The organism is Bacillus sp. FSL H8-0545 (genome assembly GCF_038006105.1).
In the GTDB taxonomy this organism is placed as follows: Bacteria; Bacillota; Bacilli; order Bacillales; family Bacillaceae_G; genus Bacillus_A; species Bacillus_A cereus_U.
In genome coordinates, this window is record NZ_JBBOUO010000001.1 from 1,163,874 (window position 1) to 1,221,544 (window position 57,671).

Consider the following 57,671-nt stretch of genomic DNA (forward strand, 5'->3'; position numbering starts at 1 on the left):
AGAAGGATTTCATATTCTTTTTCTTGTAGTCATGTTTTATGTACAAAGTCATATATTGAATTTGTAACACCCTATCAGGTATATGCTTAAGGAGGGATGAGAGAATGAAATGTCCGGCATGTAATACAGAAAATGCAGCGGAAGCAAAGTTTTGCGGGAATTGTGGACATTCGTTAACAGAAGAAGTGGTGGCAAGTGGTGCACAGGAAGAAGGGGAGCAACAAGCGCGCGTAGCACAAGTAAAGGAAACTCGTCCGAATGAAACGGTAGAGCAAGCGAAGAGATTTGCAAGTGGCTATTTTCAGTTTTTTACAGATGCTTTAAAAGCACCGACAGCGATTATGAAAAATGGCAATATTGAAGTGCGAAATGGAATTGTAAGTCTTGTTCTTATTTGTTTTTTAGGATCATGTATTTTTTATAGAATGATGAGCGCAACGGCAGCTGTTACGAGAACATTAGTACCAGATATAACTACTCCTACTTTCTTTGGAGAATCTGTAAAAGTCTTTTTCTTTTTATTAATTTTAACGTTATTTGTCGGATTTATTATTTTTGTAAGTGGTAAGATGATGAAATCTTCTTTTTCATTTCTTGAAGTATTCGGTATATGGGGAACGATAGCGACTCCGGCTATTGCTATATTAGTTTTTTCTTTTCTGTTTAGTTTCCTATTGATCTTTTTTCTACCAATATTATTAGGGGTGGCTACAACGTATATGTCAATTAGTATCATCGTAGCTATATTAAAACTAGATAGCGGTGGATTAGATCCTGTTTACACTCTTCTTATCGCAAATGTTTTAATCGGAATCGCAACGTGGATTGTACTTTGGTCTTACATTAATACGATAATTCAAACTATTACTGGAGGATTTACGGGCTTCTAAGGAAAAGGTGGTTGAATGGATGAATGTATGTACAAAGTGCGGAATTCCGTTTGAAGATGGTGTGCAATTTTGTCAAAACTGCGGGACGAAGAGGGGAAGTCCTGTAGTAAAGAAGAACATGAGCGGAGGTACAAAAGTTGGTATTACACTTTTAGTAATACTTATTATAGCGATTGTTGGATTGTATTTGTACGGATCATCGTATTATGCACAGGTGGCACAAGTAGACCGAATGATTACGATTTTACAAGAGCGGGACGGGGAGAAATTAGCTGAGGTCATCACGGCAGATGATCCATCGGTTATTGTAACGAGAGAGAGTTTAACGCCTCTATTTTCATATATAAAAGAAAACCCATCTTACGTGAATGAATTGAAAGAATATTTGAGGCAAGGTGAAAAACAAGGGGATGGAATAGAAAGAGCAGATTTTTCTTTAACGAAAGACGGGAAGTATTTCTTTTTATTTGATCGGTATAAATTGAAAGCAAAGACGTATTATACGACTCTGCTTACAAATGAAAAAGGTACATCTTTAAAATTGAACGGAAAAGAAATTGATAAGACAAATGATAAAAAGTTTGAGAAGCAATATGGACCGTTTCTTCCAGGAACTCAAGTATTTCAATCCGAATATAAAAATGATTATGTAAAACTATTACGTGAGGAAAAGGTTGTACTTATGAAACAAAGTCAAAATAATGTAACGATAGACTTAACGTTACAAGGGCAATATATTACAGTTCAAACGAATGCGCCTGGTGCGACATTATACGTGAATCAAAAGCCAGTTACAGCGTTGACCGGAGAAGAAATTACGTGGGGACCGGTAGCAACTGATGGAAGTGCGGCGATTTATTTAGAACGAAATGGAGAAAACGGAAGGGAAACGACAAAGGTAGAAACGGTAACGGCACTTTCTACGTATAATCTTCCATTTCAAAAGAAAAGCACAGAAAAAACAGTTGTTTACAATGTCACCCCGCCAGTGACGACTGGGTATGTATATAATGGTTTCATTTTTCCGGATAGTGATATTCGAAAATTAACGAGTGCGGATTTAAGATATGTAACGAAAGAACAGTTGAAAATTGCTAGAAACGAAATATACGCAAGACACGGACATATTTTTCAAACGAAAGATATGCAAGCGTACTTTTCAAAGCAGTCTTGGTACAGAGAAAACCCGTACTTTACAGGAGCGTTAACGGATATTGAATCTTATAATGTTGAACTGATCAAATCAAGAGAATAGAGTGCATGATAAAAGGTACAGTGCATAACTGTACCCTTTTATGATTATTTAGCTGGACCAGGATCCCTTGAGAAAAAGATGTGAAAGAGGAATGTGACTTTGCTTGCTTTTCCTGATGTACTAGCCTGTACAGCGGATAAAGCACTAGACGTTAAAGCTGCTTCAGAATGGGGTGGCACGACTATTTTGAGCGCATCATCATCATCTGAAGTAGTAACTGTTATTGTATCTGGAGATAAGTTAACGATTTTAACAGTACCGACGGGGAAGATGGACTTGCCAGCGTGTGATGCAGAAGCGAAGCGGGTAGCTTTCCAAATAGTTTGTGCGAAAGTATCATCGTTAGATAACCAAGCGCGAGCGCTGTATATTGTTGTGTTAATGGAAAACTCTTGTTCAAGCGGGAGGGCGGGTCTCGGTTCTATCGGTTCCTCTGGAAGCTGGGCGAGAAGGCCGGCGCACATGTATGTTTCACCTACTTTCAATGGTTACTGTTATAGCATATTAAACTTCTTGTTTATAAGACACGACGGTTACCTATTTACGCATAGTCTTTTGCACCAAATTTGTAGATGAAATTCTCTTTCTTTACAATGGAAGTAGGTGTTATTTTTATAAAATATGGAAATCGTAAAGAGTATGTAAAAAAGAAGGAGTGGTAAAGTGAACTATGTCATTATTGGCGGAGATGCCGCTGGTATGAGTGCTGCAATGCAAATTGTTAGAAACGATGAAACTGCAAATGTTGTAACGTTAGAAAAAGGTGAAATCTATTCATACGCTCAGTGCGGATTACCGTATGTGATTAGTGGTGTTATCGCTTCTACTGAAAAATTAATTGCACGCAATGTAAAGACGTTTCGTGATAAATATGGAATTGATGCGAAAGTGCGTCATGAAGTAACGAAAGTAGATACGGAAAAGAAAATCGTGTATGCGGTACATACGAAGACGAAAGATGTATTTGAATTTTCATATGACCGTTTATTAATCGCGACTGGTGTACGCCCTGTTATGCCAGATTGGGAAGGTAAAGATTTACAAGGTGTTCATCTTTTAAAAACAATTCCGGATGCTGAGCGTATAGTAGGCACGTTACAAACAAATAGTGTTGAGCACGTAACGATTATTGGCGGCGGTGCAATTGGTCTAGAGATGGCAGAAACATTTGTAGAACTAGGAAAGAAAGTAAGAATGATTGAGCGAAACGATCATATTGGCACAATTTATGATGCCGATATGGCGGAATATATACATAAAGAAGCAGATAAACATAATATTGAAATTTTAACAAATGAAAATGTAAAAGCGTTTAAAGGAAAAGAAAGAGTAGAACAACTGGAGACGGATAAAGGGACGTATAAAACTGATCTCGTTTTAGTATCTGTCGGTGTACAGCCAAATACTGATTTTCTTGAAGGGACAAATATACGTAAAACTCATAAAGGTGCAATTGAAGTAAATGCTTATATGCAAACGAATGTGAAAGACGTATATGCGGCTGGCGATTGTGCAACACATTACCATGTTATAAAGGAAATTCATGATCATATCCCGCTCGGAACGACTGCGAATAAACAAGGGCGACTTGCCGGACTCAATATGGTTGATAAACGAAGATCATTTAAAGGTACGTTAGGTACAGGCATTATTAAATTTATGGATCTGACGCTCGCAAGAACAGGCTTAAATGAAAAAGAAGCAAAAGGGCTAAATATCCCGTATAAGACGGTCAAAGTAGATTCAACAAATATGGCGGGCTATTACCCGAGCGCTTCGCCACTTCACTTGAAATTACTATATCACGCCGATACGAAACAATTATTAGGCGGACAAGTAATTGGAGAAGAAGGTGTAGATAAACGTATTGATGTTATCGCAATGGCACTTTTCAATAAAATGAGTATTCACGATTTAGAAGATGTTGATTTAAGTTACGCACCACCATATAACAGCGTTTGGGATCCAATTCAACAAGCAGCAAGGCGAGCGGAATAGCACTTTTTAAGTGCTATTTTTTTCGTTAAAGGGGAATAAAAAAAGTTTCACTTTATTTCGAATATACCGTTCGCTCTTGAAAACATAGTACGTATCGCTTATATTGTCATATAGTATTTATTTTTTAATAAAGCAATGAACGAACCAGGGGGCACAGTATGGCAATTAACATGAATACAATCGAAGAATGGATTGCTGAATCAAATGCAAGAAACGAAGAAGACTTAGGAAACGTTGTTGAAGAGATGAAAGAAGTCTGTGTCGGACTTGATAACGCGACATTAATTTATACGAAAAACGTATTTTGTTTCGGTAAGAAAGTAGAAGTATTGTTCTTCTTCCAAGATCACGTCGTTATCGGAGAAGAGAAGGAAGAGTATATTGAGATTGGAAAATTAAAGTATGATGATATTACAAATAGTAACTTAAAAACAAATGATAAAAATACAACGTTAGAACTAAAGTTTGCTAACGGACAATCTATCAGTTTAGATAGTCTGAATGATAACTACGGTACGAAAAATTGGTTATTTGCAAGACAAATTAAGAGTATTTTTAAATTAATCTAGTAAAAAGCAGACCCCTAATGGTCTGCTTTTTTACTTATTTCCTATTACGCAAAGGCACCCTCTTTCTTCGTAACATTTCACGCTTGTAAATCCCGTCTTATAAAAAGGTTTACTAATTCTTCGGTCGTCTTAAATTTATCCATATGATATTGAATTTTGAAAGTTTCAGCGACTAGTAAAAAGGATCCGTTCGGTTTTAAGACGCGAAATACTTCTTTCATATCATTCTCAACATCGGGCCAAAAGTAATGGGTTTGAAGGGCGGTAATGAGATCGAAGAAGTTCGTATTGTATGGAATAGAGGAAACGTTTGCCTGATGAATGATTACTTTTTCTGTTTCTACATCCTTCGTATTGGTTTTCTTTGAGTTTTCAACAGCCTGTTCTGAATAGTCAATGCCGTATATTTTTCCGTGGGGAGTTACTCTTGAAAGGCTATGTATTGTTTTACCACCCCCACAACCAATATCTAAAATAACTGCATCTTCACGTATATGTATTTTTTGTAAAGCCCAATTTGTTAGTCTCGTATGCGCAGCATTCATAAAAAGCATAGAGGAACCAATTGTTCCGCGAGGATTTTTCGCTTGTTTGATTAAACGTTGTAAAATGCCCAATTTAAACGCTCCTTTTATGTAAGAATATATACTCATTTCGCTTTTAATAATTTAACTCCTCTAAAAAAAGCACGCCGTCTACCGGCGTGCTTCTAATTATGCAAGGACCCTTTTAGCCAATTTCGCGCTCGATACGCCCCAACCGGAATTTGAATGAGTGAAGTTTCATTTCCGGCATCAATCCCGTACAATTGATCGCATGAATTTGTATCAAAACTAAGTAAAGGATGACCACCCATTCCCATAGCGGTCGCAGCTAAAACAAGTTTATGAACGAGCATGCCAGCTTCCATTTGATGAATTCGATATCCTCTATAACCTAATTTACTTTTATAGTAATCTTTATTTCCGATTACATGTAGACAAAGTGGTACTTGAAAAAGATTGACGTTATCCATCGTCATACTAGATTGAAGCGGATAACGAAGGTCTCCGTACCGAAGTGGCTGTATGGAATGTGTCCTACTGTTATAAGCGTAAGCGCCGTTTTCTATGTCTTTTACGTTATAAAAACATCCATATAGTGAGACGCGTGCGTTTTCATTTAAATATTTGCCATCAAGGTCGTTGTAATAAGGGAAGGAGAGGCTCGCTTCTTGTAGTAAAGTAGCGAGCTCGGCTGCATCCCATTTCGTTAAAATGAAGTCAGAATCAGGTGAATATCGTTTTTTACAAAGTTGTAAGAAATCATATGATAAACGTTCCACTTTAGGTAGCTGTACAGCGTGTGCACTATATTGTTGTCGTTCTTCACAGGTAAATGTTTGGAAGTGTTCTGTCGATTCAATCATAGATGCCGCGTTTATTTTTTTTATCATCGGATAGTCATCTACATGTTTTGAGCGAACGAAATGCTGATGTGTTAACGGCGGGATTTGCTGCAGTAAGTTATGAGAAGTAACTGTTTTATTTTCACGATGATCGTTGTGAAACCAATCTGTATTCGGTTCTGTACTTAAAGGAATAACAGCATACACACTTTCTGCACCTTCTGACAGTCCAAGTAAATGATTCATTGCCCGGTCTAGAAACTGAAAATATACACCATTTGTATAACCAAATTGTTTTGCACATTCAAGTAATTGACCGATGAGAACACCGCTATCTAATCCTTGCAGACGATACGAAAAGTTATTGTATTTAAAGAAGTTTTTCCAAAACATAGTGGATACGAATGCAGCACCAAAACAAGAATGAATGTTACAACGATTGCCGAGTGCTTCTGTAAGATAAGAATCGAAATTTCCTTCGCGAAGTAAGATAAGTCGGTGATGTGCGGCGTCGTAATGGTAAATGCCATCTGGATAATGATCAATTTTTAAATACATATATAATTCATTTGGATATAAAGCACCCCCAGAAGGGATGAATCTTCGAAATAGAGTCGTTGTTTTATTATTTTCTAGGTTAGTAGTAGGCTGACATAATTGTGTTAAACCAAATGAGTACCAAAGATAATGACCGATTTCCTCTAAGTTAGGTTTAGTAGAAGAATTCCGCAAAGTTAAAGGGATTTCTAAAGAGAGAGGGATGACTGGTAAATTTCGATATAATTTATAAGGAAGTGGTGCGTCTTCCCAATCAATCTCTTTATCAGACGACATAATTTCATTAATAGAAAAATGGAGATGATGTAAAAAAGTATCCAGTTGCATCAAATTTCCCCCTCGCTATGAATTATGGAAACGGATGCGGGTGTGGATTTAACTTTTCATTCGTTAAAGGCTCAGCTCTATATCCAAGTGTCATCGGTACGGTATAGACTCTATCCAGTCCTGTAACCCGAGTGAGATGGTGACCGAACGTCATCGGTAACATGCCTGGAATAATGACTTTTACACAATGTAAGCCGTTCTTTTCTATAAGGCGGACCGTTTGATCTACAACGATTACTTCAAGTCTAGATTGATGTAGCCGGTTTAAAAGTTGATGAAGATCAGATGTTAAATCCATATCAAATGATTGTAATGCATTCATTTCTTGGAACGTTTGCACCGGAGCATCTTCACGTAAAAGGAAGTGAAGACGTTCTTCCGCTTCTTTCAATCCGTACAGCATACTATGATCTTCCATTTGCGAAACAAGATATGGATCTTGTAAACAGTTTTCATATTTCTCTCTTTTTTGTTCAAGCTCTTCATCTGTTATAAGTAACATGCCCGCTATTTCATGAATTGCATTTTTTACAGCTCGAATTGGTTCCATATGTGCGCCGCCAGCACAGACGAGATTCATACCATCTTGCCTTGTATTTTTCGCAATGACCCATATGCTCGGAATACCATGTTCCATCGTTGCGTTGAAAATGTATAATTCATATCCAGTAATTGTGCGTAAGCGTTCAATCATTAATTGTAATTCAGTATCATTGGCTGAACTAAGATCGAGACGGGGAAGAGGTAATTCTGCATACCAAGTGAGTAAGAAGGCATCACGTTCTACAATTTCTAAAATGCCATGAAAAATTGCCTCTTCTAAACTACCGCCAATGGCACATCCATTTGATGTTTCATATACGAAAGCATCTCTATGACCAAGGCTATAATAAGCGATTGATTCTGGAACTAGAAGTGGTCGGTTTTGTAATAAAGAATATCCCCATACCCAGTTTTGCTCATAATCAGGATCAAACGGTTTAAACGGAAAGGTATCACGATTATAGTGTCCATTTGTATGTACACCAAGTGTGAGGGGATTCAGTGCAATATCTTCTAGCTCACGAAAACTGCCATGTACATTTGTTTTTTTTCCACGAGGCGACATACCGCAATAGCGTTCTAATCCTTCTAAAATAGCGGTTGCTTCACTAAGTGCGAATGACTGAGTCCGGCCCGCGACACCTTCATTTCCAAACAGTAACGGCATGTTTATAATAACATCAGCAAACGGTAATAAAGAATGTTGCATTTTTCCGTTTAAAATACCAGTCCGGTAATCTAAATAGTCTCTCGTTAAAAATGTGTTTAGCTCATGAATCGAACGGCAGCGATACGCTTCGTTGCTCGTTTTTAAACTCGGTTGTAAAGAAAGTTCTGCTGCATCCGCTGTATCATCAGACAAATTGCTACATACCGGACAGAGAGGGTCTGGAAGAAACGAATGCCGGGTACATTGTAACGTTTGTAAGTCCAGTAAAATGAGTTCATTGTCTATAGAAGAATGTTTGTTAGTTAATATCTTTTCTGTTTCAGCATGAATGAGCTGGCACATTTGTAACATTCCATTTTGGGTGGCGCGTACATCACGCCTCGTCACGTTATCTGCTTTTAACGCATATTTCCGTTGTAGTTCCCACATTTCTTTTTGATCAAATCCAGCTATAAACCGGCGTCCATCAGCGCAGTGGGAACATCCAGTTGTAAGAGGCTTCACGTAAGGACCGATAATACCTTCACCAAACGAAGTAAATGCGCGAAGCCATGGAATATGATTTGAGCGAAAGATAAGCTCAGCATCATGGTGTACGGAAGAAGGAGACCCGTCATGTAAGACAAGAGCAAGATGAATGTTTTCAGGAAGAGCTTCTGTAATTGTATGCTGGCGGATGAGTGAATATTGCTTACACAATTGCTCATGTACATAGTCTGTGAGTAGGCCATCTCCTATAAGTAATATGTTTTGAGTCATTGGTCATCCTCCTTTGCAATTAATACCCCATATACACCGTCTAAGTTGTCTCTTAAAAATGACTCAATAGCTAAATCAAAAACGAATGGATAAAAGTTGTTTTTCGTTAAATTTTGCAAGGCAACTTGTAAAGACTGTACGCCTGGAATTTCTTCCTCTTCTTGTATTGCTACTCTAACAGAATCCGTACTATATAAAACAATGGATGATTCCGGTAACATATTAGCTTTATAAGGAATCTCTTCATTTTGAATATGAAGGAGTGCTTGTTGCAGGGCATTTCTTAACGCGAGTGTTATATTAATATTTGCCGCACCATACCATCTATCATTAATACCGATCCAAACGACAGGAAAACCAAGTAATTCCTCACTCATTCCTACTTTAGGTATTTCATGAATTGCAGAGAGAGCATCGTAATAAAACCTACAATGTTTATCATGAATTTCGGTTAAATCAAGCTCTGTAATCTCTTCTAGCATATGTGATTGGCGTTCACATAACTTATTATTTAAATGTTTTTGTAGTGCTCGGTATACACCTTCTGTCATCGTTTCCCCAGCACCAATACCGATATCAGTATGTTCGGGGATAAGACGATGAATCATTTCAGCTACATATGTTTCAACTCCTGTTAAACCAGCTTCGCGGCGTGCTTCATTATGAGTTAATCCACCGCAAGTTATAGTAGGAAGGGGAGAGGTAGGTCCATCTGATAATGGGTTTGCAACTTGAATATAGCACTGTGATAAAGGCAATTGGTGTAAATCTTGTTCATCCCACATGTGGAATATACCAGCTTCTTTAGAAGTTAACGTATCAAAAAAACGAAAAAGTTCAGTTGAAGTATATTGTCCAGAACGATGGGCAAGGTTTTCTTGAAGATTTTGCACCGTATCAATTGTAAAGATTTCATCGGTTGCGAGAAGATGTTTTATGAAAGGGTGCCACTTTCCTTCAAGTGTTTCCAAGTTTAATAAAAAGAATTGAGGATTATGATGCCTGTGTGAATCTTCAGCGACATGTTTAAATAACTCAAAAACGATAATATTTGCTAACATAGCAGATGCAATTGGTGAGAAAGGTTCAGGTGGATTTTCACTTTGTAAAGTAGTTTCGTGTAGACGATGCCAAGCTGATTCCCAGCATTCTTCACGGTCTGCAGTTACGACAGGTCCAGCTAAACCAATTCTTGATAAGCAAATAGCTGGTATGAAATTTTTCTTAAACTCTCTACAAATAGTATGGATTGCTCTTAAACTTTCAATATCTCCATTTTGGGAAACGTATAAAATCCAGTCGAAAGGCTCGAATACTTCATGCAAAGGGCGATCAATTGCAATATCTATTTCTTGAATAAGTACATTGTCATCATTTGCATATGCACGTTCGCTTAGTTCATGAATTCGATCGTAGTTTGTTTCAGCACGATCTGTAACAAGATAATGAAATGTAGGTAAACCAGATTCTAATAAAGAAGAAACTAGGGAAGTAAGCATATCGCCAGAACCAATTATAAGCACATTTGCTGCGCGGTACGTTTCGAATTTTAAAGCGCCTGAATGGGAATCAGCTTCTAAAAACTCAATTTGCGAAGCGTATCTGTCGAGTAATGCACTGTTTAATTCGTGGGGAGCATCTTGGCTTACATCACGAACGAAACCATTTTCATATAAAATCTCTCCAATTTCAAATACTCGATTTTGATAGGGGAGAGGGAGACCATCAGTTATTTCTGTCAAAGAATGATTACCGTTAAACATAGGCATTAATTTCTCAATCCAGTCATAAATTCCATCACCATCCATACGGAATGAACTGGAGTTATTTCGAAAGTAAACACCCCCGTTTGAATCGGGGAGGAAGAAAGTATCCTTATTTGCTTTAAGCTTTGCATGAACTGGAAGGTTATTCATGTTTATCCCCCTTACGCTTTAGGCATACATTATTAGTCTATGTGGTGTGATTTGTCCCGTATGAATACAATAAAAAAAGGCTGTAGAATGTTTCATTCTACAGCCGTTAATAGATTAATAATCTATTAACCTTCTAATAATAATGATTTTGGATCTTCAAGCATATCTTTAACAGCAACAAGGAAGCTAACTGCTTCTTTACCATCAACAATACGGTGATCGTAAGATAGTGCAAGGTACATCATCGGACGGTTTTCCATACGCTCGTTATCGATCGCAACTGGACGTACTTGGATTTTATGCATTCCTAGAATACCTACTTGTGGGCTATTTAGGATTGGTGTAGACATTAGAGAACCGAACACGCCACCATTTGTAATCGTAAATGTACCACCTTGTAGCTCTTTTAATGAAAGTTTATTATCGCGTGCTTTCAGACCTAAATTACGAATCTCGCTTTCAATTTCAGCGAAGTTCAATTGGTTAGCATCGCGTACAACTGGAACAACTAATCCATCTGGAGCTGCTACTGCAATACCGATATCATAGAATTTTTTAATGATAAGCTCGTCGCCTTGAATTTCAGCATTTAATAATGGGAATTGTTTTAATGCTGCAACAACTGCTTTTGTGAAGAATGACATAAAGCCAAGACGTACATCATGTTTTTTCTCGAAAGCATCTTTGCGTTCTTTACGTAATTCCATGATTGCACTCATATCAACTTCGTTAAATGTAGTTAACATTGCAGATGTTTGTTGAACTTCTACAAGACGTTTTGCAATTGTTTGACGGCGGCGGGACATTTTCACACGCTCAACTGGTTTTTCGAATTCAGTTTTTGCAACTGGAGCCGGACTTTGTTTTGGAGCAGCTGGTGCTTCTTTTGGAGCTGCAGCGTGAGCTTGTACATCATGTGGTCTCACACGTCCAAGTAGATCTGTACTACGTACGTCGTTTAAGTCGATTCCTAATTCACGAGCCATTTTGCGAGCAGCTGGTGATGCGATAGGACGATTTGTATTTGGTAAACCTTGCAACGCTTTATTTTGTTCAGCACTTGGAGCTGCTGCTTTCGGTGCTTCAGTAGTTTCTTGTTTTGGTTGCTCATTAGCCGGAGCAGGTGTGCTTACTGCAACTGCTGCGCCGTTTGCATCTAAAATTGCGATAGTAGCGCCAACTTCAACTGTATCTCCAGGTTCGCCTAGTAACTTCGATACAATACCTGAATCTTCTGCAATGATTTCTACATTGACTTTGTCAGTCTCAAGCTCAACAACGCTGCCACCTTTCTCAACTTTGTCGCCTACGTTGATAAGCCATTGTGAGATAGTTCCTTCTGAAATAGATTCTGCAAGCTCAGGTACTTTAATTTCGATCATTTTAAATGTCCTCCCCTTATTTGCCTAACGGTGTGTTTTGTCTTCTTTAATCTTCGGTAATCTCCATTTGTTAGCCCGGCTGTGGCAGACTATCTGCCACAGCTGAGCCTGAAAAACTCATTGTTACTTTTAGTTGCTAAAAACTTCAATTTCTTGTTTATCTTGACGGAAGTTGTACTTCACATCTAAAGCGTGTGCAACGATTAATTCTTGCTCAGCTTTGTGAGCGAATGGATCGCCACCAGATGGGCTAGAACGATCCGGGCGTCCAATGTAACCTGTTTTCACTTTATCCCCAGCTAGTTCAAACAGAATTGGAGCCATGTAATGCCAAGCGCCCATATTACGAGGTTCTTCTTGAACCCAAATGATTTCTTCTAAGTTTTTAAAGCGTTTAATAATAGATTGAACTTTTTCAGCAGGGAATGGGTACAACTGCTCGATACGAACCATATGAACTTCATCTAAGTTGTACTCATGCTTACCACTTTCGATTTCTGCTGCTAAGTCAATTGCCATTTTACCTGTACTTAAAACAAGGCGTTTTACTTTGTTTGGTTTTGTACCAAGGTTTCCTTGTTCTAAAGCAGGTTGGAAACGTCCTTCACTTAACTCACTACCTGTAGAAAGTGTAAGTGGGTGACGTAATAAGCTTTTCGGCGTCATAATTACTAATGGTCGAACAGCCTCTGTTCCTAAGATAGATGCTTGACGGCGCAAGATATGGAAGTATTGTGCCGCGCTCGTTAAGTTTGCAACTGTCCAGTTGTTCTCCGCAGCTAATTGTAAGAAACGTTCTGGACGTGCACTAGAATGCTCCGGTCCTTGACCTTCATAACCGTGTGGTAATAGAAGAACTAGACCTGATTTTTGACCCCATTTCGCTCTTCCTGCTGAAACATATTGATCAAATAATGCTTGCGCAGTATTTGAGAAGTCACCATATTGCGCTTCCCACATCACAAGAGTTTCTGGAGCGAATACGTTGTAACCATATTCGTAACCAACAACAGCAGCTTCTGATAACGGACTGTTATGAACAGAGAATGATGCGTTAATGTTCGGTAAGCGATGTAATGGTGAATATGTTTCGTTTGTATCAGTATCGTGTAATACGATATGACGATGAGCAAATGTACCACGCTGTGAATCTTGACCAGTTAAACGAATTGGCGTACCTTCTTGTAAAATAGAAGCGAATGCTAACGATTCAGCAAGTGCCCATTCAATTTTACCGTTTTCTTCAAGAGCATCTTTACGGCGCTCAAGAATTTTCTTCACTTTTGGATATACGTTAAAGCCTTCAGGCCAAGATAATAGTCCTTCATTAATTGCACGAAGTGAGTCAATTGAAACACCAGTGTCAATCGGTTGAATTCCTTTTGCAACAACTTCTGGAACTTTAACGTGAATTGTTGCAGCACTCGTATCAGCTGGTGGCACTTGTGCGTATTCAGCCTTTAATTCCTCTTGTATAAACTGAGCAATTGTTTCAACCTCATCTGCATTCAGAACGCCAGCAGATTGTAATTGATCTGCATAAATTGCTCTTACAGTTGGGTGGTTTTTAATTTTTTTGTACACTTGTGGTTGCGTAACTGCTGGATCATCCATTTCGTTATGACCATATCGGCGGTAACCGATTAAATCGATTAAGAAGTCCTTTTTGAACAGCGTACGATATTGGATCGCAAGGTTTGCAGCAGCAAGACAAGCTTCCGGATCATCAGCATTCACGTGAACAATCGGAATATCGAAACCTTTTGCAAGGTCGCTTGAATATTTAGTAGAACGAGAATCATAGCTATCAGTCGTAAAGCCGACTGCATTATTTGCGATAACATGAATAGTTCCGCCAGTTTGGTATGCATTCAATCTACTTAAGTTCAATGTTTCAGACACAACACCTTGACCAGGGAATGCAGCATCACCATGAACTAAAATTACGAATGATTTTGTAGTATCTTGTTCTGGAAGACCAGATTTTTTACGATTCTCTTGAGCTGCGCGTGCGAAACCTTCAACAACAGGGTTAACGAACTCAAGATGACTCGGATTATTTGCTAATGTAACACGGGTGCTAACTTCTTCATTACCAACGACTTGTTCTCTACCCAAATGGTATTTTACGTCGCCAGTCCAGCCAGCATTTGTCTTTACACCTTCTATTTTTGCATGTTTGAACTCAGCAAACATGTGACCATATGGCTTTTCTAATACGTGAGCGAGTACGCTTAGACGACCACGGTGAGCCATACCAATCATGACATCTTCAACGCCGCCTTTAGCACCTTCTGAAACAATTTCATCTAGTATAGGTACAAGCATATCAACGCCCTCTATTGAGAAACGTTTTTGACCAACGAATGTTTTATGCAAGAATTGCTCGAAACCTTCAACAGCAGTTAAACGTTTTAAAAGAGCAGTTCGTTTTTTATTTGATAATGGTTGACGCAATGAATTTGATTCCACCATTTGATGCAACCACGCGCGTTCTTCACTATCTTGTATATGTGAGAATTCATAAGCTAAAGATTTTGTATAAACGTCTTTTAATCTATGAATTACATCAAGTGCAGTGTGAATACCCTCTGGTGCATCTTGCCATACTGTTTTTGCTGGAATCGCTTTTAAATCAGCATCGCTCAGTTCGTTCATTGCTTTTTCGATAAGAGATTGTCCGTTTGCAGCATCTTCCATCGGATTAATGTGAGCCAATGTATGCCCGAAAGAACGAATCTGTTCAACAAGTTGAACGACTTTAAGAATCTTTTCAATGTTCCCTGTGTTTTGAGGAGAAAAATGTGTTGCTGTGTTGTCCCCTGTTACGACATCATCTTGAAACGAAGGAGCTCCAAAAATTTCAAAAAGCTCTTGTAATTCCGGATCAACAGAACCTGCTCCAGTTACGTAAAGATCATACTGTTCAATAACATAACCAAGGTTCGGACCATGGAACTTGGCCCAAGGGTTTGTCGTTGTATTCTTCCTCGTCATTTGTTTAAACCTCCCAATGCATATAATCCTTTTCCTATACAAAAGGTGCATTTTGCTCTTTTTCAATAATTGATGAACTAATAATTAATGTAAATGTTATCTTTACTCTTATGTTATTACAATAATTTACATAATACCAAACACTATTACTTATCTGTTTTGTAAAAAAACATTCACAATTACTTATCACCCAAGTTAATCTTTCATGTTATAAAGTAATTTTACAGAAAAATGGTGTGGATATATTTGGTATGCCTACATTAATAACTATAATTGTTGCATTTAAATATAAGTATAACTGTCGGAATGTTTCGATAAAATTTAGTTCGAATTATGTATATTGAAATAATAAGCGCTTTCATTGATATTATACAACAATACAACGGAATATAGTATAAAAAATAAAAAATTATGAATTTACCATAAACTTTATATCGATAGTGTTAAATATTGAAAGGAAAATGAAGGATTTCTACAAAAAAAGTGGCTATACATAAAAAATACTTCATAAACCGTTAGTTTCTATAAATATGGCGAAAAACAACGTAAAAACAATAGCGCACATCATCCAATAAGGAGAAGAATGAAATATTTTAAAAGGATAAAACAAATATGGAGATATTAAATTTTCACAAAAGCGGGGAGGAGATATAGTAACGGCTATATACATTGTTCCATGTTTCATTTCAAAATAGACGTGCTGAATTTGAAAAAATTTCTTCTATATAAATAGAGTGAAAAATAATTACACTGAATGTAAAGGAACCTTGACGTAAAGTTTCCTTTACATATATACTCGATATAAGGGAGGAGGGAGAAATTTCCTTGGAAAATAAAATGGTCGAATATCGAAAAAAATTTGGACTATCTCAAGAAAAATTGGCTGAGAAACTTGGGGTTTCCAGACAAACCATCATTTCAATTGAAAAAGGGAAATATGATCCATCACTTCCGTTAGCATTTGAAATTGCAAAAGCATTTCAGACAACGATAGAACATGTATTTATTTATGAGGGAAAAGAAGAGGAGGAATAGAGATGAATTATTCACAAAAGTACTTTGTAATTATGGGAATTATCTTTTTAATTATGAGTGGAACTATGATATTAGCAGGTATAATGACGCATTCTGCACCGCCAATTCCAACGTATACAGTACTTGCAATGATGATCATGTGCTTCTGCCTAAGTTACTTACACCCGCAATTTAAAGAAAAAGATGAGCGAATGAAACTCATTCGTTACAAAGGAATGTTCTTCAGCTTTTTTGCGCTAACAGCATACTATCTTCTTTTCTCGATTGGCTTAAACTTAAAAGTAATTACACTATCTGCGGTTGAACTATTGAACATATTAATGGCACTTACGATGAGTACAGTCTTTATATCGTTTGTTGTTTTATCGAAAAGATATTAAGATGTAAGAGAGAAAGGAAGATTAACATATGCAAATGATGTACGCTTTTGGCATGGGGCTTGTTTTATTTTTAGCGGTGTTCCTATTTATTCGTAAAGACGTTCAAGGTGGGACGTTAACGAAAAGAGGATTTTATAAAATGATCGGCTGTTTAGTTGTTATGTTTATAGCGATTATCGTAATGATCGTTTTAATTAATAAAACATTATAGAATTTAAAAACGGAACCTTACTTTATAGTAAGGTTTTTTTATTTGAAATTAATACTAAAAATCACCATAAAAACCATTTACTAACTATATTCCCTATTATATAATCCAATAAAATGATAGAAAGGAGAATAGTATATGAACAAAAAAGCTATCTTCTTTTTATTAACATGTCTACTACTTATAGCTAGTATTACTTATATAATATGTAACAAACGAGAACATGTACCACCTATATTAGTATGGGAGGGCCAGGAATACTACATTACGAATGAACCTGCCAAAGCAGAAGAAGTCGGACAAAAACTTGGCGAAGTAACAAAGAAAATTGAAACGAGCAAACAGCCTACTAAAGATAGTGAATCCAACAGATTACAAGAAAAAACAGAAGTATTTGAAATGATTTTAGAAGAAGAGGATGAAAGGCGCCCCATACTCGTAAAAGAACCTAATAGTGAAGAATATAGAGTAGCAAGGCCGATGTTAAAACAAGTATTATAATAAAAAGGAGATTCATATGCAGACAGTAACGTCATATCCATGGTCGTTAAGAAAAATATTTGTCTTTTTCCTTTGCTTTATTCTGCCTCCTATCGGTGCCATTTACATTTTGATGAATAGAGAGGCATTACAAAAAAGAGATATCATTTCATACCTATTATTTGCGGCTACTAATATATCACTTTGGTTATCGCTTATGGTTTTTGATCGGAGCATATGGATGGTAGCAGGACATTATGTACTTGGAGTAATTATTATTGTTTTTTCAAATATGAATAAGAGATAAACCAGCAATCTTAAAGTTGCTGGTTTTTATTTTATAAAGAAGGTCTTGTAGAAATACTACAAGGCTCTTTGTCTTTTGGGAAAGAATAGAAAACAAATCATATAAATGATATACTAAAAAATGTTTGTAATGTAAGTTTCATACTATTGTATAGTGATGACTTACTAGAAAAGATAAGAGGAGAATGAACGTGAAAAAGGTAAAGAAATTATTGCTGCTAATGATGGTAATAGGATTAACAGTTGGTGTTCTAGCAGGATGTGCAAACCCGAAAGATACTGCTGAAGAATTTTTAACAGCGTTACAAAAAGGTGATGTAGAAAAGGCTCGTACATTTGTTGAAAGTGACAAAGAGTTTAGTAAACTAAATGAAAAAACAGATGATGCTGAAGCAAAAGAAATGCTAAGCGCAATTACGAAAAACTTTAAATTTGAAAAGTTAGAAGAAGTATCGAAAAACGATGACAAAGCAAAAGTGAAAGTGAAAGTTACATCTGTTGATCTATCCGTTGCCGTAACAAAAGCAATGGGAGAAGTGATGCCAATGGCTTTCGCTAGTGCCTTTAGTGAAGACAAAGAGCAATCCGAAAAAACAATAGAAAAAACAATGACATCAACTATCATCAAAAACTTAGCGGATAAAGATGCAGCAATGGCAACTCGCGAAGTTACATTGAACTTAAAGAAAAACAAAGATGGCGACTACAAAATCGTAGCTGATGACAACCTACAAGAATTGTTATTTGCTAATGCGAAGTCTTTGGAGAAGATGTTTGGTGGGAAGTGATTTACTTACATAAAAAAAGAGACACCATATCACGTAGTAGGTTGATATGGTGTCTCTTTTTTATGACCCCGGAGAGGTTCGAACTCACGACCTCCACCCTGTCAAGGTGGCGCTCTCCCTGCTGAGCTACGGGATCTTCAAAAATGCATATGTAATAACATCTTTAATCATTATGCTAAAGCAATTATATATAATTAACTGAAAATTTACAATGTTTTTATATAGTAAGTTTTTAAAGAGGTAGTGTAATAGAAAATAGGTTTATTTCAGAGGTATATTAGTATGTATGTTTTTATATTTAATAAGTAGGAGATGCTGAATTGTTATGATTTTCGATACCAATCCAAAGGACCTTCATCACTTAAATCAACAAGAAAAGGAAATAAGAAGTGTAAAGGTAAGCTTATAAATTCTGGCATAGCGTTCAATGTTTTCTTTGATAGATATTGCCGTCCGAAACAATACGGACAATCTTTTTCAAATGTTATGAGAAGCGACCATACATCTTTTACTTTCCACTTCGTGTTACAATACGTGCAACGCGCCATGGAGTTCCTCCTCATTTTAAAGTGTTTTCTAATATATCCCATTTTATTGTGCTAAAGTCAAGTGTATTTGGTGTGATAGAATGTAAGTTGGTTTGTGTTTTTATATGGATGTATTCCGTAATTTATGACCAAATGAATGTAGTGTGAGGATTATATAGTAAGAGATTTTCATTTTTAATATGCAAATTGGCCAATATATCCTTTTTACAATTTTCAAGAAATCATGTATAAAAGAAGTACAAGATATTTATAAATATTCAGGAGTAGAGGGAGAATAATTGTAATGGTAAGAAAAACGTTCAAGATGCGTGTGTCTAGAAATAGAACGATTTCGATTGATGGTTCGATTCTTGATGTGGATGTGACGCATGATGAGTTTTTGCAAGAGTTCGTTGAGTGGGTCGATTCTAAAGGTTGGTCGTTTATGGGTATGACGGATGAGATTACAGCTGAGGAAGCTAGTCAAAAGTTAATAGATTCGTTGATTGATGAGAAGGATAAGAAAGAGTAATTCCTTCTTATTTTTTATTGTATATTTATGTTCCTCATCGTAAAAGTGTGATATAGTAAAAAATAGTGAATATTCTTCCAATTTAATACAAATTACATATAGATTGGTAGAGTTATTTTATAGAATGTGAAAGTAAAGTGAAAAGGGAGAGTCATATGGTAAATTTTAAGAAAATTTCGGTTTTTATTATGGTTATTTGTTTATTTTTTTTGACACCTATGACGTTATATGCTGAGACGAATGTTGGAGTAAATCCGGAGCAAGTGGCACCTCCACCTGCGGAAGGGCCGAATGTTTTTAGTCAGTTTGCGACTACGATTGATGCGAAAACAGGAGATATGTTGTACGACAAAAATGCACATCATCGTGCGTTCCCTGCTAGTATGACGAAGGTGTTAACGGCGATTTTACTGATGGAGCATACGAAGCCAGAGGATCAATTTACGTTTTCACAATTAGCATTAGATCAAGAGAAGAGTAATTATCAAATTGAGTTTCAACCTGGTGAGACTATTAATAGAAATACTGCACTTATGATTTTAATGGTGCTGAGTGCGAATGATGTGTCGTATGCGATTGCGGAGCGTATTGGAGGAAGTGTTGAAAATTTCGCTAATATGATGAATGAAAAGGCGAAGCAATTAGGGGCTAAAGATAGCCATTTTGTAACGCCAAATGGATTGCATGATCCAAATCATTATACGACGCCATATGATATGGCCATGATTACGAGAGGTGTGCAAAAGTATCCTGAAATTTTACAAGCGATGAATACGAAAAGAACGACGGTTACGACATCTACGCAAACAGTTTCTATTTTTAATAAGTCTACTTATTTTGAAAATCCATATAGCATTGGTGGTAAGACAGGATTTACGAATGAAGCGCGCAATACGCTCGTTTTATTAAATGAGAAGGATGGGAATCGCATTATAAATGTAGTAATGGCTTCTCAAAGACCTGAAATTTATGAAGATTTGAAGCAGATGGCGGAATATTCTTTTGGGCAATTTACGAAGCAAACGGTACTAGATAAACATAGTTGGCATCAAAAGACAACGTATTTAAATAAAGATGTTGATTCTGAATTGGAAAAAAGTGCTGAGCTTATGCTAAAGAAAGATGAAGGGAAAAATGTAAAAACGGCTTTTCGGGTTAATTCAGTGGATAAAGAATCTTTGTATCAAAAAGGAATTCATCGCGGTGAAGTAGTTGGTGCGGTAGATATTATAAAAAATAATCAAACGATTGCGACTATAAATGTTCTTTCAAAAGAAGATGTTACGTTTGCGATGCCTAAAAAAGATACAGTTGCACCTGAAGTAAAGGAATCCAATGTGAAAGTGATAAGTGTTGGGATAGGTGCGATTGTATTATTTGGAGCCATTTTATATGTAGTGCTGCGTCGAAATAAACAAGGAATGAAATCAGAAGAGAAATAAATTGTTAGTATAGAGACTGTGATGAGGTTTTGTCACGGTCTTTTTTGCATGTATTTTAAAAACGATTTAACTAATAATTGTAAATGTTCTTATTGCATTTCTGTATTGTTCGTTATATTATTTACTTGTGTTCTTGTTAAAGAACTAAAGTGGATATTACATATTTCAAATAATATAAAACAACAGAGAGGGAGAGAGACGATGAAATTAGTTTGGAAGATTATTAGCAACGTTATCTCATTTGTTTTATTTGCATTGATGGTTTTTTTAGCTTTTGTAGTTGTTTCGTCAAAAGCGAGTGGCGGGGATCCAACTGTGATGGGATATCAATTTAAATCAGTGTTATCAGGATCGATGGAACCGACATTTTTAACAGGATCAATCATTGCAATAGAGCCAACTAAAGATGGCTCTAAATATAAAAAAGGCGATGTTATTACGTTTAAAGAGAAAAATGACAAAATTATCACTCACCGTATTATCGGTGTGAAAGATACAAATGGAAAAGTAATGTATGAAACAAAAGGGGATAACAACAACGGACCAGATTTAGCACCAGTACTTGCAGAGAATGTAATCGGAAAGTATGCAGATATTACAGTTCCATACGTTGGTTATGGACTGAATTATGCGAGTTCAAAAGCGGGAGCAGCATTACTTCTTATTATTCCAGGAGTCTTTTTACTTGGTTATTCCGCGATTTCTATTTTTGGCGCTATTCGTAGCATCGACGGAGAAAAGAAAGATAAAAAAGTAGAACAATCCATATAGTTAGTTTGGTTATATCTTCCTATTAGGAAGTTAACAAATATATATTATGGGGGATTTGGACATGACTTTAAAGAAAAAATTAGGAATGGGTATCGCATCAGCAGTACTAGGAGCAGCATTAGTTGGTGGAGGAACATTTGCATTCTTTAGCGACAAAGAAGTGTCAAACAATACATTTGCGGCTGGTACACTTGATTTAGCGGCAAACCCATCGACAGTTGTTGATGTATCGAATTTAAAGCCTGGCGATACAATTAAAAGAGATTTTAAACTAGAAAATAAAGGCTCTTTAGACATTAAAAAAGTTTTACTAAAAACAGATTACAAAGTAAGCGATGCGAAGGGCGACAATAAAGATGATTTTGGTAAACATATTAAAGTAACATTCTTAAAGAATGTAGATAAGCATGAAACAATTGTAAAAGAAACAACGCTAGATAAATTGAAGGGTGACACACTTACAGCGGTAGATAATGATTTATCTGCTTGGTTCTGGGATGAAAAAGGTATTTCTGCAGGTAAGTCTGATAAATTCGCAGTGAAATTCGAGTTTGTTGATAATAAAAAAGACCAAAATGAATTCCAAGGCGATAAACTAAATTTAACTTGGACGTTTGATGCACAACAAACAGAAGGTGAAGCAAGATAATAATAAAAAAGGGCTATCACATGGATAGCCCTTTTTCTATTTTTCTAGCATATGGCTATCATTTTGTATAGTTCTTTATTATAATAAAGATAATGTTCTGTATAAAGAACGCATTGTTCGATGGGAGAGATTAAGATGCTGAAAAGACCGCGTAATTTAAAAAAGATGCTTATATTGCCGTGTGTGTGCTCTATTACGTTTTATTTAGGATCTCAAGTCATGACGCATACAGAAGCGGCATTTATTCATGAAACGAAAGTAGAAGCGACGCTTTCTACAGCAATTATATTTCCGAAAACAGTTAATACGTTAAAAGAGCAAGCTGAGCAACATAAACAGTTTATTGAGCATGAGTATGGAACAATGAAGGGGAAATTGAAAGCAACTTCTATTGAAGAAATAGAACAGGCAATTGTAGTATGGCAGCAAGGACGTGAGAAAATTACTTCTGAGAAGGAAGCTTTACAAAATGTATATACTGCAATAGAAACTCCTTATAATCAAATACAAGAAGAATTAAAAGTGAATAAAAGTGAATCAATTCATCAAGTATCCTTGTATGTGAACGAAGGTTTTCATAGCATTAAAGAGAAGCGTGATTATGTTGATAAAGAAGCTAGTTTGCAAGTTATTGATGAACAAATTCAAGCTCTACAACAACTATTAAAAGATGAAACAGTTAAGAAACAGAATGAAACAGAAGAACAGAAGAAGCTAGAAGAACAAAAGAAGGCAGAAGAACAGAATGAAACAGAAGAACAGAAGAAGCTAGAAGAACAAAAGAAGGCAGAAGAACAGAAGAAGCTAGAAGAACAAAAGAAAGCAGAAGAACAGAAGAAGCTAGAAGAACAAAAGAAAGCAGAAGAACAAAAGGAAGTAGAAGAGCAGAAGACAGTAGAAGAACAGAAGAAGCTAGAAGAGCAGAAAAAATAGAAATAGATAAACAGCCTGATCAAGTGGAGCATGAAAAGGCACTTCAACTGATCCAGTGAAACAGCTGGAAAATAGCAATGTGGTGCAAGGAGAATACGAATGCATTAGCTGTAAATAGCTTATAAAAAGATAATGCTTATATGAGTGTGAGGAAACGTCAGTCCTCACCTCTTTGTCTTATTTTCTTTTTCTTATAGGATTAAATATGAATAAGGGTTAAGTTATCAAATTATATTTATGAAAAATCAGAAAATTCAAAAAGTTATTGATAAATAAAAAAAATGAAATATATATTGTATTTATATAGGTTTGTTCGTTATAATGAACTTAAGGTTTTTAGAAAAGAACAAATATTAGCTAAGCTAATATAGTTTTAGTTACACCTCTTATTTTGAAATAAGAGATAAAAATACAAAAAACAGCTAGGGGGAATTGATTGTGAGTCTGAAAAAGAAATTAGGTATGGGAGTTGCATCAGCAGCATTGGGGTTATCTTTAATTGGTGGAGGAACATTTGCATTCTTTAGTGATAAAGAAGTATCGAACAATACATTTGCAGCTGGGACGTTAGATCTTACATTAAACCCTAAAACGCTTGTAGATATTAAAGATTTAAAACCAGGGGATTCTGTTAAGAAAGAGTTCTTATTAAAGAACGACGGTACGTTAACGATTAAAGACGTTAAATTAGCGACAAAGTATACTGTTAAAGATGCAAAAGGTGATAATGCTGGTGAAGATTTTGGTAAGCACATTAAAGTGAAATTCCTTTGGAACTGGGATAAACAAAGTGAGCCTGTATATGAAACAACTTTAGCAGATTTACAAAATGTGGATCCAGATGTTTTAGCTAAAGACATCTTTGCTCCAGAGTGGGCAGAGAACGGTGGTCTAGCACCAAATTCAGAAGACTATCTATGGGTACAATTTGTATTCGAAGATGATGGTAAAGATCAAAACAAATTCCAAGGCGATTCATTGAACTTAGAATGGACATTCAATGCTAACCAAACAGATGGCGAAGAAAAATAATAAAGCAAAAAGCGGGGATTCCCCCGCTTTTTTTTATAAAGAAAAAAAGAAGTGCCCGTTTTAAGCACTCTTTCATATGTATTATTGTTGATTTTTCTTCCATTGTGTAAATTCAAGAAATTCACGAAACTGTTCTTTTGAGACACCGGAGCTCATCGCATCTTTAACGAGTTGTGTCCATTCGGAGTCTAGATGACTTTCTGTTGTTGTTTCATCGTGAAGTAACGTATCAACTGGAATTTGTAGAACAGCTGAAATTTTTTCGAGAAACTGAATGGAAGGGTTTTTTTGTAAATTTCGTTCTATAGAACTAATGTAAGATTTAGCTACACCAGCTTTTTCGGCGAGTTCTGTTAGTGAAATGCCCTTTTGTAAACGAAGGCGTTTTATACGTTCTCCTATCATATTTGCGCACCTTTCTATCAATATGTAGTCGTCTTATGATGTGATTATTATAACATAAACTTCGTTAAAAAGAACGAGGCTATTGAGCCTGGCTCGTATGCTTCATACGTTGGAAAAAGTGTTCAATATCTTGCAGGGCAATGCCAGCATCTAGAGCTTCAAGTATTAAATCAATCCATTCTTGATCTAGTGAGTCAGCCTTATCTTTGTACAAATGTAATTCCTCCCTAATTATTGGTCATAATTGCTGCTACATAGTAGACGATAATTAATCGAATTCTATATTTTATGTATCAAATTATCGAATATTGTGTAGATGAAACAAAGATAAAATCCCCATTAAATTCTCTCTATGGAAATTATAAGGTTTCTGCCAAAAATTTTCAATATTTTCTGAAAACATTGTTGAATTGTGATATATTCGTATACTAACTATGAAATTTTTACAAATATATTAAAAAAATTACATAATATAACTAAATATTGAAAATATATTGAATTTTTAATAATATAGAGTATGTAATACATATTTTATATTAGGGGAGGCAATAAGGGATGAAAAAGAAACCATTTAAAGTGTTATCATCAATTGCTTTGACAGCTGTTCTAGGCTTGTCGTTTGGTGCTGGAAGCCAGTCTGTATATGCTGAAACGCCGGAGAACAAGACAGCTACAAGCCCAGTTGATGATCACTTAATCCCAGAAGAGAGATTAGCAAATGCGCTAAAAAATCGTGGGGTAATTGATTCGTCAGCTTCAGAGGCAGAAACAAAGAAAGCTGTCGAAAAGTATGTAGAGAAAAAGAAGGGTGAAAATCCTGGGAAAGAAGCGGCAAGTGGGGACCAACTTACGAAAGATGCATCTGACTTTTTAAAGAAAGTGAAAGATGCAAAGGCAGATACGAAAGAAAAATCAGAGCAGCCAGCAAACGGGACTACAGCAGGAACAGGTCCAGTTAGAGGAGGCTTAAATGGGAAAGTACCAACTTCACCTGCTAAGCAAAAAGAGTATAACGGTGAAGTTCGTAAAGATAAAGTACTTGTTTTACTTGTAGAGTACGCTGATTTCAAGCATAACAATATTGATAAAGAGCCTGGCTACATGTATTCTAACGATTTTAACAAAGAACATTATGAAAAAATGTTATTCGGTAATGAGCCATTCGCGTTAGAGGATGGGAGCAAAATCGAAACGTTTAAACAATATTACGAAGAGCAATCAGGTGGTAGTTACACAGTGGACGGAACAGTCACAAAATGGTTAACAGTTCCAGGTAAAGCTGCTGATTACGGTGCAGATGCTGGTACAGGTCATGATAATAAAGGACCAAAAGGACCACGTGATCTAGTAAAAGATGCATTAAAAGCGGCTGTAGATAGCGGACTTGATTTATCACAGTTTGATCAGTTCGATCAATATGATGTAAATGGTGATGGGAATCAAAATCAACCGGACGGTTTAATCGATCACTTAATGATTATTCATGCGGGTGTTGGACAAGAAGCTGGCGGTGGTAAATTAGGTGATGATGCAATTTGGTCACATCGCTGGACAGTTGGACCAAAACCATTCGCAATTGAAGGTACAAAAGCGAAAGTTCCATATTGGGGCGGAAATATGGCAGCATTCGACTACACAATTGAACCAGAAGATGGCGCGGTTGGTGTATTCGCACATGAATATGGCCATGATTTAGGTCTTCCAGATGAGTATGATACACAGTATAGCGGTCAGGGTGAACCGGTTGAAGCTTGGTCTATTATGAGTGGCGGAAGCTGGGCTGGTAAAATCGCAGGAACAACGCCAACGAGTTTATCACCACAAAATAAAGAGTTTTTCCAAAAAACAATCGGTGGTAACTGGGCGAACATCGTAGAAGTAGATTACGAGAAATTAAATAAAGGTATCGGTCTTGCAACATACTTAGACCAAAGTGTTACGAAGTCAGATCGTCCAGGTCTGATTCGTGTTAACTTACCAGATAAAGATGTAAAAGGAATTCAGCCTGCATTTGGTAAACAGTATTACTACAGCACAAAAGGTGATGACCTTCATACAACGATGGAAACGCCACTATTCGATTTAACGAAAGCAACGACTGCAAAATTCGATTATAAGTCATTGTATGAAATCGAAGCAGAGTACGATTTCCTTGAAGTACACGCTGTAACAGAAGATGGACAAAAAACGTTGATTGAAAGAATTGGTGAGAAAGCAAATAGTGGAAATGCAGCTACGACAAATGGAAAATGGGTTGATAAATCATATGATTTAAGTCAATTCAAAGGTAAGAAAGTGAAACTAGTATTTGAATATATTACAGACGGTGGATTGGCGTTAAATGGATTTACACTTGATAATGCGTCACTAACTGTAGATGGAAATGTTGCATTCTCTGATGATGCAGAAGGTACACCACAATTCAAATTGGACGGTTTCGTTGCATCTAACGGAATGGATAAGAAAAAGCATAACTACTATGTAGAGTGGAGAAACTATGCGGGTTCAGATAACGCATTGAAATTTGCTCGCGGTCCAGTATATAACACTGGTATGGTTGTATGGTATGCGGATTCAGCTTACACAGATAACTGGGTTGGTATACATCCAGGACATGGTTTCCTTGGTGTAGTTGACTCTCATCCAGAAGCAATTGCAGGAACTTTAAATGGCAAACCAACATTTAAAAGCAGTACGCGATTCCAAATTGCTGATTCGGCGTTCTCATTCGACAAAACGCCAGCTTGGAAAGTGGTATCTCCAACGCGCGGAACATTCGTATACGATGGATTACCAGGAGTACCGAAGTTTGATGACTCTAAAAAGTATATTAATGAGCAAATTCCAGATGCAGGACGTATTTTACCGAAGCTTGGTCTGAAGTTTGAAGTAGTAGGACAAGCTGATGATAACTCTGCAGGTGCTGTTCGTTTATATCGTTAATACAGTAAAACTACCGGGAGATTTTCTTTCGGTAGTTTTTTTGTGAGCAATGAATTTTATATAAAGGGAAAAGTTATATATAATGTAACTTTAAGAATAGAAATTTGTTACATATGAAGTCTATATAAATAATGAAAAAATTGGATAAAAATAGTGGGAGAAGGTGAGTGCATGAGTATTTCCTCTATTGTAAATAAACAAAAGGAATATTTTTATAAAGGACATACGAGAAGTGTAGAGACGAGAAAGAATAATTTGAAGAAGCTTTATGATGGAATTCAGCGTTTTGAGGATGAGATTTTTCAAGCGTTGAAATTAGATTTGAATAAATCAGTTCACGAATCATTTACAACAGAAATTGGATATGTACTAAAAGAGATTTCTTTTCAAATGAAGCATATTTCATCTTGGAGTAAACCAAAGCGTGTTCGCACAGCTCTTACTCATTTTGGATCGAAGGGGAAAGTAGTGCCAGAACCGTATGGTGTGACGCTTATTATCGCACCGTGGAACTATCCGTTTCAATTAGCAATTGCCCCACTCGTAGGAGCATTGGCAGCCGGAAATACAGTCGTTTTAAAGCCGTCAGAGTTAACGCCAAACGTTTCAAAAGTGCTTACGAGAATGCTAGAAGAATTATTCCCAGAAGAGCTTGTATCGGTAGTAGAAGGCGGTGTTGAGGAAAGCACTGCACTTTTAAAGGAACCGTTTGACTATATTTTCTTTACAGGTAGTGTTGGTGTTGGAAAAGTTGTGATGGAAGCAGCGGCGAAAAAATTAACGCCTCTTACGTTAGAGCTTGGCGGGAAAAGCCCATGTATTGTACATAAAGATGCAAAGCTAGATGTAACCGCAAGACGTATCGTTTGGGGCAAGTTTTTGAATGCTGGGCAGACGTGTGTAGCGCCTGATTATATGTACGTTCATTCTTCAGTGAAAGAGCAGTTAATCGAGGCATTACGACATGAAATCGCAGAGCAATATGGAAAAGATGCTTTGCAAAATGACAATTATGTGCGAATTGTGAGTGAGCGTCATTTTGAACGTCTATGTACATTTTTGCAAGACGGTAAACCTGTGATTGGCGGGAATTATACGAAAGAAACATTACACATAGAGCCTACAGTGTTAACGAATGTTACATGGCAAAGTGCTGTTATGGAAGATGAAATTTTTGGACCTATTTTACCAATTATAGAATACGACAAAATAGAAGAGGTAATTGAAACGATTCAGCACCATCCAAAGCCGTTAGCACTATATGTATTTTCTGAAGATAGAAAAGTGCAAGAGAAAGTGACGAGTAATATTTCATATGGCGGAGGATGTATAAATGATGTCGTATATCATCTTGCAACGCCATATTTACCTTTTGGGGGCGTTGGAAGTAGTGGGTTAGGCAGCTATCACGGTGAACAAAGTTTTCGGACTTTTTCACATTATAAAAGCATTTTGTCCCAATCTACAGCATTTGACATGAAAATTCGTTACTCTTCTACAAAAAGTGCTTTAAAATTCATACGAAAGTTGTTAAAATGATGATGGTGTTTATCAGTAGGCGTAGCCGTATGATAAAAACCCCTTCGCAACTGAAGGGGTTTTTCTGTTCGACATATGTATCATGCGAAAATGAATCAAACATACTACATAAAGAATAGAAGAGAACGCTGCTAAACAACCATTTTTGTTTGGATCGAAACAAAAAATAGTCTATAGAACATAAATATTTATTCATGAATATAAAAATTAAAATTTAAGGTAGATAGGACGGGAAAATGAAAAAGATTATTAAAGTTGAAGCAGTAGAAAAACATTTTGGAAATCAAGTGATTATCCCCCCTCTTTCTTTAGATATTAAAGAAGGAGAATTTTTAACAATTTTAGGACCGAGTGGTTGCGGGAAAACGACTTTACTTCGTATGATCGCAGGATTTGAAACGCCAACTAAAGGGAATCTTTTATTAGATGATGAAAAGATTAACGATTTGCCGCCATACAAGCGTCATATGAATTTAGTGTTTCAACATTACGCACTATTCCCACATATGAATGTTGAAAAAAATATTTGTTTCGGTATGAAAATGCAAAAAGTATCAGCAACAGAACAGAAAGAACGTGCGGAAGAGGCAATGCGTTTAACGCAGTTACTTGAGTTCCGTAATCGTAAACCGTCGAAGCTTTCTGGTGGACAGCAACAGCGTGTAGCAATTGCAAGAGCAATTGTAAACAACCCACGTGTATTACTATTAGATGAGCCACTGGGAGCGCTTGACTTTAAGTTAAGAAAAGATTTGCAACGTGAATTGAAAAACTTACAACGTAATTTAGGAATTACGTTCATATATGTAACGCACGATCAAGAAGAAGCAATGAGTATGAGTGATCGTATTGTCGTTATGAATAAAGGGCATATCGAACAAGTCGGCACGCCTAAAGAAATTTACAATCAACCGAAAACATTGTTTGTTGCAACGTTCATCGGTGAAAATAATATCGTGAAAAATGGGGAAAACTACGTAGCAGTTCGCCCTGAAAATGTAAAAGTTCGCTCGGTTGAAGAGCCAATTTTAAAAGAATACCACCTTGGGCATATTGAAGATATTGAATTTGTTGGAAATATGGAAAAGCTATATGTACGTGAGGAGAAAACATCGGAATTACTAATGGCATATCAAACTGCTGAAGAAGCAACGCAGTGGAGCATTGGAGATAATGTATATGTAGGCTGGGAGCAAGAGGACGAGGTGACCTTAAATTGAAGAAAGGGAAATTACTCGCATTACCTACAGTCGTATGGCTGTTACTCTTCTTCCTAATTCCACTTCTGTTCGTATTAGCATTTGCCTTCATGCAGCGCGGAGCATACGGGACAGTAGAAATGAAATTTACATTAGATAACATAGCGCGTGTGTTTGATCCATTATATATGGGGACGTTATGGGAAACAGTGAAAATTGCGGTTATTACGACAGTACTATGTTTATTAATCGGTTATCCATTTGCCTATACAATTACAATTGTTGATCGTAAATATCGTTCTATCCTTTTATTATTGGCAACGATCCCGTTCTGGATTAACTTCCTTGTTCGTTCATACGCATGGATTGTTATTTTACGTTCACAAGGTCTTGTAAACACATTGCTATTGAAACTAGGTATTATTAGTGAACCTTTAAATCTGTTATACAATACACCTTCTGTAATACTCGGAATGGTATATTCTTTATTACCATTTATGATTTTACCAGTGTATGCAGCAATTGAGCAGCTTGATAAGCGTAAGCTAGAGGCAGCTTATGATTTAGGAGCAACACCAGTAAAGGCATTTTGGAATGTAACAGTACCGATGACGATGTCAGGGATTACTACTGGTTCTATTTTAGTATTCGTTTCCTCTATCGGAATGTTTGTTGTATCAGACGTTATGGGTGGATCGAAAGTAGCATTAATCGGAAACGTAATTCAAAACCAATTCTTAGGTTCACGTGACTGGCCGTTTGGTTCCGCGTTATCTATGATTGTTGTTCTATTCTCTGTTCTGTTAATTTACTTATATTATCGTGCAACGAAAGTATATAAATATGATGGAAACGGAGGGGAATAGGCAAAAATGAAGAAGTTTTTAGTTTCTTATTCTTGGTTAATCTTATTGTTTTTGTATTTTCCAATGATGGTTTTAATGGTATATTCCTTCAACGATTCTCGCATTAATGCGGAATGGGAGGGCTTTACACTCCATTGGTATACAGATTTATTTCAAAAACAAGATGTTATTGATGCGTTTGTAAATAGTATTACGATTGCTCTTATAACGACAATTGTGACGACAGTTCTTGGTGTGATTTTTGCTATTGCATTACACCGTTACAAATATCGTTTTGAAGGGGCCATTAACGGTCTTGTATATTTACCAATTTTAATTCCTGATATTTTAATGGGATTATCTTTACTTATCCTATTTAGTCAATTAGGTATGGAACTTGGAAAAACAACAATTATTATTGCACACATTACATTCAGTATTTCATTTGTTGTTGTTATTTTAGCGGCACGTCTTTCTGGTATGGGACGTGATTTAGAAGAGGCTGCAAACGATTTAGGAGCAACGCCGTGGCAAACGTTTCGTTATGTAACGTTTCCAGCAATTGCACCAGGAGTTATTTCAGCCGCATTATTAACATTCACATTATCGATTGATGATTTTGTAATTAGTTTCTTCGTATCAGGACCAGGATCAACAACATTGCCATTATACATTTATAGTATGGTTAAGCGCGGAGTATCACCTGAAATTAATGCTCTTTCTACAATATTAATTGTTGTAATTGTAGGATTAATGGTGCTATCGGAAATTTTCCGTAATAAAGGTGCAGACGGTGAAGAGAACTCTGGAGGACACCTTCCTTTATAATACGAATGATATAGAAAGAACGAGGAGGTAATAAACCGATGAAATTAGTGAAGAGATTAGCTGGTATAGCAATTAGCTTCAGTCTTGCTGCAGGTGTACTTGCTGGTTGTGGTGAGAAAAAAGAAGAATTAAACATTTATAGCTGGGCTGACAATTTTGATGAGCAAGTTTTAAAAGATTTTGAAAAGAAATATAACGTGAAAATTAACTATGATAAATATGCAAGTAATGAAGAAATGCTTGCGAAATTACAAGCTGGTGGCGCAACATATGATTTAATTCAGCCATCTGATTACATGGTGAAAACGATGGCGAAGATGGACTTGTTAGAGCCTTTAGATAAGAAGAACATCCCGAATATCGAGAATCTTGTTTCTAACTTCAAAACACCTGCGTTTGATCCAGAGAATAAGTATTCTCTAGTATATACTTGGGGTGTAACAGGCATTGCATATAATAAAAAGTATGTGAAAGAAACACCTACAAGCTGGAATGATTTATGGAACGAGAAATATAAAGGACATGTTACTTTATTAAACGATTCTCGTGAAGTATTAGGAATGGGACTTAAGAAAAACGGTTTCTCTAATAGCACGAAAGAGGATGCACAGTTAAAGACAGCGTCAAATGATTTACAGAAGCTACTTCCAAACTTATTAGCATTCGATACAGATAACATTAAACAAAAATTCATTACAGAAGATGCTTGGATCGGGACAGTTTGGTCTGGAGACGCAGCATTCATCGCGAAAGACAATAAAGATGTAGGATACGTTGTACCAAAAGAAGGCGGCACAATTTGGGCTGACACATTAGCAATTCCAAAAGGTGCGAAACATAAAGAACTTGCAGAGAAGTTTATGAATTACTTATTAGATGAAAAAGTAAGTGTGAAAAACTATGAGTCAATTGGTTACAGTAATCCAAATGAAAAAGCTCGTCCTCTTCATAGTAAAGAATATCGTGAAAACCACATGATTTTCTTAACGAAAGAAGAATTAGATCGTACAGAATGGCTTGTTGATGTAGACGATAAGTTAAAAGATTACGATCGTTACTGGACAGAGTTAAAAACAAAAGGTAAATAAGTAAGAAAATGCGGTTTCTAAAGTAGAAATCGCATTTTTTCATAAGTAGGAGGAAATCGTTTGAAGAAAAAGTTACATCGATATGAGTTCATGTGTATGATTTTATTACTTGCTTTATTCGGCATTATCGCTTGGAGAGTACAAGCAAGCGGAGTTACAGCAGTGGATACATATGTCCGAGAGATGGTAAAAGGATTACAAACAGAAAGCTCAATTACATTCTTCACATATTTTACAAAGTTAGGATCTGCAATTGGAGTTATAACGACACTAATTATAAGTTTGCTCGTTTTTTGGAAAAAACGTTATTATGCTGCTATGATTGTGTATCCAATGGCTATATTAACGACACACCTTGTTAATAAGGGAATAAAAGAAATTGCAAAAAGAGACCGCCCATCATTAAATGAGGCACTTGACGCACTTGGGTATAGCTTCCCAAGTGGACATGCAATGCTATCTATCATAACATTCGGTTTTCTTGCCTATATCATTGCTGCGAATTTGAAAAGTATAGCTGGAAAATGTGGTATTACGATTTCGATGGGCATATTAATTATATTGATTGGATTAAGTAGAGTTATTTTAAATGTTCATTACCCGACTGATATTTTAGCTGGTTATTGCGCAGGTGGCGTGTTGTTAATCATAGCAATTTATTGTCATCGTTTACTTACCGAGAGATTGGGACTTAATAACGAAAGATAGAAAAACGTCTAGAAAAACTAGTATTATAGTTTTTCTAGACGTTTTTTGTTTATGGGGAGATGTGATACAGTATAAATGATAAGTGAATTATATAAAGTAGGTGAAAATGTGTGAAGACAAATGTACATAAAATTGATAAGTGGGGGAAGTTAGGAACTTTTTTGTATCAATTTCGTTATACAGTAATTGTAGCATTACTACTACTTGCGATAGTGCTCGGTATTTTTGCTCCAAAACTTCCAGGAGTATTGGGCGGTGATGGTTTCCAAACAGAAGGGGATTATCAAAAGACGAAAGAAATTTTAGATAAAGATTTTAAGCAGTCTCAAGATACACTTTTACTCGTTTTTGAGAAGGAAAAGGATACTTCGCATGAGGATTTCCAAAAGCGTATAGAGGGGATAATAAATCAAATTCAAGAGAAGGAAACATACGAATCTTTCCATCATCCCATGCAAAATAAAGAGATGTTACAAGATGATATCGGTTATGCGACGATTTTATTTTCCGGGAAAACAAATAAAGAACGAATGGAAAAGACATTACAATTCGCCGAAAAAATCGAGAAGGAAAGTAATAGCGTATTAAAAGTAACACCGACAGGATATCCGAAAATTAATCAAGAGATTAATGAAAGAACGCAAAATGATTTAAAAGTAGCAGAGATGATTGGATTACCTATTGCTTTTCTCGTACTATTATTCTCATTTGGTAGTCTGATTGCGTCTATTTTACCGATTGTAAATGGCGCGCTTAGTGTCATTAGTACGATGGGGATTTTATATTTTATAGGTAGTGATAAAGAGCTATCTATTTTCGTGTTAAATGTTGCGCCGATGATTGGGCTCGCATTATCAATTGATTTCGCACTGTTATTTGTAAATCGTTTCCGAGAGGAAGTTGCGAAGAGAACAGTGAAAAAAGCGATAGCGATTACGTATCAAACGGCAGGACGCGCTATCGTATTTTCAGGGTTATGTGTATTCGTCGGTTTATCAGGCTTATTTTTCTTTAAGATAGATTATATTCAGTCTGTTGCTATTAGCGGGATGATTGTCGTTATTATGAGTATTTTGTTTTCGCTCACACTTCTTCCAGCACTATTATCTTTAATTGGTAAAAGGATATTAAAAAAGAATCAGGCGGCGCCTACGCCATCAAAGGTCTGGCGTAAATTTGCACAGTTTGTAATGAAACATCCAATCGTCATGATTATTGTTGTTATAACATTTATTGTTATTTGTTTATTACCGCTACGTACAGCTAACTTGCAGTTTCCTGGTGTTGAAGCGTTACCTGAAAAGAGTGATACGAGAATTGCATTTGAGAAGTATGAAGAAGCCTTTAATAAGACTGTCAAAACACACGCCGATGTTACTTTAGTAGTAGAGACGAAGGATGATATAACAGAAAAAGAAAGCTTACAAAAGGTAGAAGATGTCGTTCAAAAGTTAAAAGATGACAAGCAAGTATATAAGGTGACAAGTGTATATGACGGGCTAAATGGAATGAAAGCAGATCAAGTTGCGGGAATGTTACAATCACCAGAAGCGGCGAAAATAGCTCCTGTATTTGAAGCGTATACGAAAGGAAATAAAACAACAATGGAAGTCTTTTTGGATACGAAGCCAAGTACAGAAACTGCAAAACAATGGGTTCGTGATTTCAAAAAGAATTATAAAGAAAACGATGTTACTTATTATTTAGGCGGGATGACAACGTTCCAACAAGAGTTGGAAGATGAAATTAAAGATAAAGTTGCAATTGGTATGTCTGTTATATTTGGGTCAACCTTTGTTATTTTATTATTCGCATTCCGCTCGATACTCATTCCAATAAAGGCGATTATTATGAATGTACTTAGTTTAAGTGCAACAATTGGAATTGTTATTTGGTTATTTGAAGGTGGTCATTTCGGATTAGATGAGAGTTCAGTTTTATTTGTATTACCAATCTTTATTTTCGGCCTCGTATTTGGGCTTAGCATGGATTATGAAGTATTTCTTATTTCACGAATCCATGAGTTATATGAGGAAACTGGAGATAACGATCAAGCAACGCTAGAAGGGCTTGTCTCGACAAGCCGCATCATTACATCCGCTGCTTTAATTATGATTGTTGTTACCGGTGCGTTCGCCTTTACTGATATTTTGCCAGTAAAGCAGATGGGTATTGGAGTCGCATTAGCGATATTTCTTGATGCAACAATTATTCGACTTATGCTTGTACCAAGTTTAATGAAATTGTTTGGAGATTGGAACTGGTGGTTACCATTTCGAAAGAAAAGAGAAAAATCATCGTAAAAAATGCTCATCTATAAGATGAGTATTTTTTTATGAATAGCGAGGCCTATATTTTGTAAATAGTATGTGATAAGAACAATACATACAAGTAGGTGAAGGCAATGTTTCGTTATTTTAAGTTTAAGCTAAATGATACAGTACAATTTGCTGAAAACGATGGACATATGTATCGCATTGTCGGCTATCGGTTAGAAAAAGGGTTTTATCCAAAAGATGAATGGACTCATATCATTTATGAACTACTTAGAGAATTCGACGGTTATACGATGGATGCGGAAGAAGAGGAAATTGTAAAGGTCATTCAAGTAGAGGATGAGTATTACAAAATACAAGAAGTATCGGGGTATCGTTATCCAGTAAAAATGAAGCAAAAACAGCAAGTTATGAAAGGAGAGAAAATAGACGACTTATTAGATACGTACAACGACTATAAACGATTGGCGGGTTTCTTTAAAGATTTATTGTATGAACAAAAAGCTGAAGAAGTGTTGCAGGAGATGAAAAGGCTTAGAGCATGAGGGGACAGTCGATTATAAGACTGTCCTCTATTTTTGACGGTGCATCAAAGTATGTTTTCCGTTACAATGAGAGAATCAATAGAAATAAGGTGATTATAGTATGGAAACAAAGAAAAAGGGCGAATGGTGTGAAATTACGGTTCCAGCGACGTGGAATGGTATAAGTATTGAGTCGTTGTTAAAAGTAGAATGGGAAGTACCAAAAAAGTTATTACATCAGCTTCGTATGGAAAAAGGTGTTACGGTTAACGGAGAACAGAGGAGATGGAATGAACTTTTAAAAGAAGGAGATAAGTTACAAGTTCATATGTTTATGGAGGAGGAGTACGGCGTAGAGCCGGAATATGGTGAATTAAATGTAGTGTTTGAAGACGATCACGTACTCATTGTAAATAAGCCTGAGCAAATGGATACACATCCTTCTGAAAAAAATGGGACGGGAACACTTGCCAATCTTGTTGCTTTTCATTTTCAAATGCAAGGTTTAGAGACGAAGGTTCGTCATATCCATAGGTTAGATAAAGATACGACAGGTGGTGTTGTATTCGCAAAACATAGAATTGCGGGTGCAATTATGGATCGTTTATTAATGGAACGGAAAATTAAAAGAACGTATACGGCACTTGTTGAAGGAAGAGTAAAAAAGAAGCAGGGGACAATTGACGCGGCCATCGGAAGAGATCGACATCATGCTACAAGGCGCCGTGTTTCTCCAAAGGGAGACCAAGCTATAACGTATTATAAAGTAGAGAAATATTTTAAAAAACAAAATGCTACGCTCGTAACGTTACAGTTAGAAACCGGTAGAACGCATCAAATTCGCGTTCATATGAGCTATAATGGAAATCCATTAGTTGGGGATGTATTATATGGTGGGCAAACAAAATATATGTCCGGGCAAGCGTTACATGCGATGAAGATTAATTTTTTGCATCCGATTACGAAAGAAGAGATCGTGGTTGACGTACCTTTCCCTACAAATTTAAACGACACAATGAAAAAATTTGAAAGAGAAAATGGGTAAAGTGTAAGCTTAAAGTTGAAAAAGGTAGATTTTTGCAGGGATTTCTCTAAAAGAGGCGAAGCCGTTAAGAGAAAAGAGAGGTGAGAATTACTTGATCAAATATAAATATATGCTAGGGATATTTTTCGCTTGTCTTTCACTTACTCTATGTATTTATCCATATTTACCAACTCGTATGGCAGTGCATTGGAACGAGAATGGTGGAGCGAACGAGTTTATGAGTAAACACGTTGTCGTATTATTTATCCCTGTCCTTATTATTATTTTACATGGATTAGTATATGTTATTTCACATAATATATATAAGTTTAATGAAGGAGAGCATCTCATTATAAGTGGATTTATAAAGAGTATTACTTTATTTATGATGTTTGTCCATATACTAATTCTCTTTGTTAATTTGGGAAGTATTATATCCTTTCAGACAGGACTAACGATTGGAATTAGTATGTTTCTTTTTATGTTTAGTAAAGTGTTTAAAAAGGTGAAGGATAGAGAGAAAGAACCGATCAAATTACAAAAAATCCGTTTAGTTAGTAGGCGAATCTTTCAAGGAATGGCATGCAGCATATTATTTTCATTGCTTTTGAGCCTGGAGTGGGGATTTTATTTGTTAATTAGTGTAATAAGCTGCGGGTCTATTTTGTTTATGTTCTACAATTTATACGCATACATATTAGAAAGCTATGAAACATAAAAAAAGAGTCTTCTCATTAGGAGAAGACTCTTTTAATCTATTTACTTCGTAATAAATTGTTGTGTCCAGTAGTTGCCGCTCTCTACATAGCCAACACCGATATGAGTGAAGCCACTATTTAAGATGTTTGCACGGTGTCCATCACTTTTCATCCAAGCTTGTACAACTTCTTCTGGAGTACGTTGGCCTTGGGCGATGTTTTCACCTGCAGATTTATAAGAAATACCAAATTTCTTCATCATGTCAAACGGAGACCCGTATGTAGGGCTGTTATGATCAAAGTAGTTGTTTTTTTGCATATCTTCAGACTTAATGCGTGCTACTTTGCTTAATTCAGTATCGATTTGTAATGCTGGTAAGCCTTGTTTTGTACGCTCTACGTTTGTCAATTCAACAACACGTTGTTCGAATTCGCTTAAAGATTTTGCTTCTTCAGCAGGCTTTTGCTCAGCAGGTTTTTGTGTTTCAGTTTGAGTATTGTTATTTTCAGCAGGTTTTTGAGCTTCTGGTTTTTGAACTTCTTCAGCAGGCTTTTGTTCAGCTGGTTTTTGAGTTTCCTCAGCAGGCTTTTGAGCTTCTGGCTTAGCTGTTGGTTGTTCAGTTACAACATTTTCAGTAGGCTGTTGACCAGGAATGAAGCAATCTTGTTGGAATTGACCTTGATTCCATTGTGCTAATGACTCAACTCCCATAGATTGTAAGAATGCTTGTAATTCTTGTTGGCTCATTTGTTGCATCATTACTTTTGAATGCTGAATATTTTGAACCTTTATGTTAGATGGTTGTACTGTTGCAGCTTGTGCATCTAAAGATGATACTCCTAAAGTAAGAGCTGTTGCAGCAGCTACAGATAATAAAACACGCTTTTTCATGATGTGTGTCCCCCTATATAAAGTTTTAATTTGTTTTCACACGATTTGTTTTTGACAGCCTGTCTGACTGACAAATCCATCGTAGCATACAATTTACAAGAAAAAAGATGGAAAAAAATTCATAGACTTTGAAATTACCTAATTTATCCTAAGAGAAGAAAAGGGAAGAAATAAGAGAAACATAGAGTATAAAAGGAATTTTTAGCATTTTTATACTTGGTTTTAAGAGAGGGTTTTTGGATAGATTTACCTAAATGGAAAATAAAGAATCCTATTGTATCAATGGTTTGAACATTTTTTTGAGGAATATACTGGATTGATTTTTACAAAACTGTAATGTTTCTGTTGTTCTTTTTTATAATAAAGTAACATATTTTTAATGTTGTAGCAGACAAAAAAGCGGCTATCTCTTTACATAGACGAAGGAGATAGCCGTTTTCCTATTATTACGTATGTTACGAGTTATTACGAGTTGGTTTCAATTGCTTCTAATAATAAATCTACAATGTGAATTCCTCTCATTTTATGAGAAAGATCTTCTCGTTCAATACCTAGTTTCATTTGTAATAGACAACCTGGATTTGCAGTAACAATTGTCGCCGCGTCTGTTTCATGCACACGGTCCATTTTATAATCTAGAAATTCCATTGATAACTCTGAATGAACAATATTGTAAATACCAGCAGAACCACAGCAACGGTCCGCATCTTTCATTTCGCGATATGTTGCACCTTGGATGGCTTCTAGTAACATACGAGGTTCAGAAGATGTTCGCATAACATTGCGTAAATGACAAGAGTCTTGATACGTAATGATTTGCGGTGGAAGTCGTAAGTCAGTACGTTTATGGAAATCTAGTTCTACTAGTATAGCAGTAATATCTTTAATTTTAGAAACAAATTGCTTTGCGCGCTCAGCCCATTCTGGATCATCCTTTAAAAGGTAATCATAGTCTACGAGGTAAGCTCCGCAACCACCTGCATTCGTAATAATATAATCGATGTTTAAATCTTCGAATGCTTTTATATTTCGTTTTGCTAATTCTTTTGCTCCACTCTTTTCACCAGCATGCCCATGTAATGCCCCGCAGCAACTTTGTGTTTTCGGAATAACGATATCACAACCAGCTAACTGAAGAAGTTTCATCGTTGCGTTATTTGTTTCTAAAAACATCGTATCCATTAAACAACCTGTGAAGAATGCAACTTGTTTTTTCTTTGCCACCTCAGCAGGTAAAAATTCAGGACGATCTTTCATTGCTTTCATTTTAGGGACTTTTGGCAAAACGAGATCTATCGTTGCAAGTGTTTCAGGGAATAACTTCATAATACCAGTTTTATGTGTTAGCGTTTGTAAACCAGATCGCTGGTAAAATCCGATTAGCCCTGTTAATGTTCTCATTCGATTTTGATGCGGGAATAGTCCTTCAAAAACGACTTTACGAACGGCTTTCACTGGCATTGAGAATTTTTTATTTTGATTAATAATATCACGAGCTTCTTCTAATAAATGTCCATAATTCACACCAGACGGACAAACAGGTTCACAAGCACGACAGCCAAGGCAGACGTTTAATGTATTTTCAACATCTTCATCTGGCTCAATTAAACCATCAGCGACGGCTTTCATTAATGCGATACGCCCGCGCGGCGAATGTGATTCTTTATATCCAGATTGAATGTAAGTAGGACAAGTCGGTAAACAAAAACCGCATCGCATACAATTTAATAGTTCATCTTCACTTAATCGTTCTTTAAATTCCTTTTGAATGTTTTCTTTATTTAATGTGGTCATCGCTCAACCACCACTCTTTTACGAGAGTCTTTCGCGAACATCTTTCCAGGATTCATAATGTTGTTTGGATCGAAGGCTTGTTTAATCCCTTGCATAGCAGCGATACCTTCTTTACCTAATTTCATTTCTAAATACGGAGCTTTCATCGCACCAACACCATGTTCACCAGTAATCGTACCACCAAGCTCAATCGCTTTTGCAAATATTTCAGCAAAAGCTTGTTCAGCACGGTGCATTTCTTCTTCATTACGGGCATCTGTCATACAAGTTGGGTGCAAATTACCATCACCAGCATGACCAAAAGTACAAATAGGAATATTATATTTCTTTGCAATTGCATTAATTGCTTCAACCATTGGAGCGATTTGTGAACGTGGTACAGTTGCATCCTCTAATATTGTTGTCGGTTTTAGTCTTGCAAGTGCTGATAGTGCACTACGGCGTGCTGTACGAAGCGCATCTGCTTCGGCTTCATCTTTTGCAACGCGAACATCGACCGCATTCATAGCACGGCAAACGTTAGCCATTTTTTCGATATCTCGATTGACAACCTCAGGTGGACCGTCTTGTTCAATTAATAAAATTGCTTTAACGTCAGTTGGTAAACCGATTTGTGCAAACTCTTCTACAACTTCAATTGTTGGTTGGTCTAAAAACTCAAGTGTCGCTGGAATAATTTTATTTGCAATAATAGCAGAAACAGCTCGAGCAGCTTCGTTAATATCTTCATATAGCGCAAGCATCGTTTTCTTCGTTTCAGGCATAGGGACAAGTTTTAATATAGCTTCCGTAACAACACCAAGTGTTCCTTCAGAACCAATAAATAAACGAGTTAAATCATAACCAGCTACATCTTTTGCTAATTTACCGCCAGTGCGAATGATATCGCCGTTCGGTAAGACAATTTCAAGCCCCATTACATAATCACGTGTTACGCCATATTTTAAACCACGTAATCCGCCGGAGTTTTCATTAATGTTACCGCCGATTGTAGAAATTTTCATAGAGCTTGGATCTGGTGGATAAAATAAACCTTTTTCTTCTACTGCTTTAATAATATCAAGTGTAATAACACCAGCTTGTACAGTAATTGTTAAATTCTCTTCGTCAATTTCTAAAATATTGTTCATCTGGCGGAAAATAAGGACGATACCACCTTCAAGTGGACACGTACCAGCGCAAAGATTTGTTCCAGACCCGCGAACATATACCGGGATTTTATGAGTGTTACACACTTTTAACACGTCTGCTACTTCATTTGTATTACGAGGAGCAATGACTGCATCAGGCATCGCTTGGAAGTTTGGAGTGGCATCATAACTATAAGTTAAACGCCCCATATTGGATGTATCTACATTATCTTCGCCAACAATAGATACGAATGAATCAATAATTTGCTTTTCTAACATTGGAAATCCCCCTCAAACTGTTAACGTATTTAGTAATAATAAAAAACGTTGTAACAGTGCTTTCATTATAATGATAAAAAAGTAGGGGGATTCTTTCTATATACAATCATCTAAAGATTAATCTATTTTATCGTTATTTTTTGTATGATTATCTAATAAGAGGAGTGCGAAGTATAAAACATTTAAATCTTTGAATTGTTTCGGGTCAAGTCCTGTATGTTCTTCAATCTTTTTTAGCCTGTAATGCAGTGTGTTAATGTGTATATGTAATTGCTCAGCTGTTTGCTTATAAGATTGGTTATAATCGATAAATAAACGTAGAGTGTGCATAAGCTCAGGAGATGATACTAAGTTTTCAATAGTACGCACTAGAAACTGTTCCCGGGTTTCAGTAGAAATATCTTGTAAGCACATTTCTAAACGTAAATCTTCATTAAATACAATTTTTTTCGTTTCAAGTGATACTGAAAGGGCGCGTAGTGCTTGTTCGTACGATAAGTTCATATTGCTTGGCGTAACTGTTTGTCCAATCCCGATATATAAAGTAATAGAAAATAAAGTTTCACAGTCTTGTTTTAAACGTTTTAAAAATTGAAAGGTTTGCTCTTTGGAGTGCATTGTTGTAAACAAAATAAACCGATCATTTCCCCAGCGAACAAATAAATTTTCTTTTGCTAAAATGTTGCGCAGATGTTGCCAAATTTTACGCTGGAGCATCGTATTATCTTGGGCGATTGATAATAAAATAAGTTGTTTCTTCTTATATAAATCAATGCCAAGCGTTTTTGCACGATCGAGAAAACTTGGAGACCAGTCTGTATTTTGAAGCCAATCAAAGACAAATGCTTCATAAGAACGGTGCTCAAGTTCTAGTTGTTCTAAAAAGTAGTTTTCATGAATTAATAATTCGGTCATCTTACGTAATATTTCTCCGTATTGTGAAATATTTTCAGGTTCTCCTGTAATTCCAATCACGCCGATTACTTCGTCATGGAATAGTAAAGGAAGATTCATCCCAGCTTTTACACCTTGCAGTCGTCGTTCATCATCTTTTGTAATAATGACAGTATTCTTTTGTTTCGCACAGCGGAGTGCCCCTTCATGAAATTGACCGATTCTTTCCGCATCTGTACTTGCGATAATAATGCCTTGTATATTAATAATAATAATGTTTTCAGTAATTAATCTGCGTACTTCACGTACAATTTTATTCGCTAAATCAGGAAAAAGCATAATTTGCACACCTCAAATTCTATTTGTTGTACATTATATATGTAAGTTTATTAATAAAGGAAGATTTCACATTTTCCACACATTTATTTGTTACTTTACAATTATAACGAAATCATCCGAAGATGGAGGGAATCTTTTGAGAAAGTATGTTTTTCTTCTCTGTTTTTTATTTCTATTAGTAGGGTGTCAAGGAAGTTCGTATACACCGATTGCTAAAGATAAAAGTGTTATTATAACAACGAATATAAAGGAAGGTAGTATTAGTTTTATTGATAAAAAAACAAAGAAGCTATTAACAACATGGGAATTAAATGAGCCGATTGCGGGGGTTACGCTACTTCCAAATGGCGAGGAAATACTCGTTTATGGTAAGCAATTAGAATATATGTATGTATATTCACTAGCAGAAGGAAGACAAGTGGACAAATATAAGACTGGAAAAGGAATTGCTAATGTTATCGCATCAGATAATGGAAAACAATTATTTGCTGCCGATCAAAATGAACAAAAGGTAAGGTTCTTTACGATAAAAGGAAAAGAGACAGGGAGTGTTTCAACAGGAAAAGGGCCGATAACGATGGTAGAGCATCATAACCAGTTATCTGTACTCAACTTTTATGATACGAAACTAACGACCATTGATACAAAGAAAAAAGAAGTGATACAGTCCTTTATGATTCCGCCAGCATCAACAGGAGCGACGGTTAGCGCTGATGGGAAAGAAATATGGATTGGTGGACATGGTGATGGAAGTCAAGTGAATGAGAAAGTATTAGTGTATTCTTTACAGAGCGGAGAGATGATACGTTCTTTACATGCTCCGTTTATGCCTGTGAATATAACAAAGGATGATAAGTATGTATATGCGCTAAGTCACGGTTCAAATACGCTTAGAAAGTTTGATGCAAGTACGTATCAAGAGGTAGGATTTGCAGAAGTAGGATCTAATCCATTTGCATTTTTGAAAAGCGGTGCAGAAGGATATGTAGCTAGTTATGATAGCGATGAAGTATGCGTAATGGATATGAAGAATATGAAAATAAAACAAACAATTAAAGTCGGTAAAGGACCGTTTCAACTCATAGAGAGAGAAGGGGAAGGGCAATGAGTAAATATAAAGTGCTAGTCGTAGATGACGAAAGTGATATGAGGCAACTTGTCGGAATGTACTTAGATAACTTCGGATACGAGTGGGGAGAAGCTGAAAATGGAAAAGAGGCACTTCGAAAATTAGAGACGGATCATTACGATTTCGTTGTACTAGACATTATGATGCCTGAGATGGATGGGCTTTCAGTTTGTAAAGAGATTCGAAAAACGTCGGATGTACCTATTATATTTTTAACAGCAAAAGGTGAAGAGTGGAATAGGGTGAACGGCTTACGTATGGGAGCAGATGATTATATTGTAAAGCCATTTAGTCCTGGGGAACTAATTGCTCGTATGGAAGCTGTTTTAAGACGATATACAAAGCAAGAACAGCAAGAAGAGATTCAATTTGGACCGATTCTTATTAATGAAAAAAGTAGGAGGGTCGAGACGAATGGTGAGACGATTCCTCTTACGGTAAAAGAGTTCGATTTACTATATTTTCTTTGCCAACATAATGGACAAGTATTTAGCCGGGAACAATTGCTTGAAAAGGTGTGGGGATATGATTATGCAGGAAGTACAAGAACGGTAGATACGCATGTGAAAACGATGCGTCTAAAGCTAGGAGAAAGTGGAAACTACATTCAAACCGTTTGGGGTGTAGGTTATAAATTTGAGGTGTAACGTATGTTTACGATGGTACAAAAGCTTTGGCTTACAGTAGTATGTGCAGTATGTGTAACAGTTTCCTTTCTTTATTTTGTATCTTTATACTCATATGAAAAGTTATACGTTGATAATTTAAAAGATTCATTAGTAATGGAAGGGAAACGTCTTGCCACGCAATATGATAAACGTGAAGGAGTATCCACTTTTGAAGAGAAAGTAAGGGCATATGATCAAATATCTAGTTCAGATGTCCTTTTCGTATACAATCCGCGTGATTTAAGCGCATGTTTGCCTTTTGATGTTCACCATCATTCTCTTATAAGTGAAGGGGATAGACAGGCGCTATTAGATGGGAAAACTGTGACAAAGATAGGGTATGAAGAACATTTTGATCGTAATATTATGGGTGTTGTCATCCCTGTTTTAGATAATAAAAAATTAGTTGGTATTGTATACTCTTATATTCCTTTAAAAAGTATAAAAGACTTAATATTTGATATGGGTCTTATTTTAGCGCCGTTAGCACTTGCAATGATTTTAATTACAATATGGATTGGTAGAAAAATTATTATCGCTATTACGAGACCGCTTTCGCAAATGGAACGAGTTGCAAATCATTTGGCTACTGGAGATTTCTCAGAGCGGATTACAATTTCTTCAGAAGATGAAATTGGACGATTGGGAAAAGCTTTTAATAAAATGGCAAATTCTTTAGAAACAGAAGATGTAAAGCGTAAGGAATTTTTAGCTAATGTTTCGCATGAACTTAGAACACCGCTTAGTTATATTAAAGGATATAGTGAAGCTATTTTAGACGGTGTAGCGAAGGGGCCGCAGCAGGAAAAAGTAACGCAACTTATTCATAAAGAGGCAGGTCGCATGCAGCGCCTCGTTCATGATTTATTAGATCTAGCGCAGCTAGAAGGTGAACACTTTCCCCTAAAGAAACAACCTATCGTTTTTTCACAGCTTATTGAAGATGTACTAGATACGTACGAGTTACAGTTTATAGAAAAAACCCTTCGTATTTCAACGAATTTAAATCCTGAAATTATCGTAATGATTGATGAGGATCGTATGCAACAAGTACTTCATAATGTGTTAGATAATGCGATACGTTATACAAATCAAAACGGGGATATCATAATAACATTAAAGCAAATCGATGATTATTGTGAATTGCACATAAAAGATACAGGAATAGGTATTGATAGAGAGCATTTAGAAAATCTCGGGGAACGCTTTTACCGAGTAGATAAAGCGAGAAGTCGTCAACACGGTGGAACAGGTTTAGGTCTTGCAATTGTAAGGCAAATTGTTCATATACATGATGGTGAGTGGAGAATAGAAAGTGAAAAAGGTAAGGGAACGACAGTTATTATTAAATTAAAAGCACAAGATGAGGAGAGCATATTCTAACTTTTGGAATATGCTCTTCATATTGAAGGTAAATAGTTACGCGTAAATGTATTAATTAATATCAAACAAATATCAAAAATTTGACTATTTTATGAACAAAACATTTGTACTTCTTACTAATTCGTTCTAAAATAGTTATGGATGCTAAGTTCTTATAAAACGTGACAATTGTTGTTTGGAAGATACTGAGGTGATTTAACTGGAGTACAAATCTATTAAACCGAAAAAAATTTACGAAGAAGTATCTGAAGCTATTTTAACAATGATTAAAAATGGTACGTTAAAACCTGGTGACAAACTACTTCCTGTTCATCAATTAGCTGAGCAGTTTCAAGTTGGAAGATCTGCTGTTCGTGAAGCGCTAAGTGCGCTAAGAGCAATGGGCTTAATTGAAATGAAACAAGGAGAAGGTACATATGTAAGGAATTTCGATCCTTCTTCATTAACAAAATCACTAAATAACAAGTTATTAATGAAGAAAGAGGATATTTTGAATTTATTAGAAGTACGGAAGGTGCTCGAAGTGGGGGCAGTTCGAGCGGCAGCGGCAAAACGTACGGAAGCTAATTTGCAAAATATGAAGCATTGGTTAGATGAAATGGCAAAGAGCATTGGAGATGAGAAGGCTGGCGAAAAAGCAGACTTTCATTTTCATATGGGAATTGCAGAATCTTCGCATAATAACATCTTACTTGAGCTCATGAATCATGTTTCAGAGATGATTGCTGAAACGATTGGTGAATCAAGACGCATTATTTTATATGGTGAACAAACAACATCAGAACGACTTTTAGAAGAGCATCAATCTATATATAATGCGGTGTTAAAGCAAGATGTGGAATTAGCGCAGCAAGCAATGCTAAATCATTTAACAAATGTAGAACATATTGTCACAGGTAAAAGCGATATAAATTCGTAATTTAATCTTTTATTTTTCTAATTTTCTGATAAAATAGAGAGAGAGATTAAGTAAACGTTTTCTTTAGAAGAGGGAGAGGATAGGCCATGGTTGAGCCTACTTCTTCTAATCTTAGTCATCTGATGACCATATGATTGTTGGCGAAGTTGTAATGAGGGGGAATTATAGTTATGAAAGTCACTTTATTTGTTACTTGTATAGTCGATATGTTTGAAACAAACGTCGGCAAAGCAACAGTTGAAGTATTGGAGCGTTTAGGTTGTGAAATTGAATTTCCAGAAGCACAAGTTTGTTGTGGTCAGCCTGCTTATAATAGCGGCCATGTAGAAGCAGCAAAAGAAGCGATGAAACATATGATTGAAACTTTCGAAGATGCAGAATATATCGTTACGCCATCTGGCTCTTGTGCGACAATGTTTCATGAGTATCCGCATGTTTTTAAAGATGATCCGAAGTGGGCTAAACGTGCACAAAAGGTTGCTGATAAAACATATGAATTCACACAATTTATTGTAGATGTTTTAAAAGTTACAGATGTTGGTGCAAGTTTACCAGGAATAGCTACTATTCATAAATCTTGTCATATGACACGCCTGCTGGGAGTAAAAGAGGCACCAGGAATTTTATTATCAAACGTAAAAGGATTAACTGTGAGAGAACTGCCAAACGTGCAAAATTGTTGTGGGTTTGGGGGAACGTTTTCAGTTAAGATGACTCCAATTTCTGAGCAAATGGTAGATGAAAAAGTAGATAGTGTAATGGAAACAGGTGCTGATTATTTAATCGGTGCAGATTGTGGGTGTTTGTTAAACATTGGCGGACGTATTGAGCGTTTAGGAAAAGAAGTAAAAGTAATGCATATTGCTGAGGTCTTGAATAGTCGCTCATGAAGGGGGAACATAAGCTATGTCTATGAAAATCAGTGAGAAAAAATTTAATGATCGCGTTGGCGATGGAATTCAAGATTCGTTTATGCGCGGAGCAGTATCTTCTGCACAAACGCGTTTATATACAAATCGATTGAAAGCAGCTGAAGAGTTAGGAAACTGGGAAGAGTGGCGTGAACTAGGTGAACAAATTCGTCAACATACGTTAGAAAATCTTGATTATTACTTAATGCAGTTAAGTGAAAATGTATCAAAAAGAGGCGGTCACGTTTACTTTGCGAAAACGAAAGAGGATGCAGCAAAGTACATTCAAGACGTTGCAAAAAAGAAACAAGCGAAGAAAGTTGTAAAATCAAAATCAATGGTAACTGAAGAAATTAGTATGAATCATGCCCTTGAAGAGATTGGTTGTGAAGTGTTAGAGAGTGACTTAGGAGAGTATATCTTACAAGTAGATAACGATCCACCATCACATATTATTGCGCCTGCACTTCATAAAAACAGAACGCAAATTCGTGATGTATTTAAAGAAAAACTTGGATATGAAAATTCTGATGATCCATACGAAATGACAAAGTTTGTTCGTAAACAACTTCGTGAGAAATTTATGGATGCAGAAATTGGTGTGACAGGTTGTAACTTCGCTGTTGCAAATACGGGCTCTCTTTGTTTAGTAACGAACGAAGGTAATGCCGATCTTGTTATGTCGATTCCGAAAACACAAATTGCAGTAATGGGTATGGAACGTATGGTTCCGACAATGGAAGAATTAGATGTTTTAGTTGGTTTACTATGTCGTAGTGCAGTAGGTCAAAAGCTAACAAGTTATGTAACGGTAGCAGGACCAATTCAAGAGGAAGAGGTAGATGGACCAGAAGAGTTTCATTTAGTCGTTGTTGATAATGGCCGCTCTCAAATCCTTGGATCGGAATTCCGTTCAGTATTGCAATGTATTCGTTGTGCTGCTTGTGTCAATGTATGTCCTGTGTATCGTCACGTTGGTGGACATTCATATGGTTCTATTTATTCAGGACCAATTGGTGCAGTGTTAACACCACTTTTAGGTGGATATGATGATTATAAAGAACTTCCTTATGCATCTAGTTTATGCGGAGCGTGTACGGAAGCTTGTCCAGTAAAGATTCCGTTACATGATTTATTATTAAAACATCGTCAAGTTATCGTTGAGCAAGAAGGACGTGCCCCACTTGCAGAGAAATTAGCAATGAAAATGTTTAGTATGGGCGCATCTTCAGCAGCTTTATATAAAATGGGATCAAAAATAGCACCGGCAGCAATGAGTCCATTTACATCTGGCAATCGTGTATCAAAAGGTGTTGGTCCACTTAAAAACTGGACGGATATTCGTGAATTCCCGGCTCCAAGTAAAGAACGATTCCGTGATTGGTATAAAGATCATAAGAAAGGCGGGGACAAATAATGACAGGATTAATTCAAAACCGTGAGTCCTTTCTAGATAATATCGCAAAAGAACTTGGGCGCGCGCGTAAAACAGAAGGCGTAGAACGTCCAGCATGGAAAAGTAATGTGAATGAAGAAACGTTAAAAGATTATTCACAAGAAGAATTGTTAGAAGTATTTAAAAATCAATGTACAAACATTCATACAACTGTTGTGGAAACGACAAACGACCGTTTACGTGAAGATATTCAAAAAGTAATCGTTGAAAACGGCGGAGGACCTATTATATTATCAGCAGATGAACGTTTTGATTCCTATGGATTGACTTCTTTATTTAAAGAAGAGCTTCCAAAGCAAAATGTTGAGGTAAATGTATGGGATCCTGAGAAAAAAGAAGAGAATATGCGTATAGCGGAAAAAGCGAATATCGGTATTGCATTTAGTGATTATACATTAGCTGAATCTGGTACGATTGTTGTACAAAGTCATAAAGGACAAGGGCGTTCTTTACACTTTTTACCGACTGTATACTTTGCTATTATTCCACGTGAAACACTTGTACCTCGCATTACACAAGCAGTTCAACATATGAACTCTCGTGTGGAAAAAGGTGAAGCAGTCGCATCTTGTATTAACTTTATTACAGGACCAAGTAACTCTGCGGATATTGAAATGAATCTTGTTGTCGGAGTACACGGGCCATTAAAAGCAGTATATTTCATCGTATAAAATAGGGGAAAGCAGGCCGGAAAACGGCCTGCTTTTTTAATAGAATAAAGATAATATGAAGTAGAAGTTCTCTCCTTTTTTTGTTATGTTCTTTTGGAAAGGAGAGGAAGGGATGTTCACTTATTTATATGCATTGTTAATGGGTATGGTGTTTGGTTCTTTTTTTATGGTGATTGCGATGAGAGTTCCAGTAGGGGAATCTATTATTACACCGCGTTCGTACTGTTATTACTGCAAGTATACGTTAAAGCCGAAAGAACTGATTCCAATCATTTCATTTTGTATACAAAAAGGGCGTTGTACGAATTGTAAGAGGAAAATCTCAAGTTTGTACATAGTATTTGAATTTGTTACAGGTAGTTTATTTTTTCTTACTGTATATGTAATTGGAATAGAACGAGAGCTCATCATCACTTTATCGCTCTTTTCTTTACTTCTTATTATTTCAGTTACAGATTTAGTATATATGCTAATACCTAATCGTATTTTAATTTGGTTTGCGCTTTTGCTTATTTTAGAATGTATTTTTGTACCGTTAGTTACTTGGATAGATAGTTTAGCTGGTAGTGGAACTATATTCATTTTGTTATATTGCATGCAAAGGATTTATCCAGATGGTCTTGGCGGAGGTGATGTAAAATTACTTTCGTTACTCGGATTTATAGTGGGAGTGAAAGGGGTTTTTATAACTTTATTTTTAGCATCTTGCTTTAGTCTTTGTTTTTTCGGAATAGGTATAGCGTTAAAACGTATAAAAATAAGAACCCCAATTCCGTTTGGACCTTTTATTAGCCTTGGAGCAATATGTTATGTGTTGGTCACATATGCAAAATAGAGAGGAGATAGAAAATGAATGTATATATGGATGATCAAAGAAGTTGCCCGTACGGATATGTTTTGGCAACTACAGTAGAATCTGCATTACAATTTGTTCGGAGTAATAAGGTAAACATCCTTTCTCTTGATTTTAACATGGGATGGAGGCAAAAGAATGGGTTAGATTTTGTAGAAGTCTTTTGTACAGAAGGTCTATATGTTAATGAAATTCACCTTCATACAAATGATGTCATCGGTATGTATCAGATGAAACAGAGAATAGAGAGAGGGAAGGAAGAAGGGGAAATTAATCCTTGTATTGCCTTGAAATATGTAGGGAGCTAAAACCTCCAAAGTGAAACTTAAACAGACTATAATAAGAAGAGGATACTATGTCCAATATGAGGACGTAGTATCCTCTTTTTTCTTGCATTGTATATTATATAAACAGAGATTAAACATAGTTTATTATGTATACAATGAATTTTAAAAGAGCCGAAAATAAAAAGAACCACTTTCTGTTAGAGAGTGGCTTTGTATAAGTACGATTACTACATCTTATAGAGCGCGTATGTAAGTAATTACTTAAATGCATATCGTCTTATTTACTGGAAGAATAACCCATGTTATATTACTTTCTAATCAGTCTCGTTAAAGCCATCCCAAGAAATCCAGCACCCATTCCTATTAGCCATCCAGTTTGGGTATTTCCTAACATAGATCCCACTCCTCCACCAAGAAACATGCAGCCAACGAATACTAATCCTCCAATTCCCCAGTTCGGCCGATCCATAATTCAATCACACCCTTTCAATAAAACATATGCTATTAGCTACCTAAACTTTCTTGCATAGAATATGTTAATTATTTTGCTAGAGATGGTGTAGTTATTCGGCTTAAATTTAGCAACTTTCAGGGAATTCAAAAGACGTGGAGATTGACCGATTTGAAGGAATTGCAGGAGGAGAATTTTATTTTTTGTATTATAATAACTTAAGGGTTGTGGAACAAATTCTTCTTCAACTAACTAGCTAATAAAGGTCTGGTGATTTTCGACAATCGGGCGCTTTAATGGAATAAAAGGAGAGCATATATTAGTCATGTATAATATGTGCTTTCCTTTATTTTTAGAGATTTTTATAATTTAAGTCTTGATAAGTGATACTTTGGAGTTTTTAGTGTTTCATATGTGCTTGTAAAGGAATAATTTCCTCTGTTTGAGCTGCTACTAATTCAGTTTCTTCTTGTTTAGCAACAGGTGCTTTCTTTGTTAAGTAATGATATACCATACCGACAAATACCGATCCGCCAATAATGTTACCGATTGTAACTGGAATTAAGTTATGAATAGCCCCAGCGAAAGTAATTGTATCAGGATGTGGTGAAACTAAAGATAAGGCAAACAATGATAAGTTTGCAATGCTATGCTCATAGCCAGATAAGAAGAATGTGAAAACGAGCATCATTATCATCAATATTTTTGCTGTATCACCTTTTACTTGAGAAGGTAAGAAGCAGGCAAGACATACGAGCCAGTTGCATAAAATCGCTTTAAAGAATAATTGCATTGTAGGTGTGTTCATTTTTCCTTCAACGACTGTATTCATTAAATGACCGTGATCGATTGCTCCGAAAATGCCAGTTGCGTAAAATAGTAAGGCAAAGAATAAAGCGCCAGCTAAGTTACCTGCATAACAAGCAACCCAGTTGCGAAGTGTATCAGAAATAGTTGTTTCTTTTCTTAAAGTTGCCACTGTGAAGTACATTGTATTGCCAGTAAATAATTCAGCACCGCCATATATAATAAGTATCAGAGCAATTCCGAAAAACATGGAGGAAGCTAAATATGTTGCTGGTGAATCAACAACATGAAAAAAGTTACCTAATTTAAAACATAGTACAATAATAAAACCGATATAAATGCCAGCAAGTGCAGCGCGAATGAAATATTGCATTGGATTTGTATCTAGCATTTGCTTTTTGCTCTTAGCCAGTTTTACAACATAATCTAATCCTTGTTCTAGCATGAGTAATACGCTCCTTTAGTACATCGTCTATAAATACTCCTTATATGAATAAAGTACATGGATTTGTTCTCATTTTCAATAAGTTTGTTCAATATTTCACAAAAAGGACATACATCCGGAAAGGAAGCGTTTACAAAAGGTAGTATAATGGAATTTTTTCTAAAAATAGAGAGGGATTGAAACGAGGGAAAAAGAAAAAGCGCTGTAATTACAGCGCTTTTTCGTCTAAATTCTTTTCTACTTTTACTTCTACTTCTTTCGAGAAGAACCAACCGCCAACTGCGATTCCAATTAATACAATCCAGAATGTAAGCTTCCACGGAGTAGATTCTGGGAATGAATGCGGAAGGACACCTAAAGCAGGGTGTGCTAGCGTATAAATCGCTAATTTCACACCAACCCAACCTACAATTAAGAATGCTGCAGTTTCAAGTCCTGGTTTACGTTTTAATATTTGTACGAAAGCAGTTGCTGCAAATCGCATTATAACTAATCCGATAAGTCCACCTGTAAAGATAACGATAAATTGACCTGTATCAAGACTACCAATCGTACCTAATCCTGTTTTCGGTAAAGTCACTGCTAATGCAACAGCAGCTAAAATTGAATCAACAGCGAAGGCGATATCAGCAACTTCGACTTTAAATACAGTCCACCAAAAGTTCTCTTGTTTTTTCTTTGCTTCTTTTTCTTCTGTTTCTTCATGTGAATTCTTTTTAACATACGTTTTAAATAAGTGATTCCCCGCGATAAACATAAGATAAATCGCACCAATTGCTTGCACTTGCCATACATCTACTAGGAACGAAATCATAAATAGTGATCCGAAGCGGAAAACGAACGCTCCTGCTAATCCATAAAATAGTGCTTTCTTTCGTTTTTCTTCTGGTAAATGTTTTACCATGATTGCGAGAACGAGAGCGTTATCAGCCGCTAAAATCCCCTCTAGTGCAATTAGGATGAGTAATACCCAACCATACTCCAATAATAATGATACATCCATGTACATTCTCCTCTCATTTCTATAAAGACTAAACAAGTGAAGAAGTTCCCCACTGTTTAGTTTCCCCATACTCCTGCGTATCAACGGTGGAAGGAATTTGAAAACAAAAAAGACCTCTGCCGTTGATAGGCAAAGGTCTTGCTAGACATATGTAATGAAAATGCCAACAAAGCCGGAAGAACTAAGTTCTACGTAATGACGACTTTGTTTCCAAGAAATAGTTCTTGGACGCTACTCCCCTTTGGAGATATGCTATTGTATTCTCATTATATGGATAATTTATACGGTTGTCAACCTGTTAAAATATCTTCGTTGGGATATTTTATTTTTCTTTGTTTTTTACGTGCAAATGAAAAGGCTAATGTTAAAGGCCCCATCTTTCCAAAAAACATCATAAAGATAATAATTGTTTTGCCGATGATTGTTAAGTGTGGCGTCAAATTCATACTAAGGCCGACAGTTCCAAATGCTGAAAATACTTCAAAAGCACTCATTAATAAAGGAACTTTCTCAGTGATGCTTAAAATTAAAATAGAAAGAAAAATAAACGAAATTGAAATAATAGTAATCGTTAATGATTTGACAATGAGCGCATCTTTAATGGATTTTTTAAACACGACAATATCATCTTGTTCTTGCAAAAATTTAAATACGCCGAAAAACATAATTAAAAAAGTTGTTAACTTAATCCCGCCACCAGTAGAAGCACTGCCAGCACCAATAAACATAAGAAGCATCATTAATAAAAGAGAAGGTTTTGATAATGCAGAGATATCAACAGTATTAAACCCGGCAGTACGCGTTGAAATCGCTTGAAAATAAGCAGCCATACCTTCTTCAAATGGTGTAAAACCTCTCATGGAAATTGAATTATGAAACTCGAATATAAAAATGAAAACTGTAGCAATAATATTGACGATAAGAGTAGAAGAGAGCATAAGCTTTGAGTGCAAAGTAATGTTTTTAAAGTTTTTCTTTCTTTTTACATCTACGATAACCGTAAAACCAATCCCACCTAAAATAATGAGGGAAGAAATAACGAGATTGACGAGAATACTATGGGAGTGCGACATTAAATTATCGCTCCACACAGAAAAACCAGCATTGTTAAAGGCTGAGATAGAATGAAAAAAGCTGTAATATATCCCTTTGGCAACCCCGTATTTTGGTACCCATTCAAAGGAGAGAAATAAAGTAGCGATACATTCTACAGTAAAAGAAAATAAAAATAATGCTTTTGCAAGACGAATGATTCCGCCGACATTTGTTTGGTTTAATGCTTGTTGTAATAAAATCCGGTTTTGAAGGCCGATTTTTCTGCCTAGCATAATTGCGATTAAAACAGCAAAGCTCATAATGCCAAGCCCGCCAACTTGTATAAGTGTTAAAATGACACATTGGCCAAATAAGGTAAATACTTTACCAGTGTCCACAACACCAAGCCCTGTAACCGTACAAGCAGAAACCGTTGTAAATAAGGCATCTAGCCATGAAATAGACGTTGTTGTAGCAATTGGCAATTTCAATAGGCATGTACCGATAATCGATAGCATAATAAAAGATACAGTAAGAACACGGGGAGGACTCATGCTAATGTTAATCCATTTCATTTCACATATCGTTCCTTTCGATTTGCTCTTACTAGTATGTGAAGAAGCACTATTATGTATGTTAAAAAAGAAAGAGGCAGAGAATATCTGCCTCTAAGCCATAGGTTATATAGTTATCCGCGTAATTGTTGTTGAGCTAAAGCAACAAGACGTTTCGTTACTTCACCGCCAACTGATCCGTTAGAACGAGAAGCTGTATTAGATCCTAAGCTTACACCGAATTCTTGTGCGATTTCATATTTGAATTGTTCAAGTGCTTGCTCTGCACCCGGAACTAGTAATTTGTTTGTTTTCACCATGTTGATACACATCCTTAAAGAGTAATCCAGTTTAGCTAAGTGCTACCTGGTAATGTTATTTTATGTGTAAACGACGTACTCATACACGGAAGTAAACGGTGTGATTAGAAGTTCTTGGATAGAAAAAAGAGTAGCAAATTTGCTACTCTTTTTTCAGTATTGTCGCTGTACCTTCTACGACAATATCATCAGATTGATTATATATGTTTGTTTGCAATGTGATGATTTTTTTATCGTCCCGCTTTTTAATAACTTCTGCCACAACGCGAAGGGTATCACCGATTTTGACAGGAGCACGGAATGAAACGTTTTGTGATAAATAAATCGTATTTTTGCCAGGGAGTTTCGTTCCAAGAATGGTAGAAATAAAACTTGAAACGAGCATGCCATGGGCAATACGTTCTTTGAACATTGTCGTTTTTGCAAAAGAGTCTAGAATGTGAATAGGATTTACATCTCCAGTCAATTTTGCAAAATTGATAACGTCCTCATCCGTAATTTTTTTTGTAAGTGATGCTTGATCACCGACTTGAATCTCATCGTAACGAAGCTCTGGAACAGTTTGTGCTTCTTGAAATGGATTCATTTTGTCCTCCTTCTTTTCCATATCGAAAAATGTAAGCCATCTTGATGTAGTAGGAGGAAGAAAGAGTTTTGTTTGTGCTGCAGTTAGTTGCCACATTTTTCTTACTTGATGGAAGTAAATAGATTTTTTGAGTTTTCTTCGAACTGCTTTGCGAGTTCTAGTTGTTTGGACTTGAACTCTCCCAAAAAAACTTCTAACTGTTTTTGAACCTCTTCACGCTGCGACTGTTGTTGTTCGATAAAGTGTTTTGTTGTTTCTTCAAATTGGCCGCTAGTTTGAGTAAGAATAGACAAAGATGTTTTCGTAGGCGAAACAGTAAGTTGGTGCATTTGATTAGAAAGCTCATTCCACTTTTCTTGCCACTCGTTAATTTGATCATTTAAGGAGTTTCCAGTTAATTGCTTCACATAGTCTGTATATTGGTTATTGAACTGAGCAGTAAATTGGTGTAGTT

General features: G+C 36.2%; 56 protein-coding genes, 1 tRNA gene, 1 pseudogene and 1 riboswitch (1 of these 59 only partly in view). Of the genes and pseudogenes, 36 read left to right on the forward strand and 22 right to left on the reverse strand.

The window, feature by feature from the left end:
• The first annotated feature begins 104 nt into the window (after positions 1 to 104).
• Together MHI07_RS06145 and MHI07_RS06150 are read left to right on the forward strand one after the other, a co-directional pair.
• Complete coding sequence (locus MHI07_RS06145) at positions 105 to 890, forward strand: zinc ribbon domain-containing protein (RefSeq protein WP_340822558.1); 786 nt, start codon at positions 105 to 107, stop codon at positions 888 to 890.
• Positions 891 to 909: 19 nt separating this feature from the next.
• Positions 910 to 2,145: a TcaA 3rd/4th domain-containing protein gene (locus MHI07_RS06150; protein WP_340822560.1), complete on the forward strand. Its 1,236-nt coding sequence runs from the start codon at positions 910 to 912 to the stop codon at positions 2,143 to 2,145.
• A gap of 44 nt (positions 2,146 to 2,189) precedes the next feature.
• Here the strand turns inward: MHI07_RS06150 and MHI07_RS06155 are convergent, their stop codons facing one another.
• Positions 2,190 to 2,609 carry a hypothetical protein gene (locus MHI07_RS06155; protein WP_340826877.1) on the reverse strand — a complete coding sequence of 140 codons (420 nt, stop codon included), beginning with the start codon at positions 2,607 to 2,609 and terminating at the stop codon, positions 2,190 to 2,192.
• Between the two features lie 199 nt (positions 2,610 to 2,808).
• Between MHI07_RS06155 and MHI07_RS06160 the strand changes: the two genes are divergently transcribed.
• Together MHI07_RS06160 and MHI07_RS06165 are read left to right on the forward strand one after the other, a co-directional pair.
• Complete coding sequence (locus MHI07_RS06160) at positions 2,809 to 4,143, forward strand: FAD-dependent oxidoreductase (protein ID WP_340822562.1); 1,335 nt, start codon at positions 2,809 to 2,811, stop codon at positions 4,141 to 4,143.
• Between the two features lie 158 nt (positions 4,144 to 4,301).
• A complete protein-coding gene (locus MHI07_RS06165) occupies positions 4,302 to 4,712 on the forward strand; it encodes a DUF3908 family protein (protein WP_002158830.1) in 411 nt (136 codons plus the stop codon).
• A 30-nt stretch (positions 4,713 to 4,742) separates the two neighbouring features.
• On the opposite strand, the pseudogene MHI07_RS06170 reads toward MHI07_RS06165, so the two are convergent.
• The 6 genes and pseudogenes from MHI07_RS06170 to odhA all read right to left on the reverse strand — a co-directional run bounded on the left by MHI07_RS06170 (position 4,743) and on the right by odhA (position 15,251).
• Positions 4,743 to 5,329, reverse strand: a pseudogene (locus tag MHI07_RS06170) (class I SAM-dependent methyltransferase).
• Positions 5,330 to 5,421: 92 nt separating this feature from the next.
• Positions 5,422 to 6,984 carry a SagB family peptide dehydrogenase gene (locus tag MHI07_RS06175; RefSeq protein WP_340822565.1) on the reverse strand — a complete coding sequence of 521 codons (1,563 nt, stop codon included), beginning with the start codon at positions 6,982 to 6,984 and terminating at the stop codon, positions 5,422 to 5,424.
• A gap of 22 nt (positions 6,985 to 7,006) precedes the next feature.
• The gene (locus MHI07_RS06180; RefSeq protein WP_340822568.1) at positions 7,007 to 8,956 is read right to left on the reverse strand and encodes a TOMM precursor leader peptide-binding protein; all 1,950 of its coding nucleotides are present in this window, start codon (positions 8,954 to 8,956) and stop codon (positions 7,007 to 7,009) included.
• On the reverse strand, positions 8,953 to 10,872 hold the full coding sequence (locus tag MHI07_RS06185) for a putative thiazole-containing bacteriocin maturation protein (RefSeq protein WP_340822570.1): 1,920 nt from the start codon (positions 10,870 to 10,872) through the stop codon (positions 8,953 to 8,955). The genes MHI07_RS06180 and MHI07_RS06185 overlap by 4 nt, the downstream gene beginning before the upstream one ends.
• A 125-nt stretch (positions 10,873 to 10,997) precedes the next feature.
• Positions 10,998 to 12,254: a 2-oxoglutarate dehydrogenase complex dihydrolipoyllysine-residue succinyltransferase gene (gene odhB / locus MHI07_RS06190; RefSeq protein ID WP_002201328.1), complete on the reverse strand. Its 1,257-nt coding sequence runs from the start codon at positions 12,252 to 12,254 to the stop codon at positions 10,998 to 11,000.
• A 129-nt stretch (positions 12,255 to 12,383) separates the two neighbouring features.
• Positions 12,384 to 15,251 carry a 2-oxoglutarate dehydrogenase E1 component gene (gene odhA / locus MHI07_RS06195; RefSeq protein ID WP_340822572.1) on the reverse strand — a complete coding sequence of 956 codons (2,868 nt, stop codon included), beginning with the start codon at positions 15,249 to 15,251 and terminating at the stop codon, positions 12,384 to 12,386.
• Between the two features lie 825 nt (positions 15,252 to 16,076).
• On the opposite strand from odhA, the gene MHI07_RS06200 reads away from it, so the two are divergent.
• The 6 genes from MHI07_RS06200 to MHI07_RS06225 all read left to right on the forward strand — a co-directional run bounded on the left by MHI07_RS06200 (position 16,077) and on the right by MHI07_RS06225 (position 18,448).
• Complete coding sequence (locus tag MHI07_RS06200) at positions 16,077 to 16,286, forward strand: helix-turn-helix transcriptional regulator (RefSeq protein WP_002158820.1); 210 nt, start codon at positions 16,077 to 16,079, stop codon at positions 16,284 to 16,286.
• Positions 16,287 to 16,288: 2 nt separating this feature from the next.
• Positions 16,289 to 16,666: a hypothetical protein gene (locus tag MHI07_RS06205; RefSeq protein ID WP_002117153.1), complete on the forward strand. Its 378-nt coding sequence runs from the start codon at positions 16,289 to 16,291 to the stop codon at positions 16,664 to 16,666.
• Positions 16,667 to 16,694: 28 nt separating this feature from the next.
• Complete coding sequence (locus MHI07_RS06210) at positions 16,695 to 16,877, forward strand: DUF3976 domain-containing protein (protein ID WP_002011459.1); 183 nt, start codon at positions 16,695 to 16,697, stop codon at positions 16,875 to 16,877.
• A 135-nt stretch (positions 16,878 to 17,012) separates the two neighbouring features.
• A complete protein-coding gene (locus tag MHI07_RS06215) occupies positions 17,013 to 17,375 on the forward strand; it encodes a hypothetical protein (RefSeq protein ID WP_215580978.1) in 363 nt (120 codons plus the stop codon).
• 16 nt (positions 17,376 to 17,391) lie between these two features.
• Positions 17,392 to 17,661: a hypothetical protein gene (locus tag MHI07_RS06220; protein WP_078173285.1), complete on the forward strand. Its 270-nt coding sequence runs from the start codon at positions 17,392 to 17,394 to the stop codon at positions 17,659 to 17,661.
• Between the two features lie 190 nt (positions 17,662 to 17,851).
• A complete protein-coding gene (locus MHI07_RS06225; RefSeq protein ID WP_340822577.1) occupies positions 17,852 to 18,448 on the forward strand; it encodes a hypothetical protein in 597 nt (198 codons plus the stop codon).
• 63 nt (positions 18,449 to 18,511) lie between these two features.
• Here the strand turns inward: MHI07_RS06225 and MHI07_RS06230 are convergent.
• A tRNA-Val gene (locus tag MHI07_RS06230) sits at positions 18,512 to 18,584 on the reverse strand.
• Between the two features lie 187 nt (positions 18,585 to 18,771).
• Positions 18,772 to 18,996, reverse strand: a complete 225-nt coding sequence (locus MHI07_RS06235; protein WP_340822579.1) for a hypothetical protein — start codon at positions 18,994 to 18,996, stop codon at positions 18,772 to 18,774.
• Positions 18,997 to 19,279: 283 nt separating this feature from the next.
• Between MHI07_RS06235 and MHI07_RS06240 the strand changes: the two genes are divergently transcribed.
• The 6 genes from MHI07_RS06240 (at position 19,280) to calY (ending at position 24,334) form a co-directional block, all read left to right on the forward strand.
• Entirely contained in the window at positions 19,280 to 19,507 is a 228-nt protein-coding gene (locus MHI07_RS06240; RefSeq protein WP_340822581.1) for a hypothetical protein, read from the forward strand.
• Positions 19,508 to 19,662: 155 nt separating this feature from the next.
• The gene (locus MHI07_RS06245; RefSeq protein WP_340822583.1) at positions 19,663 to 20,949 is read left to right on the forward strand and encodes a D-alanyl-D-alanine carboxypeptidase family protein; all 1,287 of its coding nucleotides are present in this window, start codon (positions 19,663 to 19,665) and stop codon (positions 20,947 to 20,949) included.
• A gap of 201 nt (positions 20,950 to 21,150) precedes the next feature.
• Entirely contained in the window at positions 21,151 to 21,720 is a 570-nt protein-coding gene (gene sipW, locus MHI07_RS06250; protein ID WP_340822585.1) for a signal peptidase I SipW, read from the forward strand.
• Between the two features lie 61 nt (positions 21,721 to 21,781).
• Complete coding sequence (locus tag MHI07_RS06255) at positions 21,782 to 22,369, forward strand: CalY family protein (RefSeq protein WP_002201286.1); 588 nt, start codon at positions 21,782 to 21,784, stop codon at positions 22,367 to 22,369.
• A 120-nt stretch (positions 22,370 to 22,489) separates the two neighbouring features.
• The gene (locus tag MHI07_RS06260) at positions 22,490 to 23,302 is read left to right on the forward strand and encodes a DUF4047 domain-containing protein (RefSeq protein ID WP_445661746.1); all 813 of its coding nucleotides are present in this window, start codon (positions 22,490 to 22,492) and stop codon (positions 23,300 to 23,302) included.
• Positions 23,303 to 23,740: 438 nt separating this feature from the next.
• On the forward strand, positions 23,741 to 24,334 hold the full coding sequence (gene calY / locus MHI07_RS06265; RefSeq protein ID WP_340822588.1) for a biofilm matrix protein CalY: 594 nt from the start codon (positions 23,741 to 23,743) through the stop codon (positions 24,332 to 24,334).
• Positions 24,335 to 24,415: 81 nt separating this feature from the next.
• Here the strand turns inward: calY and MHI07_RS06270 are convergent, their stop codons facing one another.
• Positions 24,416 to 24,739: a helix-turn-helix domain-containing protein gene (locus MHI07_RS06270; protein ID WP_002064339.1), complete on the reverse strand. Its 324-nt coding sequence runs from the start codon at positions 24,737 to 24,739 to the stop codon at positions 24,416 to 24,418.
• 79 nt (positions 24,740 to 24,818) lie between these two features.
• Positions 24,819 to 24,953, reverse strand: coding sequence for an anti-repressor SinI family protein (locus MHI07_RS06275; RefSeq protein WP_002011474.1), 135 nt, complete (start codon positions 24,951 to 24,953; stop codon positions 24,819 to 24,821).
• A 341-nt stretch (positions 24,954 to 25,294) separates the two neighbouring features.
• Here MHI07_RS06275 and inhA1 point away from each other — a divergent pair, with 341 nt between their 5' ends.
• The 11 genes from inhA1 to MHI07_RS06330 all read left to right on the forward strand — a co-directional run bounded on the left by inhA1 (position 25,295) and on the right by MHI07_RS06330 (position 38,431).
• Complete coding sequence (inhA1, locus tag MHI07_RS06280; protein WP_340822590.1) at positions 25,295 to 27,682, forward strand: M6 family metalloprotease immune inhibitor InhA1; 2,388 nt, start codon at positions 25,295 to 25,297, stop codon at positions 27,680 to 27,682.
• Between the two features lie 171 nt (positions 27,683 to 27,853).
• Entirely contained in the window at positions 27,854 to 29,221 is a 1,368-nt protein-coding gene (locus MHI07_RS06285) for an aldehyde dehydrogenase (RefSeq protein ID WP_016104227.1), read from the forward strand.
• 236 nt (positions 29,222 to 29,457) lie between these two features.
• Positions 29,458 to 30,441 carry a spermidine/putrescine ABC transporter ATP-binding protein PotA gene (gene potA / locus MHI07_RS06290; protein ID WP_002011479.1) on the forward strand — a complete coding sequence of 328 codons (984 nt, stop codon included), beginning with the start codon at positions 29,458 to 29,460 and terminating at the stop codon, positions 30,439 to 30,441.
• Entirely contained in the window at positions 30,438 to 31,286 is an 849-nt protein-coding gene (gene potB, locus MHI07_RS06295) for a spermidine/putrescine ABC transporter permease PotB (protein WP_002126118.1), read from the forward strand. Before potA ends, potB begins: the two co-directional genes overlap by 4 nt.
• Before the next feature lie 6 nt (positions 31,287 to 31,292).
• Positions 31,293 to 32,093 (forward strand): spermidine/putrescine ABC transporter permease PotC, encoded by an 801-nt coding sequence (potC, locus tag MHI07_RS06300; RefSeq protein WP_002149696.1) that lies wholly within the window; start codon positions 31,293 to 31,295, stop codon positions 32,091 to 32,093.
• Between the two features lie 38 nt (positions 32,094 to 32,131).
• On the forward strand, positions 32,132 to 33,181 hold the full coding sequence (gene potD, locus MHI07_RS06305; RefSeq protein WP_340822597.1) for a spermidine/putrescine ABC transporter substrate-binding protein PotD: 1,050 nt from the start codon (positions 32,132 to 32,134) through the stop codon (positions 33,179 to 33,181).
• Positions 33,182 to 33,241: 60 nt separating this feature from the next.
• Complete coding sequence (locus MHI07_RS06310; RefSeq protein ID WP_340822601.1) at positions 33,242 to 33,889, forward strand: phosphatase PAP2 family protein; 648 nt, start codon at positions 33,242 to 33,244, stop codon at positions 33,887 to 33,889.
• Between the two features lie 110 nt (positions 33,890 to 33,999).
• Positions 34,000 to 36,192 (forward strand): MMPL family transporter, encoded by a 2,193-nt coding sequence (locus tag MHI07_RS06315; protein WP_340822604.1) that lies wholly within the window; start codon positions 34,000 to 34,002, stop codon positions 36,190 to 36,192.
• Positions 36,193 to 36,293: 101 nt separating this feature from the next.
• Positions 36,294 to 36,710 carry a histidinol dehydrogenase gene (locus MHI07_RS06320; protein ID WP_340822606.1) on the forward strand — a complete coding sequence of 139 codons (417 nt, stop codon included), beginning with the start codon at positions 36,294 to 36,296 and terminating at the stop codon, positions 36,708 to 36,710.
• Positions 36,711 to 36,810: 100 nt separating this feature from the next.
• The gene (locus MHI07_RS06325) at positions 36,811 to 37,734 is read left to right on the forward strand and encodes an RluA family pseudouridine synthase (RefSeq protein WP_002158767.1); all 924 of its coding nucleotides are present in this window, start codon (positions 36,811 to 36,813) and stop codon (positions 37,732 to 37,734) included.
• Positions 37,735 to 37,825: 91 nt separating this feature from the next.
• Positions 37,826 to 38,431 (forward strand): DUF1648 domain-containing protein, encoded by a 606-nt coding sequence (locus MHI07_RS06330; protein WP_215581000.1) that lies wholly within the window; start codon positions 37,826 to 37,828, stop codon positions 38,429 to 38,431.
• Between the two features lie 41 nt (positions 38,432 to 38,472).
• On the opposite strand, the gene MHI07_RS06335 is transcribed toward MHI07_RS06330, so the two are convergent.
• From MHI07_RS06335 to MHI07_RS06350, 4 genes are all read right to left on the reverse strand, one after another.
• Positions 38,473 to 39,303 carry a CAP domain-containing protein gene (locus tag MHI07_RS06335; RefSeq protein ID WP_340822609.1) on the reverse strand — a complete coding sequence of 277 codons (831 nt, stop codon included), beginning with the start codon at positions 39,301 to 39,303 and terminating at the stop codon, positions 38,473 to 38,475.
• A 465-nt stretch (positions 39,304 to 39,768) separates the two neighbouring features.
• Complete coding sequence (locus MHI07_RS06340) at positions 39,769 to 41,097, reverse strand: (Fe-S)-binding protein (protein ID WP_215581003.1); 1,329 nt, start codon at positions 41,095 to 41,097, stop codon at positions 39,769 to 39,771.
• Positions 41,094 to 42,506 carry a glycolate oxidase subunit GlcD gene (gene glcD / locus MHI07_RS06345; RefSeq protein ID WP_340822611.1) on the reverse strand — a complete coding sequence of 471 codons (1,413 nt, stop codon included), beginning with the start codon at positions 42,504 to 42,506 and terminating at the stop codon, positions 41,094 to 41,096. The genes MHI07_RS06340 and glcD overlap by 4 nt, the downstream gene beginning before the upstream one ends.
• A gap of 117 nt (positions 42,507 to 42,623) precedes the next feature.
• The gene (locus tag MHI07_RS06350; protein ID WP_340822613.1) at positions 42,624 to 43,739 is read right to left on the reverse strand and encodes a CdaR family transcriptional regulator; all 1,116 of its coding nucleotides are present in this window, start codon (positions 43,737 to 43,739) and stop codon (positions 42,624 to 42,626) included.
• A 136-nt stretch (positions 43,740 to 43,875) separates the two neighbouring features.
• Here MHI07_RS06350 and MHI07_RS06355 point away from each other — a divergent pair, with 136 nt between their 5' ends.
• The 9 genes from MHI07_RS06355 (at position 43,876) to MHI07_RS06395 (ending at position 52,037) form a co-directional block, all read left to right on the forward strand.
• Complete coding sequence (locus tag MHI07_RS06355) at positions 43,876 to 44,847, forward strand: hypothetical protein (RefSeq protein WP_016104235.1); 972 nt, start codon at positions 43,876 to 43,878, stop codon at positions 44,845 to 44,847.
• The gene (locus MHI07_RS06360; RefSeq protein WP_002158760.1) at positions 44,844 to 45,515 is read left to right on the forward strand and encodes a response regulator transcription factor; all 672 of its coding nucleotides are present in this window, start codon (positions 44,844 to 44,846) and stop codon (positions 45,513 to 45,515) included. The genes MHI07_RS06355 and MHI07_RS06360 overlap by 4 nt, the downstream gene beginning before the upstream one ends.
• Before the next feature lie 3 nt (positions 45,516 to 45,518).
• Positions 45,519 to 46,919 carry a sensor histidine kinase gene (locus MHI07_RS06365; RefSeq protein ID WP_002158759.1) on the forward strand — a complete coding sequence of 467 codons (1,401 nt, stop codon included), beginning with the start codon at positions 45,519 to 45,521 and terminating at the stop codon, positions 46,917 to 46,919.
• A gap of 229 nt (positions 46,920 to 47,148) precedes the next feature.
• The gene (locus tag MHI07_RS06370) at positions 47,149 to 47,838 is read left to right on the forward strand and encodes a FadR/GntR family transcriptional regulator (RefSeq protein ID WP_255298756.1); all 690 of its coding nucleotides are present in this window, start codon (positions 47,149 to 47,151) and stop codon (positions 47,836 to 47,838) included.
• A gap of 170 nt (positions 47,839 to 48,008) precedes the next feature.
• A complete protein-coding gene (locus MHI07_RS06375) occupies positions 48,009 to 48,728 on the forward strand; it encodes a (Fe-S)-binding protein (RefSeq protein ID WP_002149679.1) in 720 nt (239 codons plus the stop codon).
• A gap of 16 nt (positions 48,729 to 48,744) precedes the next feature.
• Positions 48,745 to 50,166: a LutB/LldF family L-lactate oxidation iron-sulfur protein gene (locus MHI07_RS06380; RefSeq protein ID WP_002149674.1), complete on the forward strand. Its 1,422-nt coding sequence runs from the start codon at positions 48,745 to 48,747 to the stop codon at positions 50,164 to 50,166.
• Entirely contained in the window at positions 50,166 to 50,876 is a 711-nt protein-coding gene (locus MHI07_RS06385; RefSeq protein ID WP_078173265.1) for a LutC/YkgG family protein, read from the forward strand. The genes MHI07_RS06380 and MHI07_RS06385 overlap by 1 nt, the downstream gene beginning before the upstream one ends.
• A gap of 112 nt (positions 50,877 to 50,988) precedes the next feature.
• On the forward strand, positions 50,989 to 51,711 hold the full coding sequence (locus MHI07_RS06390; protein ID WP_002158755.1) for a prepilin peptidase: 723 nt from the start codon (positions 50,989 to 50,991) through the stop codon (positions 51,709 to 51,711).
• 14 nt (positions 51,712 to 51,725) lie between these two features.
• Entirely contained in the window at positions 51,726 to 52,037 is a 312-nt protein-coding gene (locus MHI07_RS06395) for a cyclic-phosphate processing receiver domain-containing protein (protein ID WP_340822620.1), read from the forward strand.
• 286 nt (positions 52,038 to 52,323) lie between these two features.
• On the opposite strand, the gene MHI07_RS06400 is transcribed toward MHI07_RS06395, so the two are convergent.
• From MHI07_RS06400 to phaP, 7 genes are all read right to left on the reverse strand, one after another.
• Complete coding sequence (locus MHI07_RS06400; protein WP_016100337.1) at positions 52,324 to 52,485, reverse strand: hypothetical protein; 162 nt, start codon at positions 52,483 to 52,485, stop codon at positions 52,324 to 52,326.
• A gap of 382 nt (positions 52,486 to 52,867) precedes the next feature.
• Positions 52,868 to 53,719 carry a formate/nitrite transporter family protein gene (locus MHI07_RS06405; RefSeq protein WP_002158753.1) on the reverse strand — a complete coding sequence of 284 codons (852 nt, stop codon included), beginning with the start codon at positions 53,717 to 53,719 and terminating at the stop codon, positions 52,868 to 52,870.
• Positions 53,720 to 53,927: 208 nt separating this feature from the next.
• Positions 53,928 to 54,722: a TerC family protein gene (locus tag MHI07_RS06410; protein WP_002158752.1), complete on the reverse strand. Its 795-nt coding sequence runs from the start codon at positions 54,720 to 54,722 to the stop codon at positions 53,928 to 53,930.
• Positions 54,723 to 54,801: 79 nt separating this feature from the next.
• A riboswitch (yybP-ykoY riboswitch) is annotated at positions 54,802 to 54,974 on the reverse strand.
• A 38-nt stretch (positions 54,975 to 55,012) separates the two neighbouring features.
• Positions 55,013 to 56,332, reverse strand: a complete 1,320-nt coding sequence (locus MHI07_RS06415; protein ID WP_340822625.1) for a TrkH family potassium uptake protein — start codon at positions 56,330 to 56,332, stop codon at positions 55,013 to 55,015.
• A gap of 113 nt (positions 56,333 to 56,445) precedes the next feature.
• On the reverse strand, positions 56,446 to 56,631 hold the full coding sequence (locus MHI07_RS06420; RefSeq protein WP_000241212.1) for an alpha/beta-type small acid-soluble spore protein: 186 nt from the start codon (positions 56,629 to 56,631) through the stop codon (positions 56,446 to 56,448).
• 142 nt (positions 56,632 to 56,773) lie between these two features.
• Positions 56,774 to 57,217 carry a MaoC family dehydratase gene (locus MHI07_RS06425; protein WP_001067911.1) on the reverse strand — a complete coding sequence of 148 codons (444 nt, stop codon included), beginning with the start codon at positions 57,215 to 57,217 and terminating at the stop codon, positions 56,774 to 56,776.
• Positions 57,218 to 57,318: 101 nt separating this feature from the next.
• Positions 57,319 to 57,671: the 3' portion of a polyhydroxyalkanoic acid inclusion protein PhaP gene (gene phaP / locus MHI07_RS06430; RefSeq protein ID WP_002011575.1), read on the reverse strand. 172 nt of this gene lie beyond the right edge of the window; only the last 353 of its 525 coding nucleotides appear in the window; its start codon lies off the right edge, out of view; it ends in the stop codon at positions 57,319 to 57,321.

Excerpts from the sequence above, each read along its gene's own strand:
- MHI07_RS06145 (WP_340822558.1), top strand. The coding sequence starts at position 105 with ATGAAATGTCCGGCATGTAATACAGAAAATGCAGCGGAAGCAAAGTTT.
- MHI07_RS06150 (WP_340822560.1), top strand. The coding sequence starts at position 910 with ATGAATGTATGTACAAAGTGCGGAATTCCGTTTGAAGATGGTGTGCAA.
- MHI07_RS06155 (WP_340826877.1), bottom strand. The coding sequence starts at position 2,609 with ATGTGCGCCGGCCTTCTCGCCCAGCTTCCAGAGGAACCGATAGAACCG.
- MHI07_RS06165 (WP_002158830.1), top strand. The coding sequence starts at position 4,302 with ATGGCAATTAACATGAATACAATCGAAGAATGGATTGCTGAATCAAAT.
- MHI07_RS06175 (WP_340822565.1), bottom strand. The coding sequence starts at position 6,984 with ATGCAACTGGATACTTTTTTACATCATCTCCATTTTTCTATTAATGAA.
- MHI07_RS06180 (WP_340822568.1), bottom strand. The coding sequence starts at position 8,956 with ATGACTCAAAACATATTACTTATAGGAGATGGCCTACTCACAGACTAT.
- MHI07_RS06185 (WP_340822570.1), bottom strand. The coding sequence starts at position 10,872 with ATGAATAACCTTCCAGTTCATGCAAAGCTTAAAGCAAATAAGGATACT.
- odhB (WP_002201328.1), bottom strand. The coding sequence starts at position 12,254 with ATGATCGAAATTAAAGTACCTGAGCTTGCAGAATCTATTTCAGAAGGA.
- odhA (WP_340822572.1), bottom strand. The coding sequence starts at position 15,251 with ATGACGAGGAAGAATACAACGACAAACCCTTGGGCCAAGTTCCATGGT.
- MHI07_RS06205 (WP_002117153.1), top strand. The coding sequence starts at position 16,289 with ATGAATTATTCACAAAAGTACTTTGTAATTATGGGAATTATCTTTTTA.
- MHI07_RS06210 (WP_002011459.1), top strand. The coding sequence starts at position 16,695 with ATGCAAATGATGTACGCTTTTGGCATGGGGCTTGTTTTATTTTTAGCG.
- MHI07_RS06215 (WP_215580978.1), top strand. The coding sequence starts at position 17,013 with ATGAACAAAAAAGCTATCTTCTTTTTATTAACATGTCTACTACTTATA.
- MHI07_RS06220 (WP_078173285.1), top strand. The coding sequence starts at position 17,392 with ATGCAGACAGTAACGTCATATCCATGGTCGTTAAGAAAAATATTTGTC.
- MHI07_RS06235 (WP_340822579.1), bottom strand. The coding sequence starts at position 18,996 with ATGGCGCGTTGCACGTATTGTAACACGAAGTGGAAAGTAAAAGATGTA.
- MHI07_RS06240 (WP_340822581.1), top strand. The coding sequence starts at position 19,280 with ATGGTAAGAAAAACGTTCAAGATGCGTGTGTCTAGAAATAGAACGATT.
- MHI07_RS06245 (WP_340822583.1), top strand. The coding sequence starts at position 19,663 with ATGGTAAATTTTAAGAAAATTTCGGTTTTTATTATGGTTATTTGTTTA.
- sipW (WP_340822585.1), top strand. The coding sequence starts at position 21,151 with ATGAAATTAGTTTGGAAGATTATTAGCAACGTTATCTCATTTGTTTTA.
- MHI07_RS06255 (WP_002201286.1), top strand. The coding sequence starts at position 21,782 with ATGACTTTAAAGAAAAAATTAGGAATGGGTATCGCATCAGCAGTACTA.
- MHI07_RS06260 (WP_445661746.1), top strand. The coding sequence starts at position 22,490 with ATGGGAGAGATTAAGATGCTGAAAAGACCGCGTAATTTAAAAAAGATG.
- MHI07_RS06270 (WP_002064339.1), bottom strand. The coding sequence starts at position 24,739 with ATGATAGGAGAACGTATAAAACGCCTTCGTTTACAAAAGGGCATTTCA.
- inhA1 (WP_340822590.1), top strand. The coding sequence starts at position 25,295 with ATGAAAAAGAAACCATTTAAAGTGTTATCATCAATTGCTTTGACAGCT.
- MHI07_RS06285 (WP_016104227.1), top strand. The coding sequence starts at position 27,854 with ATGAGTATTTCCTCTATTGTAAATAAACAAAAGGAATATTTTTATAAA.
- potA (WP_002011479.1), top strand. The coding sequence starts at position 29,458 with ATGAAAAAGATTATTAAAGTTGAAGCAGTAGAAAAACATTTTGGAAAT.
- potC (WP_002149696.1), top strand. The coding sequence starts at position 31,293 with ATGAAGAAGTTTTTAGTTTCTTATTCTTGGTTAATCTTATTGTTTTTG.
- potD (WP_340822597.1), top strand. The coding sequence starts at position 32,132 with ATGAAATTAGTGAAGAGATTAGCTGGTATAGCAATTAGCTTCAGTCTT.
- MHI07_RS06320 (WP_340822606.1), top strand. The coding sequence starts at position 36,294 with ATGTTTCGTTATTTTAAGTTTAAGCTAAATGATACAGTACAATTTGCT.
- MHI07_RS06325 (WP_002158767.1), top strand. The coding sequence starts at position 36,811 with ATGGAAACAAAGAAAAAGGGCGAATGGTGTGAAATTACGGTTCCAGCG.
- MHI07_RS06335 (WP_340822609.1), bottom strand. The coding sequence starts at position 39,303 with ATGAAAAAGCGTGTTTTATTATCTGTAGCTGCTGCAACAGCTCTTACT.
- MHI07_RS06340 (WP_215581003.1), bottom strand. The coding sequence starts at position 41,097 with ATGACCACATTAAATAAAGAAAACATTCAAAAGGAATTTAAAGAACGA.
- glcD (WP_340822611.1), bottom strand. The coding sequence starts at position 42,506 with ATGTTAGAAAAGCAAATTATTGATTCATTCGTATCTATTGTTGGCGAA.
- MHI07_RS06350 (WP_340822613.1), bottom strand. The coding sequence starts at position 43,739 with ATGCTTTTTCCTGATTTAGCGAATAAAATTGTACGTGAAGTACGCAGA.
- MHI07_RS06360 (WP_002158760.1), top strand. The coding sequence starts at position 44,844 with ATGAGTAAATATAAAGTGCTAGTCGTAGATGACGAAAGTGATATGAGG.
- MHI07_RS06365 (WP_002158759.1), top strand. The coding sequence starts at position 45,519 with ATGTTTACGATGGTACAAAAGCTTTGGCTTACAGTAGTATGTGCAGTA.
- MHI07_RS06375 (WP_002149679.1), top strand. The coding sequence starts at position 48,009 with ATGAAAGTCACTTTATTTGTTACTTGTATAGTCGATATGTTTGAAACA.
- MHI07_RS06380 (WP_002149674.1), top strand. The coding sequence starts at position 48,745 with ATGTCTATGAAAATCAGTGAGAAAAAATTTAATGATCGCGTTGGCGAT.
- MHI07_RS06385 (WP_078173265.1), top strand. The coding sequence starts at position 50,166 with ATGACAGGATTAATTCAAAACCGTGAGTCCTTTCTAGATAATATCGCA.
- MHI07_RS06390 (WP_002158755.1), top strand. The coding sequence starts at position 50,989 with ATGTTCACTTATTTATATGCATTGTTAATGGGTATGGTGTTTGGTTCT.
- MHI07_RS06395 (WP_340822620.1), top strand. The coding sequence starts at position 51,726 with ATGAATGTATATATGGATGATCAAAGAAGTTGCCCGTACGGATATGTT.
- MHI07_RS06400 (WP_016100337.1), bottom strand. The coding sequence starts at position 52,485 with ATGGATCGGCCGAACTGGGGAATTGGAGGATTAGTATTCGTTGGCTGC.
- MHI07_RS06405 (WP_002158753.1), bottom strand. The coding sequence starts at position 53,719 with ATGCTAGAACAAGGATTAGATTATGTTGTAAAACTGGCTAAGAGCAAA.
- MHI07_RS06410 (WP_002158752.1), bottom strand. The coding sequence starts at position 54,722 with ATGGATGTATCATTATTATTGGAGTATGGTTGGGTATTACTCATCCTA.
- MHI07_RS06415 (WP_340822625.1), bottom strand. The coding sequence starts at position 56,332 with ATGAAATGGATTAACATTAGCATGAGTCCTCCCCGTGTTCTTACTGTA.
- MHI07_RS06420 (WP_000241212.1), bottom strand. The coding sequence starts at position 56,631 with ATGGTGAAAACAAACAAATTACTAGTTCCGGGTGCAGAGCAAGCACTT.
- MHI07_RS06425 (WP_001067911.1), bottom strand. The coding sequence starts at position 57,217 with ATGAATCCATTTCAAGAAGCACAAACTGTTCCAGAGCTTCGTTACGAT.